Below are 57,547 nucleotides of genomic sequence, written 5' to 3' on the forward strand. Positions count from 1 at the left end.
ACTTCACTGTCAGGCCCTCCAGCGCTTGTCGGGGCTGACCAAGGCGCTTGCGCTTTTCTTATGATCGGAACCCGGGATTTATGATTTCCGATGGAAAAATATTTTCCGCCTTTGCCCTCCTATTTGTTGTACTGTCTGTAAAATGTTTGCATGGTTTTTAAAAAAAAGAACGGAAAAACTAAGTTCACAACATGATGAACGGAGGCAATGGTATGGATGCAGTCACGAAAGACCTCATTTCCGAACTCCGTAAAACAAGACAGGAATTACAAAACAAGCTCGATAGCAGCCAAAGTTCAGTATCTTATTATATCCAGGCGGAATTGAATGATGTAGATGCAGCATTAAAAAAGCTGGAAACGGGAAAATATGGACATTGTGAAATTTCAGGGGAGTTGCTTCCGGCCAGCCTTTTAGCGATGATTCCAACGCTTAAATCGATCGATGATATCAGCAGGCTTGATCAATATTACCGTAAATCGCTCCATTAATGAATAACTGTCGTTTTCAAGAAAATTATGCTAAAATGCAAAGGTGATGTTTAAAGCCCGCTGCCTTTAGGTCCAGCGGCCGATAACATGCTTCACCGTCCATTCCCGAAAGGCGGAAAAGATGAAGCATGATAACCTGAGTAAATGCTTGGAGGTTGCCTTTGTGTTTTATTATATAATCGCTATATTTGTGATCGTTCTTGATCAATGGACAAAATGGCTCGTCGTCAAAAAAATGGAGCTTGGCGAAAGTATTGAAATGATTGAAAACTTCTTTTATATCACCTCCCACCGCAACAGGGGCGCCGCCTGGGGGATTCTCGAGGGCCAAATGGGATTCTTCTACATTATTACGATTATTGTCATTGGTGGAATTGTTTATTATATCCAAAAGGCAGCCAAGGGGAAGAGGCTGCTTGGTGTTTCACTTGGATTAATGCTTGGCGGGGCAATCGGAAATTTTATTGACAGGGTGTGGCGAAAAGAAGTTGTTGATTTCGTGGATACATATATATTTGGGTATGATTTTCCGATCTTTAACATTGCTGATTCTTCGCTGGTAATCGGGGTCGGCTTGCTAATGCTGCAGATGCTGCTGGAAGAGAGAGACATGAAGAAGGAGAAAGCTGATGGAGAAAATGGAACACACCATTCTTGAAGAACAGGCAAATGACAGAATCGACAAGGTTGTTTCTGCATTAAACGAAGAATGGTCACGAACGCAAGTTCAGCAGTGGATTAAAGAAGGGCACGTTTTAGTGAACGGTGAAAAAATAAAAACCAATTACAAATGCAATATAAATGATAAAATTGAGGTCACCATTCCTGAGCCGGAAGAGCTGGACGTCATTCCTGAAGAAATGGACCTCGACATATACTATGAGGACCGCGATGTGCTTGTCGTCAACAAACCGAAAGGAATGGTTGTCCATCCCGCCCCGGGACATATGAGCGGAACTCTTGTGAACGGCTTGATGGCCCATTGCCGGGATTTGTCGGGAATAAACGGCGTGCTGCGCCCCGGGATTGTCCACCGGATCGATAAAGACACATCAGGCTTGTTGATGGTCGCCAAAAATGATTTGGCACACGAAAGCCTCGTCAACCAGCTTGTCAATAAAACGGTAACCCGCAAATATAAAGCGGTTGTCCATGGAATCATTTCCCATGACCATGGTACGATTGATGCTCCGATTGCCAGGGATCCGAAAGACAGGCAAAGCATGACAGTTGTCGACAATGGGAAGCATGCTGTGACCCATTTTCAGGTGCTGGAACGGTTTGCTGATTTTTCCTATATAGAATGTCAACTGGAGACAGGACGGACGCACCAGATTCGTGTTCATATGAAATATATCGGCTTTCCGCTTGCAGGCGATCCTAAATACGGTCCGAGAAAAACACTCGATATTGGCGGACAGGCCCTGCATGCCGGAGTGTTAGGCTTCGCACATCCAAGAACAGGAGAATACTTGGAGTTTGAAGCTCCACTTCCACCAGATTTTCAACAGCTATTGGATAAACTTCGAAATAACCGTTGACAAAAACCAACATGTATTTTAAGATTGCTTTAGTTGAATAGTCCTTTAAAAACAGTCCAGAGAGGCTGAGAAGGAACGGATATGCAAATGGTGCTGGCCATGCACTTTTGTGATGAATGAAAATTCGTGTACCCTCTTGCCTTTCAGGTAAGAGGGTTTTCTTATGTTAAATTTCACGGAAGGCGTGATACGATGCCGCAAAAAGCAATCGTCCTCGATGAACAAGCAATACGCAGGGCGCTGACAAGGATTGCCCATGAAATTATTGAAAAGAATAAAGGAATTTCCGACTGCATATTAGTCGGAATTAAAACAAGGGGTATATATATCGCAAAAAGGCTTGCCGGGCGAATAGAGCAAATTGAAGGAGTGTCGATCGCTGTTGGCGAGCTGGATATTACTTTGTACAGGGATGATCTGACGAAGAAAACGGCCGATTTGGAGCCACTCGTCAAAGGTTCGCATATTCCCGTTGATATTACAAATAAAAAAGTGATTCTCGTTGATGATGTTCTCTATACGGGAAGAACAGTCAGGGCCGCCATGGATGCGCTGATCGATATCGGCCGGCCTGCTGCTGTCCAGCTTGCCGTCCTCGTTGACAGAGGGCACAGGGAACTGCCGATCAGGGCCGATTATGTTGGGAAAAATATCCCGACGGCGAGTTCGGAAAAAATTGTTGTTGAATTAAAAGAAGTTGATCAAGAAGATCAAGTCAGCATTTTTGAAAAATAAATACCCTTTTAACGGCAGTCCAGAGAGGCTGACAAAGGGGGAAGCGGCTAAGGAACTTGCTTAGGCGTTATCATGCCCTCTTTGTGCCCGGACACGAGGAGGGCTTTTCATTTTAAAGGAAAAAGGAGACAGAAAAATGAGCAGACCGATATTAGATATCAAAGATGTTCCGACACCGGGGCAATGGCTGACCTTAAGCTTACAGCATTTATTCGCCATGTTTGGCGCAACGATTTTAGTTCCATATTTAGTCGGGCTTAGCCCGGCGATCGCCCTTATCTCAAGCGGAATCGGGACACTGGCCTTTCTGATGATTACACAGTGGAAGGTTCCCGCCTATCTGGGTTCATCTTTTGCCTTTATTGCCCCGATCATTGCAGCGAAGGCGGGAGGCGGCCCGGGCGCGGCGATGATCGGAAGCTTTATTGCCGGTCTCGTTTACGGAGTCGTCGCTCTGGTTATTAAAAAAGCCGGTTACAGATGGATCATGAATTTGCTGCCGCCGATCGTAACCGGGCCGGTTATCATCGTCATCGGTCTTGGGCTGGCGGGAACAGCCGTTAATATGGCGATGAATAACCCGAACAGCCCTGACGGCGAATACAGCCTGCTTCACTTCTCTGCAGCACTGGTGACACTGGCTGCAACGATTATCTTTTCGATTTTTGCAAAAGGAATGCTGAACCTTGTGCCGATATTGGGGGGAATCATTATCGGATACCTCTATTCGCTGCTGATCGGAATCGTTAATTTTACAGCGGTTAAAGAAGCAAGCTGGCTGGAAAATCCGGATTTCTTAATACCTTTTGCCGATTATCCGGTGACGCTCTCATGGGAGCTTGTCCTCTTGATGGTGCCGGTTGCGGTTGTCACGCTCTCCGAGCATATTGGCCATCAGCTTGTTTTAAGTAAAGTGGTCGGCAAGGATTATATAAAAGATCCCGGCCTGCACCGTTCCATTTTGGGTGACGGTACGGCAACGATGATCTCCGCTTTAATTGGCGGGCCTCCAAAAACAACTTATGGAGAGAACATTGGCGTGCTGGCGATCACAAGAGTCTACAGTGTATATGTCATCGCCGGGGCTGCCGTGATTGCCACCGTGTTTGGATTTATTGGTAAAATAACAGCTTTAATCAGCACGATCCCGACCCCGGTTATGGGCGGAGTTTCGATTCTCCTGTTCGGAATTATCGCGTCTTCCGGCTTGCGGATGCTTGTCGACAACAAGGTTGATTTTGGAGACAAGCGCAACCTTGTGATCGCCTCTGTTATTCTTGTAATCGGGATCGGCGGGGCATTCATCCAGTTTTCAGATCAGTTCCAGATTCAGGGCATGGCGCTGGCCGCCATTTCCGGCCTGCTGCTTAATATTATCCTGCCGGGCCGTGAAGAAATGAAGGATGACCTGTTTGGATTTGAAAATAATGACGAAAACGAAACTGAATAGCATCACCTTTTAAAAAAGTCCGAGAGGCTTTCAAGGGTGTCAGATGACCGGCCAGGGGGGAATCCCTCTCTAATAACCGGCTCATTCACTACGTTTCTTACACCCTGGCATATGACGTCAGGGTGTTTTTTGAAGAAAAATTTTAAGTAAAGGGGAGCTTCCTGATGAAACATTTGCTCACAACGACTGAACTTGAACTAAGTGAGATCAAAGAGATTCTGGCAGAAGCACAACGGTTTTCCGCGGGGATGGTCTGGAAACTAGGAAAGCAGACTTTTGTTGCAAATCTTTTTTTCGAAGCGAGTACACGGACAAAATCAAGCTTTGAAGTGGCAGAACGGAAGCTTGGACTGGAAGTCATTCCTTTCGAAGTGAGTGCTTCGAGTGTTTCGAAGGGGGAAACCTTGTATGATACTGTTCGGACCCTTGAAGCGATTGGCGCAAATGCAGTGGTGATACGCCATCCGCAGGATCGCTATTTTGATGAGCTTCGCGGCCGAACAGGCTTGGCGATCATTAATGGCGGAGACGGCTGCGGCCACCATCCAACTCAATCGCTGCTTGACCTGCTGACGATCCAGCAAGAGTTTGTTCACTTTATCGGGCTGAAGGTTGCGATTATCGGCGACCTGCGCCATAGCCGCGTGGCCCGCTCAAATGCAAATGTTCTTTCCAGGCTCGGTGCGGAAGTTGTTTTTTCCGGACCTGAAGAGTGGTTCGATCACAGCCTGCTCGAAGCCGGCCGCTATGAGAATATCGATTCAGCCATCGAAACGGCCGACGTGGTAATGCTGCTGCGCATCCAGCATGAGCGCCATGCCAAAAAAGGCGTTCAATCACTGGAAAGCTATCATTCTGCTTACGGGTTAACAGAAGAAAGGGAAAGAAGGATGAAGCGCGGCAGCATCATCATGCATCCCGCTCCCGTTAATCGAAACGTTGAGATTGCTGACAGCTTGGTAGAATGCAAGCGCTCGAGAATTTTTAAGCAAATGGAGAATGGTGTGTTCGTGCGCATGGCCGTTTTGAAGAGATCAATCGAATCTTTAATGGGAGGGATACCAAATGTCAATGATTATCAAAAACGGCAAGTTGCTTTCAGATAACGGGGAATTTCGCAAAGCCGACATTTATATTAAAGACGGAAAAATTAACGAAATTGGCGAGCATATCCCGGTTGAAGATGCCGAAGTGATTGATGCCGAAGGAAAACTAATCGCTCCGGGATTTATTGATCTCCATATCCATTTACGAGAACCGGGCGGGGAAAAGAAAGAAACGATTGAAACGGGAACAAAGGCGGCTGCAAAAGGCGGTTTTACAACGGTCGCCGCGATGCCGAATACAAGACCAGTCCCGGATTCGCAAGAACAATTGGAATGGCTGCATAAGCGGATTGCTGAAAACGCGGCTGTCCGCGTCCTTCCATATGCTTCGATCACAATCAGGGAGCTTGGTAAGGAACTGACCGATTTTAAGGCGTTGAAAGAAGCTGGCGCCTTTGCGTTTACAGATGACGGAGTTGGTGTTCAATCAGCAGGCATGATGCTTGCCGCCATGAAAAAAGCAGCGGAAGTAAACATGGCAATTGTCGCCCATTGTGAGGAAAATACGCTTATTAACAAAGGATCGGTTCACGAAGGAGATTTTTCAAAAAAGCATCGGCTGGGTGGTATTCCGTCGGTTTGTGAATCTGTCCATATTGCCCGTGATGTTCTATTGGCGGAAGCGGCCGGCTGCCACTATCATGTCTGCCACATCAGCACGAAAGAGTCGGTGCGGGTTGTCAGGGATGCAAAACGGGCCGGAATCAAAGTGACGGCGGAAGTGACTCCGCATCACTTATTGTTATGCGACGAGGATATACCCGGGCTTGATCCGAATTATAAAATGAACCCCCCATTGCGCGGCAAAGCGGACAGGGAAGCTCTTATTGAAGGATTGCTTGATGGAACAATTGATTTTATCGCGACCGACCATGCGCCGCATACAGCAGAAGAAAAAGCGGAGGGCATGCAGCTTGCACCGTTTGGAATAGTCGGGTTGGAAACCGCTTTTCCGCTTTTAAACACATATTTAGTCGAAAAAGGAATGATCACCTTAAAGCAGCTGGTCGACTTTTTGACGGTCAAGCCGGCAGCAGCGTTCGGACTTTCTTCAGGAAAAATTGAAGTCGGAGCAGCAGCTGACATCGTCCTGATCGATCTCGAGCAAACTGAAGCGATTGATCCGAAGCGTTTTTTATCAAAAGGAAAAAATACGCCATTTACAGGCTGGGAATGCAAAGGCTGGCCGGTGATGACGATTGTAAATGGACGCATAGCATGGAGCAAAGGGAGTGTGACAGCATGAAAAGACAGCTGATTCTTGAAGATGGAACGGTATTTGCAGGTGAAGGATTCGGAAGCGATGCCGAAACAATTGGTGAAGTTGTTTTTAATACCGGCATGACCGGTTATCAGGAAATCCTCTCGGACCCATCATACTGCGGGCAAATTGTCACCCTGACATATCCGCTGGTTGGCAATTACGGCATAAACCGGGATGATTTTGAATCAATCACTCCTGCGATTCACGGCTTTATCGTCAAAGAAGCCGCCGATTTTCCTTCAAACTGGAGAAATGAAAAGACACTTGATGAATATTTTAAGATCAAAAATATTCCGGGAATTGCCGGGATCGATACCCGGAAACTGACAAGAATTATCCGCAAACATGGCACATTAAAAGGGGCTGTCTGCAGCATCGAGGAAGATGCCGGGACAGTTGTCGAAAGGCTGCGCAGAACGCAATTGCAGACCGACCAGGTAAAGCAAGTCTCAACGAAAACCGCCTATCCAAGCCCGGGGAGAGGCAGGCGGGTTGTCTTGGTCGATTTTGGAATGAAGCATGGCATTTTAAGAGAATTGAATAAGCGGGATTGCGATGTTATCGTCGTCCCTTACAATACAAGCGCTGAAGAAATCATCAACTTAAGTCCGGACGGCGTTATGCTGTCAAACGGACCTGGAAACCCGAAGGATGTTCCGGAGGCGGCTGAAATGATTAAAGGAATTTTGGGCAGGGTGCCGCTGTTTGGCATTTGCCTCGGCCACCAGCTATTCGCCCTCGCCTGCGGGGCCGATACGGTGAAACTTAAATTTGGCCATCGCGGCTCCAACCATCCGGTCAAGGATTTAACAACCGGAAAAGTTGCTTTAACATCGCAAAATCACGGTTACACGGTTGAAGCGGAATCGATTGAGCGGACAAACCTCGAGATTACCCATCTTGCCTTGAATGATGGAACGATTGAAGGGCTAAAACATAAGGTGTATCCTGCATTCACGGTTCAATATCACCCGGAGGCTTCACCGGGCCCGGAAGATGCCAACTATTTATTTGACCGTTTCTTGGCAATGATCGAATCTGACAATCGGGAAGGAGCCCACAAATGCCAAAGCGTACAGATATAAACAGTATTTTAGTGATTGGATCCGGTCCAATTGTGATCGGCCAGGCAGCAGAATTCGATTATGCGGGTACACAGGCATGCATGGCCCTGAAAGAAGAAGGCTATAAAGTCATCCTTGTTAATTCCAATCCGGCGACGATCATGACGGATACGGAGATAGCCGATTCGGTCTATATCGAACCGCTGACGCTCGAGTTCGTGAGCCGGATCATCCGCAAGGAGCGTCCGGATGCGCTTGTGCCGACGCTTGGCGGCCAGACGGGCTTGAACTTGGCTGTGGAGCTGGCTAAATCCGGAGTGCTGGAAGAGTGCGGCGTTGAAATTCTCGGCACGAAATTGCCGGCGATTGAACAGGCGGAAGACCGCGATTTATTCAGAAGCTTAATGAATGAGCTCGGGGAACCGGTACCAGAAAGTGATATCATCCACAATCTTGACGAAGCGTTCCGCTTTGTTGAAAGAGTCGGTTATCCGGTCATTGTCCGACCTGCTTTTACATTGGGCGGGACGGGCGGCGGTATTTGCCGGGATGAGGAAGAGTTGATCGAGGTTGTCACAAGCGGCTTAAAGTACAGCCCGGTCACGCAATGCTTATTGGAAAAAAGCATTGCCGGCTTTAAAGAAATCGAATATGAAGTGATGCGTGATTCGAATGATAACGCGATTGTCGTCTGCAATATGGAAAATATCGACCCGGTTGGCGTCCATACCGGGGACTCAATTGTCGTCGCACCAAGCCAGACTTTAAGTGACCGGGAGTACCAGCTGCTTCGGAATTCGTCTTTGAAAATTATTCGTGCGCTCGGAATTGAAGGCGGCTGTAATGTTCAGCTTGCCCTCGACCCTGATAGCTTTCAATATTACATTATTGAAGTAAACCCGCGGGTCAGCCGTTCTTCAGCCCTTGCCTCAAAGGCGACAGGCTACCCGATTGCCAAGCTTGCCGCCAAAATTGCTGTTGGCTTAACCCTGGATGAAATGATGAATCCCGTAACAGAGAAAACGTATGCCTGCTTTGAGCCTGCTCTCGATTACATCGTGACGAAAATCCCGAGATGGCCTTTCGATAAATTTGAATCGGCGAACCGCTCGCTCGGAACACAGATGAAAGCAACAGGAGAAGTGATGGCGATTGGCCGCACGTTCGAAGAATCGCTGCTTAAAGCCGTCCGGTCGCTTGAAGCGAACGTCTATCACCTGACGTTAAATGATGCGGACGCAATCGATGATGCACTCCTCGAAAAGCGAATCCGCAAAGCGGGCGATGAAAGACTATTTTATATCGGTGAAGCAATTCGCAGGGGCGTTCCGATAGAGACGCTTCATGAGTGGAGCCGGATTGACTTGTTCTTCCTTAAAAAAATGGAGAAAATTGTCCTTCTGGAGAATAAGTTGATTGAAAAACCGTTTGATGTTGAACTCGGTTTAAAAGCAAAAAGAATCGGCTTTTCCGATAAAATAATCGCTTATCTTTGGAATAGCCGGGAAAAAGATGTCTACAGCTGGAGAGCCGATCATAAGATCATTCCGGTCTACAAAATGGTTGATACTTGTGCGGCCGAGTTTGAATCGGAAACTCCTTATTATTACGGAACTTACGAAGACGAAAATGAATCGGTCGTCACCGATAAGAAAAGTGTCATTGTCCTCGGTTCAGGGCCGATCCGGATTGGCCAGGGCATTGAGTTTGATTATGCGACGGTCCACTCAGTATGGGCGATCAAGGAAGCCGGCTATGAAGCGATTATTATCAATAATAATCCGGAAACGGTGTCCACCGATTTTAGCATCTCGGATAAGCTGTATTTTGAACCGCTGACGATTGAAGATGTAATGCATATCATCGATCTTGAAAAACCGGAAGGAGTAGTTGTCCAATTTGGCGGCCAAACGGCCATTAACCTTGCTTCGGCATTAGTGGAAAAAGGAGTAAAAATACTCGGCACTTCGTTGGAAAACCTTGATCGCGCTGAAAACAGGGATAAATTTGAACAGGCGCTGTCTGAACTGGATATCCCGCAGCCGCAAGGGAAAACGGCATTGTCTGTCGGAGAGGCGGTAAAGATCGCCGCAGAGATCGGCTATCCGGTCCTCGTCAGGCCGTCCTATGTGCTGGGTGGACGGGCGATGGAAATCGTCTACAAGGAGGCAGAGCTGCTCCATTACATGAAAAATGCTGTTAAAGTAAATCCGGAACATCCGGTCCTCGTTGACCGCTATTTAACCGGAAAGGAAATTGAAGTCGATGCGATTTCTGATGGAGAAACAGTAGTGATACCGGGGATTATGGAACATATTGAAAGGGCCGGCGTCCATTCCGGCGACTCGATTGCCGTATATCCGCCGCAAAATGTTTCTGCAGCAGTAAAAGCAAAGTTGATCCAATATACTGAAAGGCTGGCGAAAGGACTCGGAATTATCGGCCTGTTAAACATCCAATATGTTGTTTCAAACGAAGAAGTTTATGTAATCGAAGTAAATCCCCGTTCGAGCCGGACTGTCCCATTTTTAAGCAAGATTACCCAGGTGCCGATGGCCAATATAGCAACGAAGGTGATTCTTGGGCAATCTCTCGCAAATCAGGGCTTCAAATCCGGACTGGTTCCTGAAAAGCATGGCGTGTATGCCAAAGTGCCGGTGTTCTCTTTTGCTAAATTGCGGAGAGTCGATATTACCCTCGGACCGGAAATGAAATCAACAGGCGAAGTAATGGGCAAAGACTTAACACTGGAAAAAGCTTTGTATAAAGGATTGGTAGCCTCCGGGATGAAAATCCAAAACTTTGGCACCGTATTGCTGACCATTGCTGATAAAGATAAGGAAGAAGCTTTACAGATTGCAAGAAGGTTTACTGCGATCGGCTTCAGGCTGATGGCGACGAGCGGTACCGCGCAATTTCTTGAGCGGGCGGGGATTCCGGTTAAAGTCGTTGATAAAATTGGCTCCTCAGGGCCCGACCTTCTCGACGTCATTCGCAACGGGCAGGCACAGTTTGTGATCAATACGCTGACAAAAGGAAAACAACCGGAACGGGACGGCTTCAGAATTCGCCGCGAATCGGTCGAAAATGGCGTGCCATGCTTAACATCCCTGGATACGGCGGCTGCGATCTTAAAAGTAATCGAATCGATGACGTTCTCTGCAGATGCGATGGATCAACCGGAAACGATTCAGGAGGCGGTGTACTCATGATCAAAAATGAACATTGTACAATTATTGCGCACAGGGAAATTGCTGCTTCCATTTATGAGCTGACGCTCGAAGCCGGGCTCGTTTCCGGGATGGAGAACCCGGGCCAATTTGTTCACTTGAAAGTTTCAGACGGAGTGGATCCTTTGCTGAGAAGGCCGATCAGCATCGCAAATATTAACAGGGAAGCGGGCCAGTTTACAATGGTGTACAGAAAAGAAGGCAGGGGAACCGTTCTGCTTGCCGGGAAAAAACCGGGTGATACGGTTGATGTGCTCGGACCGCTTGGAAACGGTTTTCCTGTCAATGAAGCAAAAGCGGGGGACACAGCCTTGCTTGTTGGCGGTGGAATCGGGGTGCCCCCGTTATATGAGCTTTCACGGCAGCTTGTCCAAAATCGGGTTAACGTGATCCATGTAATGGGATTCCAGACAGGAGAAGCTGTTTTTTATGAAGCAGAGTTTGCCGAATTGGGTCCAGCTATGATCGCAACAGCAGATGGATCCTACGGATATAAAGGCTTTGTCACCGATGTTATTAACGGCCATGGCATTGATTTTGATGTGTTGTTCAGCTGTGGACCGAATCCGATGCTAAAAGCGTTGGAATCGTCTTATCACAATAAAAAAGTATTCTTATCGCTGGAGGAAAGAATGGGCTGCGGGATCGGCGCCTGCTTTGCCTGCGTCTGCCATACAGGAGATGATCCGAATGGCTATTCCTATAAAAAAGTATGCAGTGACGGCCCTGTGTTTCGGGCGGGAGAGGTGGTTCTATGAGCAGATTGGAAATCAGGCTGCCCGGACTTGAACTGAAAAACCCGGTTATGCCTGCATCAGGATGTTTCGGCTTCGGCCGTGAATACAGTCAATTGTATGACTTAAATGAGCTTGGTGCGATCATGATCAAAGCGACAACCGCTGAGCCGCGCTTTGGCAATCCGACGCCGAGAGTCGCAGAAACGCCAGCGGGGATGCTTAATGCAATCGGCTTGCAAAATCCTGGCCTTGAAAAAGTGATCACAGAAGAGCTGAAATGGCTCGAACAGTTTTCGACACCGATCATTGCCAATGTCGCCGGATCAGCTGAGGAGGACTACATTGCTGTTGCAAAAGAAATTTCGAAAGCGGCAAACGTCCATGCCCTCGAATTGAATATTTCCTGCCCGAATGTAAAAACAGGCGGAATTGCATTTGGAACGATACCGGAAGTCGCGAAAAGCTTGACGAAGAAAGTAAAGGAAGTTTCCGAAGTTCCCGTGTATGTAAAGCTTTCACCGAATGTAACCAATATTGTCGAGATGGCACAGGCAGTCGAGGCCGGCGGGGCAGACGGATTGACGATGATCAATACTTTGCTCGGGATGAGAATTGACTTGAAAACAGGCAAACCGGTCCTGGCCAACAACACGGGCGGCCTGTCAGGACCGGCGATCAAACCGGTCGCGCTCAGGATGATTTATGAAGTGAGCCAAAAGGTTTCCTTGCCGATCATTGGCATGGGCGGAATCGCGACAGCGGAAGATGTAATCGAATATTTTTTAGCTGGCGCAAGTGCTGTGGCGGTCGGGACCGCCAATTTTACAGATCCATTTGTATGCCCAAAAATTATCGCAGACTTGCCTGAGCTTGTTGAGCGGCTCGGCTATGATCACATTTCTGAATGCACGGGGAGGAGCTGGAAAAAACATGAACAATCCGCTTATCATCGCGCTTGATTTTGCTGATAAACGAGAGGTTTTTCGGTTTATGGAGCAATTCTCCGAAGAAAAGCTGTTTTTAAAGGTGGGAATGGAGCTTTTTTATCAGGAAGGCCCGGCAATTGTCGATGATTTAAAAGAACGGGGCCATCACGTTTTTCTCGATTTAAAGCTTCACGATATACCGAATACGGTAAAAAACGCGATGAAAGGCATCGCCAGGCTTGGCGCGGACCTTGTCAATGTCCATGCGGCCGGGGGGAAAGCGATGATGATGGCAGCCCTTGAAGGACTCGATTCCGGCACCGGGGCAGGCAACAGGAGGCCATACTGCATCGCGGTTACCCAGTTAACGAGTACGTCCGAGGAACAAATGAAAAGTGAGCAGCTGATTGCGGTTTCGCTTCAAGAATCGGTCATGCATTATGCAGGGCTGGCAAAAGATGCAGGACTGAACGGTGTGGTTTGTTCTCCCCATGAAGCGAAAATGATCCAAGAGCGGTTCGGCAGCAGTTTTTACACAGTTACACCGGGAATCCGCCTTGAATCAGACGAAACACAGGACCAGAAACGTGTTGCGACTCCCGGGTTTGCGAGACAGTCGGGCGTTTCTGCGATTGTTGTCGGGCGCTCGATTACGAAAGCGGCAGATCCGCTGCAACGTTATTACGAAGTGAAAAATGATTGGGAGGATGTAAGGTCATGAAGAAAAAAATAGCCGCCGGTTTATTGGAGATTGGGGCCGTGTCCTTGCAGCCTGACGATCCATTTACGTGGGCATCGGGGATCAAGTCGCCGATCTATTGCGATAACCGCCTGACCCTGTCTTTTCCGAAACTGCGCTCGGAGATTGCCGCCGGCCTGAAGGAAATCATTGAAGATAAGTTTTCTGATGCGGAATTAATCGCCGGAACAGCGACAGCAGGAATCCCGCATGCCGCATGGGTCAGCGATTTAATGAATTTGCCGATGTGCTATGTTCGCTCCAAGCCGAAAGGGCACGGAAAAGGAAATCAAATTGAAGGAAAAGCAGAACGCGGGCAAAAAGTCGTCGTTGTTGAGGATTTAATCTCAACTGGCGGAAGTGTCATTACGGCTGTAGAGGCGCTTCGTGAAGCAGGCTGTGAAGTTTTAGGGGTGGTATCGATCTTTACTTACCAGCTTGAAAAGGGTGCGGAGCTGCTTGACAAGGCCAAAATAACCGTGTACTCGTTAACCGATTTTTCGACTTTGGCAGACATCGCCGCGGAAAAAGGTTTTATTAATATGGAAGACCGCGAGAAGCTGGCTGAATGGAGAAATGATCCCTCCAACTGGGGAAGGGAAGTCAGTTAGGGCAGAAAAGAGGAAAGAGCTTAGCTCTTTCCTCTTTATATTATTCTTCAAAATAAGCACGAAATTCCTTTTCGTCCATGCCTTTTTTGTTTTCGAAATACGGATTTTCTTCTGTCACGTCTTTAGGGTCAAGATTCGTTTTGATCACTAAAGCAGGCCCGTCTGTCGGTTCACCAATAACCCGGTCTTCCAATTCCTTAAAATCGGGCAGGCTTTTTTTATCCGGTTCCATCTGCAGAACACCTCCTAAAGGATAGAGTGCAGAACTGACCGGAAAATTATGTGCGAATCGACTCATTACTTTTTTAATGCGAGGATACTTTCTTCATCAGGAGTGACATAGACGGTTTGCTGATTGTCATAAATCACATAACCAGGCTTTGAGCCATTTGGCTTTTTGACGTGGCGGATTTGAGTGTAGTCAACGGGCACAGAGCTTGAATTCCGTGCTTTGCTGAAGTAGGCGGCAAGCTGTGCTGCTTCAAGAATCGTCGTTTCACTCGGTTCCTTGCTGCGGATCACAACGTGTGACCCCGGAATATCTTTTGTATGCAGCCAAATCTCATCTCTTCCGGCCAGCTTATTCGTTAAATATTCGTTCTGTTTATTATTTTTGCCTACTAAAATTTCTGTACCGTCCGAAGCTGCATATCGATCCAAAACCGGCTTCAAATTTTGCGCCTTTTTATTCTTTTTCTTTTGCCGTTCCCTTAAGTACCCGCCTTCGACCAGCTCTTCGCGTATTTCTTCAAGATCCTTCGTCGACGCTGCCTGAACCTGCTGGAGCAGTGCATTAAAATAAGCAGCTTCTTCTTTCGCTTTTTTAATTTGCTCCCCGACAACAACGATTGCATGTTTCGCCTTTTGATAGCGGGAAAAATATTTTTGCGCATTTTCGGACGGACTTTTGCGCGGATCGAGCGGAATCGTAATCTCAGCACCATCCTCACTGTAATAATTGACCACGGTAATTTCGTTCATGCCCTTTTCTGCAGCAAACAGATTGGCTGTTAACAATTCTCCGTAAAGCTGATATTGGTCCGCGTTTTTCGCTTCTTGTAAAGTCGCTTCAAGCTTAACGATTTTCTTTTCGTTTTTTTCTTTTTCCTTAATAATAAAACGCTCGAGATCGTTTCCCTGCTGCTTAACACGGTCACGCTCCGCCTTGCCAAAATAAAAGCGGTCCAGCATTTCGCTTAAAGTCGGAAATTCTTTCGTTTTTCCGTACATATGCTCAAGCGGAAAGAGATAAAACGATTCCTTTTCCGTTCCGTAGGTGATGGCAGGAGTATACTGACCGTTTTTAATCTTTTCAATCATTTCCACAAACGTTTTTGGCAAAGTGCTCCGATTGGCTATTCCCGCCTGATGAACAACTTCTTTTGCAAACAAAGGGGATACTCCTGCAAACTGTTCGACCAGTTGCCGATCCAATTTTCCTGCATTAAAATCAATTCTTCGCAATACTTCCTGTTCATCGGCTTCAAAAGGGTTGTATTTATTTTGCTCGGGCGGACTGACGTACTCCTGTCCGGGAAGGACTGCCCGGTAGCTGTTCACAGCAAAGGAAACATGCTTGATGCTGTCCAGGATCATATTTTTCGCTTTGTCTATCAAAATGATATTGCTATGCCGGCCCATAATTTCAACGATTAAACGTTTATAGGTAATATCGCCGATTTCGTTCCGGCCTTTTACGTCAAAAACAATGATCCGGTCAAGGCCGGCCTGCTCGATATCTTCAAGAATAAAACCTTCTAAATGCTTTCTTAACAGCATGCAAAACATTGGCGGCTCGCTCGGATTTTCATAATCTTCGTTTGTTAGCTGCACCCTTGCATAGCTCGGGTGGACCGATAAAAGAAGCTTATGGTTTTGCCCGTTTGCCCTGATCACCAAGACAATTTCATTCTTAAAGGGCTGATGAATTTTATTGATGCGTCCTCCTTTTAACGAAGAAACCAATTCGTTCTTCATCGCCCCCGTAAATAATCCATCAAATGACATAATGTCCATCCTCTTCTATAGTAAATTCAAGCAAATTTCAAATGGTATCAAGCTTTTCAGATAAACAAGCGCCTCCGCTTTTCTTTGTCCAGCTCCAGCGCCTGGCCCCTCGAGTCGCTTCGGTCCTGCCAATGAAGTCAAAGAACGACTTCACTGTCAGGCCGTCCGACGTACAGGACGTACTAGTGCCGACGTTGCCACAGGACGTGGCGATCTTAGTCGGCCAGCGCTTTTCGGGGCTGAGCAAGGCGCTTCCGCTTTTCTTATAATATCATAGCATTTTTCCGGACAGGGCTGAATAAGCTTTCTTTAGGGTGAGGACAACTCTTGTTTAATTCAAAGGGGGAAGTGTGATGGCCGGATGAAGTTCCACAATATGAAAGAAAAGGATATTGAAAAAGCCTTAAATACGGACTTTTCAAAAGGCTTAACCGAAGAAGAGGTCAAGAAACGCAGAAAACAGTTCGGCTATAATGAATTGGAAGAAGGAGAAAAGCAATCTGCTTTGCTCTTATTTTTTAGCCAGTTCAAGGATTTTATGGTGCTCGTTTTATTGGCGGCCACATTAATTTCAGGGCTGCTCGGTGAATATATTGATTCGATCGCGATTATTGCGATTGTGATCATCAATGGGTTTCTCGGTTTTTTTCAGGAGCGGAAGGCGGAAAAATCATTGGATGCGTTAAAGGAGCTGTCTGCCCCCCAGGTCCAGGCCTTGCGGGACGGGCTCTGGGTCAAGATTCCGTCCAAGGAAGTCGTCGTGGGAGACATGCTTAAATTCTCAAGCGGTGACAGGATTGGCGCAGATGTCAGATTGGTCGAATCGAACAGCCTCGAAATTGAAGAGTCTGCCCTAACAGGTGAATCGATGCCGGTACAGAAAGCGGCACACGCACTGAAAGACGTCGATCTGGGGATAGGTGACCTGGAAAACATGGCCTTTATGGGAACGATGGTCACCAGAGGCAGTGGCGTCGGCGTTGTAGTTGCGACCGGAATGAAAACGGCAATGGGGCAAATTGCTGATCTTCTCCAAAAAGCCGAAACAATGGAGACCCCGCTGCAGCGGCGCCTTGAGCAGCTCGGAAAAATTTTGATCGTTGTTGCTCTGATGCTGACAGTTCTTGTCGTCGGTGTCGGCGTTCTCCAGGGGCATGATGTTTACACGATGTTCCTTGCCGGGGTATCGCTTGCCGTAGCCGCCATTCCCGAAGGGCTGCCAGCGATTGTAACAGTCGCCCTTTCCCTCGGCGTGCAACGCATGATCAGAAAAAATGCAATCGTCCGCAAGCTGCCTGCTGTTGAAACGCTCGGCTGTGCCTCCGTGATTTGTTCCGATAAAACCGGGACGATGACGCAAAACAAAATGACTGTCACCCATCTATGGAGCGGGGGAAAAACGTGGACTGTTGATGGTGTCGGATACGAACCGCACGGGAATTTTTATTTGCGTAACGATCCGATTGACCCGAAAAAGGACAAGGTGCTTCAGCAGCTATTAATGTTCGGAATGCTTTGCAACCATGCGGAAGTTTTTCAAAAAAATAACGATTTTATGATCGACGGGGATCCGACAGAAGGCGCTTTGCTGATCGCCGCAATGAAGGCCGGCTACAGCAGGGCAACCTTGGCCGGCCAATTTGAAATCGTCAAGGAATTCCCGTTTGATTCAAGCCGGAAAATGATGAGTGTCATTGTTAAGGATCATAACGGGCGAACGTTTATCGTGGCGAAGGGGGCACCCGATGTGCTGATCGGTGTCAGTGAGGCGGTGCTCTGGGATGCGAGGCAGCAGTACTTAACAAAAGAGCTTCAAGGTACAATCCAGACAGCCATCAACGATCTTGCCTCACAGGCGCTCCGAACGATTGCGATCGCTTATAAACCTGTTCCGGCAAACACGATGATTTTACACGAAGCGGAAGCGGAGAAAGGATTGACCTTTATTGGCCTGCAGGGGATGATTGATCCGCCGAGACCGGAGGTGAAAACAGCTGTTAAAGAATGCAAGGAAGCCGGAATCAAAACAGTGATGATTACCGGTGACCATGTGATCACGGCAAAAGCAATTGCCGGCCAGCTTGGAATTGCCTCAAAAAACAGCAAAGTTCTTGATGGAAAGGCGCTATCGGAAATGTCTGTCGGCCAGCTTGAGGAGGTCGTCGATGATGTTTCTGTATTTGCCCGCGTCTCGCCCGAGCATAAGCTGAAAATTGTCAAGGCCTTGCAAAACAGGGGCCATATCGTCGCGATGACCGGTGATGGTGTCAACGATGCACCCGCGATAAAAGCCGCTGATATTGGAATTGCGATGGGAATCACGGGAACCGACGTTGCGAAGGAAGCATCCGCACTCGTCCTCCTTGATGATAATTTTGCGACGATCAAGGCGGCGATTAAAGAAGGAAGAAATATATATGAAAACATCCGCAAGTTTATCAGATATTTGCTTGCCTCGAACGTCGGAGAAATCTTGGTGATGCTGTTTGCGATGCTGCTCGCTTTGCCGCTTCCGCTCGTTCCGATCCAAATCCTCTGGGTCAATCTAGTTACGGACGGTCTTCCCGCAATGGCTCTGGGCCTTGACCAGCCGGAAGATAATGTCATGAAGCGAAACCCGCGCAGCCCGAAGGAAGGTGTATTTTCAAGAGGGCTGGGCTGGAAGGTGATTTCGAGAGGATTTTTAATCGGTGCGGCGACATTGGCCGCTTTTATGATCGCTCACGGCCGGAATCCTGAAGAGCTTGCCTATGCACAGACGGTCGCATTCGCTACACTGGTGATGGCCCAATTGATTCACGTTTTTGACTGCCGCAGTGAAAAATCGGTCTTTGCCAGAAATCCGTTCGGCAATAAATACTTGGTGTGGGCCGTCATTTCTTCGCTTATTTTAATGTTTATTGTTATCTATTATCCGCCGCTCCAGCCCGTCTTCCATACGGTTCCGATTATCGCAATCGATTGGATCTTAATTGCCGCCTTATCCGCGATTCCGACTTTTTTACTGGCCGGAACGTTTTTGGTAAGTAAAACAAGATAATATATGGTATAATCCAAAAGGTAATAGAGAAGACTCTATTACCTTTTCTTTGTATGGATGCTATTATAGATTGGATGTGTGCAAAATGGTCGTTAGCATGACTGGGTATGGAAGAAGCAGGACAGAATCTTCCCACGTTGCCGTGACTGTTGAGGTTAAGACAGTTAATCATCGTTTTTGTGAATTCAGCATCCGGATGCCCCGCGAGCTTTTAAAATTGGAAGATAAAATCAAGAAGAAGCTCGGCGAGAAAATTTTCAGAGGCAGGGCTGAAGTTTTTGTTACGATCGAAGGAGAAGGGATTGTAAACAGAAAGCTTCATGTTGACTGGAAACTATTGGACCAATATTATCAATACATAACGAAAATTAAAGAACAATACGGTTTCGACGGGCAGATGTTGTTGGCCGATATCATCAGCCGGGAAGGCGTCCTTACATTGGAGGAGCAACAATCAGACAATGAGGAATTGGAAAGCCTTGTCCTGCGGGCGGCAGGTGAAGCGGCAGCACAGCTGAGAAAAATGCGTGAAGCGGAAGGCGCTGCCCTCGAGCGCGACATATCGGCGCATTTAAAGAAATTAGCCGAACGTACCGGCCAGCTTGCTGAGCTTGCCCCGGCTGTCGTTAGCCAGTATCGGGCCCGGCTTGAAAAAAGAATCGAAGAATTCGGGAGCGGCCAAATTGACGAAGCGAGACTTTTAGCCGAGGTTGCCCTTTTTGCCGATAAAGCGGATATTAATGAAGAATTAGCCAGGCTTAACAGCCACATCCAACAATTTGCAGAGACTATCCTGCTTGATGAACCGGTTGGCCGAAAATTGGACTTTCTCATTCAGGAAATGAACCGCGAGGTAAACACGATTGGTTCGAAAGCAAATGACGCCGCAATTGCAAAAGAAGTGGTTGAAATGAAAAGCCTGCTTGAAAAGATAAAGGAGCAGATTCAAAATATTGAATAACAGCCCGTTTAGAAAATGACTGCATCGGTCAAAATAATTTACTGATGATTGGAGGACTAGGATGTCCATTAAACTGATCAATATCGGATTTGGAAACATTGTTTCCGCCAACCGGATTATTTCAATCGTTAGTCCGGAATCGGCACCTATAAAAAGGATTATCCAGGATGCGCGTGACCGTGGATCTTTAATAGACGCTACATACGGAAGGCGAACCCGGGCTGTGATCGTCATGGATAGCGACCATGTGATCTTGTCTGCTGTCCAGCCTGAAACTGTTGCACACCGCTTGAATGACCGGGATGAAATTCTTGATGAAGGGTAGGATCTTTTAAATGCGCGAAAAAGGATTATTAATTGTTCTTTCCGGCCCGTCCGGTGTTGGCAAGGGAACAGTCAGGAAAGAAATTTTTTCACAGCCAAATACCGCGTTTGAATATTCAATCTCGATGACGACGAGAGAACCGCGCGAAGGAGAAGTTGACGGCGTCGATTACTTTTTTAAAAAGCGGGAAGAGTTTGAAGAGATGATTGAACAGGGAAAGCTTCTCGAGTATGCCGAGTTCGTCGGAAATTATTACGGTACACCCGTCGATTATGTAAAAGAGACACTGGAACGCGGCAAGGACGTTTTTCTTGAAATCGAGGTGCAGGGAGCCCGCCAGGTGAGGGAGAAATTTCCCGACGGACTGTTTATCTTTTTAATGCCGCCGAGCTTGTCAGAGCTGAAAAACCGAATTGTGACAAGAGGAACCGAATCAGAAGACGTGATTCAAAACCGCTTGAAGGCAGCAAAAGAAGAGATTGAAATGATGAACTTATACGATTACGTCGTTGAAAATGACCAGGTCGAGCGCGCCTGCGAAAAAATTAACGCGATTGTCATTGCGGAACACTGCCGCAGGGAGCGCGTCGAAAGCCGCTATAAAAAAATGCTGGAGGCTGAATAAAATATGTTATACCCATCCATCGATTCATTAATGACAAAGATTGATTCAAAATACTCATTGGTTTCAGTTGCCGCAAAAAGGGCCCGCAATCTGCAACAAGATGGCAAACCGAGATTGGACAAATATGTTTCCCATAAAAATGTCGGCAAAGCGCTGGAAGAAATTTATAAAGACAAGCTTCATTATTCGACAAACAATGCTGCGAAGGACTCATCGGAATCATAATCTCTAAAAATAACAACCACCAGGGTTGTTATTTTTTTTAAGCTATAGGAAAGTATAAACGTTTCTAAATATAGTTGGGCGTTTCGATGTCCAGCTCCAGCGCCTAGCCCCTCGAGTCGCTTCGGTCCTGCCAATGAAGTCAAAAAGCGACTTCACTGTCAGGCCCTCCAGCGCTTGTCGGGGCTGACCAAGGCGCTTGCGCTTTTCTTATCATCAAGGACCCGATTTTTCATCTTAAACCGGTTTAATCAGAAAAAGATGAAATAATGGCGTGTTTCTTGCATAATGGAAATAGATGATCATAAAGAATCTGGCCGTATGGCCTGTACAATAAAAAGGGTGGGGATCCTTTCATGCTGAATGGAAAGAAAATTTTACTGTGCGTAACCGGGGGAATCGCTGTCTATAAAGCGGCCGCTTTAACGAGTAAGTTGTCCCAGGCCGGTGCGGATGTGAAAGTAATATTAAGCGAGTCTGCGGCAAAATTTGTTACACCGCTAACATTTCAGGCGATGTCACGCAACGATGTATTTACCGATACATTTGATGAAAAAAATCCAAAGGTGATTGCCCATATCGATCTTGCCGATTGGGCAGATCTTGTTGTCGTCGCACCGGCTACCGCCAATGTAATTGGCAAGCTTGCGAATGGTATTGCTGATAATATGGTGACAACAACGCTGCTCGCGGCAACTTCACCTGTGATGATTGCCCCGGCGATGAATGTCCATATGTACGACCACCCGGCCGTTAAAGCGAATCTTAACAAACTTGCAGGCTATGGTTATCACTTCATCGAACCGGGTGAAGGATTCCTGGCCTGCGGTTATGTAGGAAAAGGCCGGCTGGAGGAACCTGAAAAAATTGTCGGGATTATCAATCAATTTTTTCAAGAGAAAACTCCCGTGTTGACAGGTAAAACGGTTTTAATTACCGCCGGGCCAACAAGGGAAAAAATTGATCCGGTCAGGTATATTACGAACCACTCCTCCGGAAAAATGGGCTATGCGCTTGCAGAGGAAGCTGAGCGGGCCGGGGCGAACGTCATTCTCGTTACCGGTCCTGTCGATATACCCGTTCCAAATGGGGTCAAGGCTGTCAAGGTGGAGAGTGCGGAGGAAATGTATAACGCAGTTATGGATCATTTCGCAGCTGCAGATGTCGTGATTAAAGCGGCTGCCGTCGCAGACTACCGCCCTAAAGCGTATGCGGACAGTAAAATCAAAAAGCAGGCTGGCGATGAAATTCTTGAATTGGAACGGACAAAGGATATTCTTTTCGAACTGGGCCGGCAGAAGGACAAGCAAATCCTAGTCGGGTTTGCGGCAGAAACCGATCATATCGAGGAATATGCGCGAACGAAACTGATTAAAAAGAATGCCGATATGATCGTTGCGAACAATGTGACTAGTGAAGGTGCCGGATTTAACACGGACACCAATATAGTGACGATTTTCAAGCGCGATGGCAGCACGCAAAATTTGCCGATCATGGCAAAAAGAGAGGTAGCCCGGCACATTTTGGAAGAGGTATCGAACATGCTTGAGGGTGGCCGCCGATGAAGGTCGCCAGTGTCGTCGTCGATGTGCCCGCAAAACAAACAGATAAAACATTCGATTATCTGATTCCGGAACGGTGGGAAAATGCAATATTGCCTGGCATGAGAGTGGTCGTCCCATTCGGACCGAGGAAAATCCAGGGGTTTGTTACAGAGGTCAAAGCCGAATCTTCTTTTGCAAAATTAAAAGAGATCATTGAACCGATGGATTTAGTACCTGTTTTAACTAATGAATTGCTGTCGCTTGGCGATTGGCTTACCGAGCATACCCTTTGTTTCCGGATTTCGGCTTTTCAGGCAATGCTGCCTGCAGCCTTAAAGGCGAAATACGAAAAAAGCGTCAGACTATCGGGAAATCATCGGCCGGAAGATCTTCCGGCGGAATTGCAAAGCGTTTTTCAAAAAAACCCGGAAATCCTTTGGGACGAGGCGGTTGAACAGGGCCTTGTCGCTGCGCTGCAGAGGGAAGCCGCGAAAGGAACGGTTGAAGTTGCCTATCGGGTTAAGGATAAAGTCAATAAAAAACGATTGAAGCATGTTTATCCAATTTTGAGCCGGGAACAGCTGGCAAACGAGCTCGAATCAATATCTGAACGGGCTGCGAGGCAGCGGGACGTGATCAGTTTCTTTATTGAAAACCCCGAAAGTATTGAACAGCGCGAACTGCTGGAGAAAACAGGTGCAACGTTTGGAACAGTCAAAGTGCTGATTGAAAAAGGGTTTCTTGCTGAAATCGACAAAGAAGTCTATCGCGATCCGTTTGAGGAGCGCGTTTTCGCACAAACCGCGCCGCTCCTGCTGACCGATGACCAGGAAAACGCCATTAATCCGATCCGCTCATCGATCAGGGAGGACAAGCATGATGTGTTTCTTTTGTATGGTGTGACGGGAAGCGGAAAAACGGAAATTTACTTGCAGTCGATTCAGGAGGTAGTGGCGAAAGGGAAAGAAGCGATCGTCCTCGTTCCCGAAATATCATTAACTCCACAGATGGTGAACCGCTTCAAAGGACGGTTTGGCAATGAGGTTGCGGTTCTTCACAGCGGCTTATCGGCAGGCGAAAAATACGACGAATGGCGCCGGATCCAGAGAAAGGAGGTCAAAGTGGCAATCGGGGCAAGATCAGCGGTTTTTGCCCCATTTGAAAATCTCGGAATTATCATTATTGATGAAGAGCATGAAACAAGCTATAAGCAGGAAGAAAATCCGCGTTATCATGCAAGAGATGTTGCCATCAGGCGCGGGCTGCTTCACAACTGCCCGATTGTGCTTGGAAGTGCGACGCCTTCTCTTGAGACATTTGCACGTGCGCAAAAAGGAGTTTACCAGCTGCTCACCTTGCCGAAACGCATGAACAACAAGGACCTGCCAAAAGTGGACATCGTCGACATGAGGGAGGAGCTCCGCAACGGAAATCGGTCAATGTTTTCGAAACTGCTTTTTGAAAAGCTGAAGGAGCGCCTTGAAAAAAAGGAGCAGACGGTGCTGTTTCTGAACAAACGCGGCCATTCCTCTTTTGTGATGTGCAGGGATTGCGGTTATGTCCTGAACTGCCCGCATTGTGATATTTCGCTTACGTATCATCGCTATAGCCAGTCGATGAAATGCCATTATTGCGGCCATGAAGACAGAATGCCATCCGTTTGCCCCGAATGCAGCAGTGATCATATCCGTTTTTTCGGCACAGGTACGCAAAAGGTTGAGGATGAGCTTGGAAAAATCTTGCCTGAAGCAAGAGTTATTCGCATGGATATCGATACGACAAGCCGCAAGGGAGCCCATGAGCGGCTTTTGAACGATTTTGCCGAAGGAAAGGCCGATATTCTGCTCGGGACACAGATGATTGCAAAAGGGCTTGATTTTCCGAACATCACGCTCGTTGGCGTTCTTTCCGCCGATACGATGCTTCATTTGCCAGATTTCCGCTCCTCGGAAAAAACGTTTCAATTGTTGACGCAGGTAAGCGGCCGGGCGGGACGCCACAAGCTCAAAGGTGAAGTCGTGATTCAGACTTACACGCCGGAGCATTACAGTGTCGAGCTTTCCGGGAAACAGGATTTTGACCAATTCTATCAACGGGAAATGCTCGTCCGGAAAATGCATAAATATCCGCCTTTTTATTTTCTGTCGTTGATTACGGTCAGCCACGGGGAATTGATGAAAGTGATATCCGTTACGGAGAAAATCACAAACCATGTCCGCTCACGGCTTTCAGGCGAGGCGATTGTCCTTGGGCCTGTTGCTTCAACGATACCGCGCATCAATGATAGATATCGCTACCAATGTTTGATAAAATACAAGCGGGAACCAGAACTGGGACCAGCGCTGAAAACGGTCCTCGACCGCTACCAGCAGGAAGCTGCTTCAAGCGGGCTGCAAATTTCGGTCGACGTCAACCCGTACATTTTAATGTAACCTGGTTTTATATAAACGAATCAACAATCGGAAACGATAATGAAGTGCCGCGAAGTCATCCTGATCCCGGCACGCGGAGCTCATCTTGAAAACAAATATTGGAGGAACAGCATTGGCAGTACGCAAAATAGTAACATATCCAGCAGAGATTTTAGAGCAGCCTTGTGAACCGGTCACGGTTTTTGATAAAAAATTGGCAAGGCTTCTGGATGATATGTATGATACGATGATTGAATTTGACGGTGTTGGACTGGCCGCACCGCAAGTAGGCTTGAACAAGCAAATTGCGATTGTCGACCTTGATGATGAAGAAGGAACGATCGAACTGATTAATCCGGAAATTGTCAAAGTTGAGGGAGAGCAGACCGGTCCGGAAGGATGCCTCAGCTTTCCCGGTCTGTTTGGCGAAGTATCCCGGCCTTTTTTTGTGAAAGTAAAAGCATTTGACCGGAAAGGAAGGCAGTATACGATCGAGGCTGCAGATTTTCTGGCACGGGCCCTTCTCCATGAGATTGACCATTTGCACGGGATTTTATTTACATCGAAAATAACAAAAGTGTTAAGCGAGGATGAGCTGGAAGGGGTTGAGGATGAGTGACGAAAATTGTGTTTATGGGAACTCCCGATTTTTCGGTTCCAGTTTTAAAACAGATGATTGCGGACGGCTATGAAGTGATTGCCGTTGTTACCCAGCCTGACAGGCCGGTCGGCAGAAAAAGGGTGATGACCCCTCCGCCTGTCAAAGTGGAGGCTGTTAAACACGGGATCCCTGTCTATCAGCCCGAGAAAATCCGTGAGCGCAAAGAGTTTGAAAAGATTTTGGCGCTGAAGCCTGATTTGATCGTGACGGCTGCTTTCGGGCAAATCCTCCCGAAGGAACTGCTTCAAGCTCCCCGCTATGGCTGCATCAATGTTCATGCATCATTGCTGCCCGAGCTTCGCGGCGGGGCGCCAATTCATTATGCGATCATTCAGGGAAAGAAAAAAACAGGGATTACGATTATGTATATGGTTGAAAAACTCGATGCAGGTGACATTTTAACGCAGGCAGAAGTGCCGATCACAGAGGATGATACAGTTGGAACGCTGCATGACAAATTAAGTGCAGCCGGTGCGAAGCTTTTATCAGAAACACTTCCGAAACTGCTTGATGGAAAACTGCAACCTGTTGCCCAAAACGAAGAAGAGGCTACATTTGCCTACAATATTAAACGGGAACAAGAAAGAATTGATTGGTCGAAAACAGGTGAGCAAATATATGACCATATTCGCGGTTTAAATCCATGGCCTGTAGCCTACACTACTATGAACGGAGCCGTTTTGAAGGTGTGGAAGGGCGAAAAAATCAACTCCGACGCTGAGGCGGCTCCCGGCACAATCGTTGCCATTGATGCGGACGGTTTTATTGTAGCTACAGGCAATCAGACAGCCATCAAGATTTCTGAACTCCAGCCGTCGGGAAAGAAGCGGATGACTGCGGAGCAATTTATGCGCGGCTCCGGCTTAACGGTCGGAATGAAATTAGGGGAGCAAAATGAAAACGACTAAAAATGTAAGAGAAACAGCCGTTGAACTTTTAGAAACGATTGACAAGAATCAATCATACAGCAATCTCCTCCTCAATAAAGTGATTGGGAAGAACCAGCTCAATCAGAAAGATGTCGGGCTCTTGACCGAATTAACGTATGGAACACTGCAGCGCAGGATGACGCTTGATTATTTCCTCGAGCCGTTTATCAAAGATAAACGCAAACTTGAGCTCTGGGTGTTGCATCTTTTGAGAATCACCTTATACCAGATGGTTTATTTGGACAAGATTCCTGATCGTGCCGCGATTTTTGAGGCGGTCGAAATTGCAAAAAAACGGGGTCACAAAGGGATCTCGGGAATGGTAAACGGAGTATTGCGAAACGTTCAGCGGCAAGGACTGCCCAGTCTCGATAAAATAACGGACCCTGTGGAGAGGCTTGCGATTGAAACAAGCCATCCAGCATGGCTCGTTCACAGATGGGTGGACCAATTAGGATTTGAAAAAGCGAAAGAAATGTGCGAAATTAATTTGACTGCGCCCCTGCAGACAGCTAGAGTTAATTTAACGAAAACGACCCGGGCAGAATGCCTCGATATTTTACGCGAGGAAGGCTTCCATGTTGAGCCGAGCCCGGTCATTCCAGAAGCGGTCAAATGCTTGAAAGGAAATTTAGCAGCTTCGACTGCTTTCAAGGACGGGCTGCTGACGATCCAGGATGAAAGCTCAATGCTTGCTGCATATGCGCTAAATGTCCAAAAGGATGAAATGATTCTCGATGCTTGTGCAGCACCCGGCGGAAAATCGACTCATATTGCTGAGAAACTGGCTGGCAGCGGAAAAGTGATTTCACTTGATCTTCATGAGCATAAAGTAAAGCTCATCAACGCCTCAGCTGAGCGGCTCGGCCTTGAAAATATCGAAACAGCCGCGATGGACAGCCGCAACGTCCAGGATCGCTTTCAAGCCGAATCATTTGACCGGATCCTGCTGGACGCTCCATGTTCAGGATTGGGCGTCATGAGAAGAAAGCCTGATATGAAATATACGAAGCAGCTGGAAGATATCCAGCGCTTAAAGAAAATCCAGCTTGAACTGCTGGCGGCAGTCGCACCATTAGTGAAAAAGGGTGGCTTAATCGTCTATAGCACATGTACAGTAGATAAACAGGAAAACGAACAGGCAGTCAATGAATTTTTAATGAACAATCCGGATTTTGAAGGGGATCATTCATTAAGGGACCGGATGCCGGAAGCAATAAAACCATTGGTCGACGGGCATATGCTGCAAATTCTGCCCCAGGATATTGGATCGGATGGATTCTATATTGCCTGCTTAAGAAAGAAGGTGCACTAACGTGGAACAGCTAAAAACAACAAAAGAACAAACACAAGAACTAAAAAAGCCAAGCATTTATTCACTCCAGTTGCACGAGTTAAAGGAATGGCTTAAAAATAATAATGAAAAATCATTTCGCGCCGACCAGATTTTTGAGTGGCTGTATCAAAAAAGAGTAGCAGATTTTGAAGAAATGACAAACCTCTCAAAAGGATTGCGAGCGAAGCTTATTGACAGTTTTACGATCACGACGTTAAAGACGATCATTCAGCAAACCTCTCAAGATGGAACGATCAAATTCCTGTTTGAACTGCATGATGGTACCTCTATTGAGACAGTATTAATGCGGCATGACTATGGAAATTCGGTATGTGTCACGACGCAGGTAGGCTGCCGGATCGGCTGCACTTTTTGCGCCTCAACACTCGGGGGCTTAAAAAGAAATTTGGAAGCAGGAGAAATCGTCGCCCAGGTCGTAAAAGTACAACAGGCACTTGACGAAACAAATGAGCGCGTCAGCTCAGTCGTCATCATGGGAATTGGTGAACCATTCGATAACTACGACAGCATGCTTTCGTTTTTAAAAATTATTAACCATGATCATGGTCTTAATATCGGAGCACGCCATATCACTGTTTCCACGAGCGGGATCATTCCGAAGATTTATCAATTTGCCGACGAAAACATGCAAATAAACTTTGCGATCTCTCTCCACGCCCCAAATAATGAAATCAGAAGCCGCTTAATGCCGATTAACCGCGCATATAAGCTGCCGGATCTCATGAAAGCTGTTAACTATTATATTGAAAAAACAGGACGGCGGATCAGCTTCGAGTATGGATTGTTTGGCGGTGTGAATGATCAGGTTGAGCATGCCGAGGAATTGGCCAAACTGATCAAAGGCGTGAAATGCCATGTCAATTTAATTCCGGTCAATTATGTTCCGGAGCGGGATTATGTGCGAACGCCGCGGGATCAAATCTTTTTGTTTGAAAAAACATTAAAGAAGCACGGGGTCAATGTGACGATCCGCCGCGAGCACGGTCATGATATCGATGCAGCATGCGGACAGCTTCGTGCAAAGGAGCGCAAGGAAGAGACGAGGTGACGGTATGAAGGCTGTTTTTATGACAGACCGGGGAAAAATTCGCCAGCACAATGAAGATAATGGCGGAGTGTTTGAAAATCGGAGCGGACAGCGCCTTGCCATTGTCGCGGATGGCATGGGCGGCCACCGTGCCGGTGATGTCGCCAGCAAAATGGCACTGGCAAGCATGAAAGCTTATTGGGAAGAAACGAAGGAAATTGAAACGGCGGAAGAGGCCGAGCAATGGTTAAGGCAGCATATTTTAAAAGTAAACGCACAGCTGTTTAATCATGCTGTGCAGAATATTGAGTGTGAAGGCATGGGGACAACGATTGTGGCAGCCATCAGTACAGACCGGTTTTCAACAATCGCAAACATTGGTGACAGCCGCTGCTACATTTTAAATGAGAGCGGCTTTAGCCAGATTACCGAGGACCATTCGCTTGTGAATGAGCTGGTCAGGTCAGGACAAATTACGAAGGAAGATGCTGAAAACCATCCGCGCAAAAATGTTCTGCTGCGGACGCTCGGTACCGAAAAAACGGTTGAAATGGATATTAAAACGATTACGTTTGAAGAAGGCGACCGTTTGCTTTTGTGCTCTGACGGCTTATCAAATAAGCTAAGCTGCAGAGAGCTTGAGGAAATTCTCGGAAATGACCAAAGTCTTGAAGAAAAAGCAGCGGCATTCATCCAACTAGCGAACGATAACGGCGGCGAAGACAATATCACCCTTGTTATTGTCGAATTTTCAGACAGCATCGAGAGTGGTGAATAGAATGATAATCGGAAAAAGAATAAGCGGCCGCTATAAGATTCTCGATATCATCGGCGGGGGCGGAATGGCAAATGTATACTTGGCCCACGACATGATTCTTGACCGGGATGTAGCCGTCAAAATGCTTCGGCTTGATTTCGTAAATGACGAGGAATTTATCCGCCGGTTCCACCGCGAAGCACAATCTGCGACGAGCCTTGCACATCCAAACATCGTCAGCATCTACGATGTCGGAGAAGAAGATGATCTTTATTATATTGTCATGGAATACGTGAATGGGCAAACATTAAAGCAATACATACAGCAAAACTCGCCGATTCCGATCGATGAAGCGCTTGAGATTCTACAGCAGCTGACAAGTGCGATTTCGCACGCGCACCAGAACCATATCGTCCACCGGGACATCAAGCCGCATAATATTTTAATTGACCGGAACGGCAACGTGAAAATTACCGATTTCGGAATTGCGATGGCGTTAAGCGCGACGAGTATTACGCAAACAAATTCAGTTCTCGGTTCTGTTCATTATTTGTCTCCCGAACAGGCAAGAGGCGGGATGGCCAACAAAAAATCGGATATTTATTCTTTGGGCATTGTCATGTTTGAGCTCCTGACCGGGCGGCTCCCATTTTCAGGTGAATCGGCTGTTTCGATTGCCTTGAAGCACCTGCAATCCGAAACACCGTCTTTAAGAAGGTGGAATCCGGCGATTCCGCAAAGTGTTGAAAATATCGTTTTAAAAGCAACCGCAAAAGACCCGTTTCACCGTTATAGCAGTGTCGAAGAAATGGAAGAGGACCTGCGGACCGCCCTTCTCCCGGAACGGCTCAATGAAGAAAAGTTTACCGTTCCGAAGGATGATGAAACAACAAAGGCGATCCCAATCATCACAAATGATCAGCCGCACCGCAATTTGGATGAAACGCTTGTGAGAGGAAATGGCGCCACTGCAGATAACGAACAGCATGCTTCGGGCAAAAGCAAGGATAAAAAAGATAAGAAAAAGAAAAAATGGCCGATAATCCTAGTTTCTGTATTTGCCTTCCTCGTTATACTGGGTATTTTAGCGGTCACGGTTTTCCCGGATCTGCTTGCCCCTGAAGAAATAAAAGTTCCGGATGTAAGCGGAATGGATATTGAAGAGGCAACCGATGAACTTGCCAATGCCGGCCTTGTGATTGATGAAACAAAAGAAATCACTGATGATGAGATCGAAGAGGGCCTTGTGGTCCGGACAAATCCCCGCGAGGGTAAAACGGTTAAACAAGGAAGCAAAATTGACATTTTTGTGAGCACAGGGAAAGAGAAATTCGAGCTTTCCGATTACAGGGGACGCCAATACGATGGAGTTTTCAGGTTTCTTGAAAATAAAAATTTTAAGGATATCAGCAAAACCGAAATTCATGATGACAGCGAAGCAGGGACGATCCTCGAACAAAATATCGACCCTGGAGAAGCCGTTACGCCTGAGGAAACCGAACTCGAATTTACTGTCAGCAAGGGGCCTGAGCCGATTACCCTTGCCGATTTAAGAGGTTATACGGGCACAGGCGTTAAAAACTATGCTGATTCAGCCGGTTTAATGCTTGATATGTCAGAGGAGCAGTATCATGACACCGTTCCAGCGGGCCAAGTGATTTCCCAATCCCCGGAACCAGGGAGCAAACTCAATAAGGGCGATAAAATTACTGTTGTTCTTTCTTCAGGCAAGAAAAGTATTCCTTCGAAAAACGTTACCGAGACGGTTACGGTGCTGTATGAGCCTGAAGTTCCAGGTGAAGAGCAGGAAGTGCTGATTTACATTGAAGACGCTGACAGGAACATGACCGTACCTGATCAAACCCTTACAATTACCGAGAATAGAGATATCATCCTTACATTCAGGATCGAACCCGGCCAGACAGCAGGATATAAAATTATCCGTGATAACAGGGTATATAAGGAAGATGTGATTGAGTATCCGGAAGATTAAAAAACAAGGAGTGCTGCTATGCCTGAAGGCAAAATTGTAAAAGCGCTGAGCGGTTTTTATTATGTTTTGAGCGATGATCAAATTTTCCAATGCAGGGGTAGAGGTGTATTCCGCAAAAACAAGATTACGCCTCTTGTCGGGGATAATGTTGTTTTTCAAATTGAAAATGAAACAGATGGTTATATTTTGGAAATCGGCGAGCGGAAAAATGAACTTGTCCGCCCGCCGATTGCGAATGTTGATCAGGCGATTCTCGTCTTTTCTGCAGTCGAGCCTGATTTCAGCACAGCCCTTCTCGACCGTTTTCTTGTCCTTGTTGAGTTTAACCATATCAGGCCGCTTATATGTATTACAAAAATGGATTTAACGACCGAAGCGGATCGGGCCGAAATGAATCGCTATGCCGATAATTACCGAAAAGCAGGCTATGATGTGTTGCTGACATCATCGGAGACTGAGGATGGGATTCAGGAACTATTGCCGCACTTAGAGGGGGTTATATCCGTGTTTGCGGGCCAATCCGGCGTCGGCAAATCTTCGTTGCTGAATGTGCTTCGTCCCGATCTGGACTTAAAAACAAGCGATATTTCTTCACATCTCGGCCGTGGAAAGCATACAACCCGCCATGTCGAGCTGATCGAAGTCGCGGACGGGCTTGTTGCAGATACACCTGGCTTCAGCTCATTGGAATTTACCGGTGTTAATGCTGAAGATCTCAATTATTGCTTTCCCGAAATTAGCATTAAAAGTGAAGAATGCAAATTCAGGGGCTGCCTTCATCTGAAAGAACCAAAATGCGCCGTTAAAGCAGCAGTTGAAAAAGGGGAAATCGCCGATTATCGCTATCAGCATTATCAGGATTTTCTTCAGGAAATTAAAGATAGAAAGCCGAGGTATTAATGATGGTCAAAATTGCACCCTCTATTTTGTCAGCCGATTTTTCAAAGCTTGGGGAAGAAATAAAGGATGTAGAACTTGGTGGGGCAGACTATATTCATGTCGATGTGATGGACGGCCATTTTGTTCCAAACATTACGATCGGGCCGCTGATTGTTGAGGCGATTCGCCCGGTAACAAAGCTTCCGCTGGACGTTCATTTAATGATTGAGAATCCCGATCATTATATTGAGGCGTTCGCCAAAGCGGGAGCCGACTATTTAACCGTCCATGTCGAGGCTTGCCGCCACCTGCACCGGACGATCCATTATATTAAATCCTTTGGTGTAAAGGCCGGGGTTGTCTTAAATCCGGCCACACCTGTTGAATCGATTCAGGACATTCTTGCCGATGTTGATCTCGTGTTATTAATGTCGGTAAATCCTGGCTTTGGCGGGCAAAAATTTATTTCAGCAGTGCTTTCGAAAATCAAAAAGCTTAAGGAAATGATCATTGCTCAGGGTCTGGCAATTGAAATCGAAGTTGACGGCGGTGTCAATGAAGAAACAGCCAAGCAATGTATTGAGGCAGGCGCGACGGTTCTGGTCGCAGGCTCCGCCATTTATAACGCGCCGGACAGGGGAAAAGCAATTGCAATGTTAAGAGGGTACTAAGTCGAAAAAGAAGTCAGCTGAAAGACAGGCTGGCTTTTTTAACTATTATTTTAGAATAAAAAGAAAGGCTTTAAGAAACAGGTGATTGAATGATTATTAACATTTTAGCTGGTGGCCCTGAAGCGCTTTTGCCGGATTTAACGGAATATATGGAGGGAAATGTGAAGTGGATCGGTGTAGACAGGGGAGTTTATACGCTCATTTCAAAAGGGATTGCGCCGGCGGTTGCATTTGGTGACTTTGATTCTGTTAATGAAGAGGAAATGCTGTTTATCGAACAGCATGTTGATGAACTGCAAAGGTTTAAGCCCGAGAAAGACGAGACAGATATGGAACTGGCATTGGAGTGGGCACTGAAGCAAAATCCGCAAAAAATAAATCTATTCGGTGCGACAGGCGGCCGGCTTGACCATTTATTTGCAAATATCCAGCTTTTGCTTAAGCCAATTTTGAAAGAGAAAAATACCGATGTCGAATTGATCGATCTCCAGAACAACGTTTATATGAAAAGTGCAGGGAGATACGAAATAAAAAAATCGCCGGACAGAAAGTATGTATCATTCGTACCGGTAACGCCTTCGGTTGAAGGCCTTACCCTGACAGGATTCAAATATCCTTTAACAAACTGTCATATTCCGCTCGGCTCTACACTATGTATTAGTAATGAACTTATTGATGATCGTGGTACTTTTTCCTTCCTTGAAGGCATAATAATGGTGATAAGCAGTCGCGATTAAAGCTTCCAGCAAATTGATAAAGAAAGTACAAAAACCGTTCTTTTTGAATATGATAAAAAGGAGCGCATGAAGCGAAGATGCATGTGTGAGATGGTGAGGAGGGACATGATGAGATTTTATACGATTAAACTGCCAAAGGTGTTGGGTGGTCTTGTCCGTGCAATGTTAGGGGCCTTTAAAAAAGGCTGATCGAATAATAGCTTTATGCATGCCTTCGGCGGACAGACAACCTTTCTGAAAAAGCCACCTGAGCACCCGCGCAAAGGGGTGCTCTTATTTTGTTCTTGGATCTCATGAGCGCATATATTTTGAATCCGGAAAAAGAAAAGACACCCTTATATGGGTGTCTTATTTATACGCGTTCAACTTTACCGGATTTAAGCGCTCTCGCAGAAACCCAAACACGCTTAGGCTTTCCGTCTACAAGAATGCGAACTTTTTGAAGGTTGGCACCCCAAGTACGTTTGTTAGCGTTCATCGCATGGGAACGAGCATTCCCTGAACGAGTTGATTTACCAGTGATCACACATTTGCGCGGCATATATTTTCCCTCCTAACTACCAAAGCAAAAACTATTTTTTCTTGCTAATTTACGATTTGCCAGACAAGAGGCTGGCCCGATAAGAAAAACATTCGTTCTTAATCAAAAAGATACTTTAATAATTTATCATACAACTGCCTGTAATGCAATAGCCATGATTCAAGCTTTCAAGAAAATTTCCTTGACACAGGATTCAGGTCATGCTCAGGTAAAAGCTTAGGGAAGAATCGCTTTCAAATTTGCAGCTCTTATAGTAAAATGTCTTTAGCCAAGGAGCAATTTCCAAAGGGGGAACGTTTCATGTCCATCGAACTTAAAACAAAGTACGGGCAAATTGACATTTCAAATGAAGTCATTGCTACGATTTCCGGTGGAGCAGCTGTTGACTGCTACGGGATTGTCGGTATGGCATCCAAAAATCAAATTAAAGATGGCCTGACTGAAATTTTGCGGAAAGAAAATTTCACCCGCGGTGTTATCGTCCGCCAGGAAAACGATGAAGTACATATTGACATGTATATTATAGTAAGTTATGGAACGAAAATTTCCGAGGTTGCTCACAACGTTCAATCAAAAGTTAAATACACGCTTGATAAAACTGTTGGGCTTGCCGTTGACTCGGTAAATATTTACGTTCAGGGTGTTCGTGTAACGAACCCTTAAGTTCGTAAAAGGGTCCTGTTTACGCAACCAGTTCGCAAAAACTTCACATGCGGACAAGTTCGTAAATGGTCGCTTACGGACACTTAGTGAGGAGGAAAGATTTGTGGCAATTAAAGTTTTAGACGGAATACGCTTCGCGGAAATGGTGATCCAGGGAGCCAACCATTTGTCTGCCAATGCGAAAATGGTCGATGCGTTGAACGTTTTTCCAGTTCCGGATGGCGATACAGGGACAAACATGAACCTATCGATGACTTCCGGAGCAAAGGAAGTTAAAAATAACGTCCAGCAGCATATCGGTCAAGTGGGAATGGCTTTATCGAAAGGTCTGTTAATGGGAGCACGCGGTAATTCAGGAGTTATTCTGTCACAGTTGTTCCGCGGATTTTCGAAGCATATTGAGCAAAAGCCATCTATTATGGCAGCGGAATTTGCCTCTGCTCTCGAATCCGGCGTTGAAACTGCCTATAAAGCAGTGATGAAGCCTGTTGAAGGAACGATTTTAACCGTGGCGAAAGACGCCGCCAGAAAAGCGGTACAAGCTGCCAAAAAAGAAACAGACCTGGTCGCAGTCATGGAAGAAGTGTTGAAAGAAGCGAAGGCTTCGCTTAACCGGACACCGGACCTTTTGCCTGTGTTAAAAGAAGTCGGCGTTGTCGATAGCGGCGGCCAGGGGCTCGTTCTCGTATACGAAGGCTTTCTTGCCGAGCTTAAAGGTGAAAAACTTCCAGATTCCCCGTCCCTTCCAAGAATGGATGACCTTGTTAGCGCCGAGCATCATAAAAACGTTCACAGCCATATTAATACTGAAGATATTGAATTCGGCTATTGTACGGAATTTATGGTCAAATTTGAAGCGGCAAAGCTTGCAAAATCACCATTTTCCGAGGATGCATTCCGCCGGGACTTGAGCCAGTACGGAGACTCGCTGCTTGTTATTGCCGATGAGGAGCTTGTCAAAGTCCATATCCACTCCGAGCGTCCGGGAGATGTTTTGAGCTATGGACAGAAATATGGAAGCTTAATAAACATGAAAATAGAAAATATGCGGCAACAGCATTCCAATCTTGTCGAAACAAACCTGAAACCGCTTGTTTCTGAAACAAAAGAAAAACAGGAGTACGGAATTGTTACCGTTTCAATGGGGAAAGGGATCGCCGAATTGTTCCGCAGCATTGGCGCCCACGCCGTCATTGAAGGCGGCCAAACGATGAATCCAAGCACTGAGGATATTGTAAAAGCTATCAAGGAAGTAAATGCGAAAAAAGTTATTATCCTTCCAAATAATAAAAATATTATCATGGCTGCAGAGCAGGCTGCCGAGGTAACGGATGAAGAAGTGATCGTGATCGCTTCAAAAACGGTACCACAAGGACTGTCAGCGTTGCTTGCTTTTAACCCGGGTGCGGACCTGTCCGAAAACAGGCGGGCAATGTCAGAGGCGCTCAAAGCTGTGAAAACCGGGCAAATTACCTATGCTGTCCGCGATACGTCCATCGACGGGCTGGCGATTGAGAAAGGCGATTTCATGGGAATTGCCGAAGGGAAAATCGTGGTTAAGGACAAGGATAAAATCAAGTCGGCAAAAGAACTGTTAACGAACTTAATCGATGAAGATACGGAAATCCTCACAATTTTAAAAGGGGAAGATGCATCAGACGATGATGTTCAAACACTTGTCTCTTTTATAGAGGAAACAAACGAAGATATAGAAATCGAAGTTCATAACGGCGAACAGCCGCTGTACGCTTTTATCTTCGCCGTCGAGTAGGCAGCTATTTCTGTGGGCCGCGGAGCAACTCGCGCTGCCCAGTCAAATTGCATCATTCATAATAGCAGAAATAGAAGGGAAACCCCTTCTATTTCTTGTTGTATAAAGTGTAATATAGTTGTCCCGGTCCAAGATCGACTAAAAGGCAGAGAAAGCTTCGAAACTTTACTGGGGGAGGAAAGCTTTATGAAATATAAAAGTGTTTTTGATATCATCGGTCCGATCATGATTGGCCCGTCGAGCTCGCATACAGCCGGTGCCGCCAGAATTGGCAAAGTGGCCAGAAGCCTGTTTGGCCGCGAGCCGAAATGGGCAAATATTTCTTTATATGGCTCCTTTGCTAAAACCTATAAAGGGCACGGAACCGATGTTGCGATCGTCGGAGGTTTACTTGACTTCGATACGTTTGATGAACGGATTATAGACTCGATTAAAATCGCCAAAAAACGCGGTATCAAGGTAACGTTTGTTGAAGAGGATGCGGTCACAGACCATCCGAATACAGCGAGAGTTTTAATTGGAGACGAACAAGGTGAACTGGAGCTTGTCGGCATCTCAATTGGCGGAGGGAAAATTGAAATCATTGAACTGAACGGATTTGAACTGAAGCTTTCCGGCCATCACCCGGCAATTCTCGTCGTCCACAATGACAGGTTTGGCGCAATTGCAAACGTTTCGAATACTCTCGCCAAATATAAGTTGAATATCGGCCATATGGAAGTGTCACGGAAGGAAAAAGGAAAGCTAGCCTTAATGACAATTGAAGTCGACCAAAATATTAACGATTCTATCATTCAGGAGATTGAAAAGCTTCCCGATATTATAAAGGTCACCAAAATCATAGATTAGGACGAGATTTATATGATAACGCTTTCTAAGGCGCAGGAAAGGAGGCTACACGGTGTTCAGGAATGTAGCAGAATTAATTGAATTGGCCGACAGCCAAAATAAAAAGATATCCGGGATTATGATCGAACAGGAAATGGAAGTGACCGGCCGGACGAGGGATCAAGTCTTCAATTTAATGGACAGAAATCTCACCGTCATGGAGGAGGCCGTTGCAAAAGGATTAAAGGGTGTCCATTCCCATTCAGGCTTAACCGGCGGAGATGCTGTCCTTTTGCAAAACTATATCAAGAAAGGCAATTTTCTCTCGGGAGAAACGATTTTGGATGCCGTCAGCAAAGCGGTCGCCACCAATGAAGTAAATGCGGCGATGGGGACGATCTGTGCAACGCCGACAGCGGGATCAGCAGGAGTTGTCCCGGGAACGCTGTTTGCGGTTAAACACAAGCTGAATCCAACGCGGGAGCAAATGGTCTCATTTTTGTTTACAGCAGGCGCTTTCGGGTTTGTTGTCGCCAACAATGCGAGCATTTCAGGCGCTGCCGGCGGCTGCCAGGCTGAAGTCGGTTCAGCAGCGGGGATGGCGGCGGCTGCAATTGTTGAAATGGCTGGCGGTACCCCCGAGCAATCGGCTCAAGCAATGGCGATCACCCTGAAAAACATGCTTGGCTTAGTATGTGATCCTGTCGCCGGCCTTGTTGAGGTGCCGTGTGTGAAAAGAAATGCCATGGGGGCAGCCAATGCAATGGTTGCGGCTGATATGGCACTGGCCGGAATTACAAGCCGTATTCCTTGTGACGAAGTAATCGATGCCATGTACAAAATCGGCCAAACGATGCCTGTCGCTTTAAGAGAAACTGCACAGGGAGGGTTGGCGGCAACACCGACAGGTCGGGAGCTTGAAGCGAAGATCTTCGGAATCCCGCTCAGGGTCAAGTGAATGAATCGCTGAATCAACCTGTTACAGTAATCAAAGGCATTGGCGCAGAGACCGCAGAAGCACTGGCAGAAATGAATCTGTTCACCGTCGGGGACTTATTGGAACATTTTCCATACCGGTTTGAAGATTACAGGCTTAAGGATCTGGCAGAAGTGAAGCATGATGAGAGAGTGACGGTTGAGGGAAAGGTCCACAGTGAGCCTTCCTTGCTCTATTATGGAAGAAAAAAGTCACGCCTGACGGTTCGCCTCCTCGTTGGCCGCTATTTAATTCAAGTCGTTTTTTTTAACCAGCCATATTTAAAAAACAAACTGGCCATAAACGACACGATCACGGTAACCGGAAAATGGGACCAGCACAGGCAAACGATCACAGCGAATGAAATGCAGTCTGGCGAATATTCAAAAACGATAGAATTTGAACCTGTTTATGCGGTGAAAGGAAAAATATCCGTTAAAGGGATTCGAAAATATATTAAGCTCGCTTTTTCTCAATATGGCCATGAAATTGAAGAAACATTGCCTGCTTCGATCATTAAAAAATATAAACTTTTAAACCGCCGCGATGCCCTCAGGTCGATGCATTTCCCTATGTCAGGCGAGGATGTAAAACAGGCAAGGCGGAGATTTGTTTATGAAGAATTCCTGTTTTTTCAAATTAAGATCCAGGCGCTTCGCAAATTTGAACGCGAGAATTCGGCTGGTTTCAGCCAAAAATACGATTTAAAAAAGGTAAAGGCATTTATATTAGCGCTTCCTTTTCCGTTAACTGGCGCCCAGAAGCGGGTCATTAACGAAATACTCGCTGATATGAAATCCGATTACCGGATGAACCGGCTTTTGCAGGGAGATGTTGGCTCGGGAAAAACCGTTGTTGCGGCAATCGGGCTTTATGCAAGTGTTACGGCGGGATTCCAGGGAGCGTTAATGGTGCCTACTGAAATATTGGCTGAGCAGCATGCTGAATCACTCAATGCTCTGCTGAGCCCGTTTGGCGTTCGCTGTGAATTGCTGACAAGCTCGGTAAAAGGCAAACGGAGAAAAGCTATACTCGAAGATTTGCAATCTGGTGATGTGGACGTACTGATCGGTACGCATGCCCTTATCCAGGAAGAAGTGCAATTCTCCAGGCTCGGCTTCGTCATCACCGATGAACAGCACCGCTTTGGCGTGGAGCAGAGGCGGATTCTTCGGGGAAAAGGGGAAAGCCCGGATGTTCTATTTATGACGGCGACCCCGATTCCGCGGACACTTGCGATTACGGCCTTCGGGGAAATGGATGTTTCCGTCATCGATGAAATGCCGGCCGGCAGAAAAGAGATTGAAACGTATTGGGCGAAGCACGAGATGCTTGACCGGATTCTCGGTTTTATGGAAAAGGAGCTTGTTCAAGGAAGGCAAGCTTATGTGATCTGTCCGTTAATCGAGGAATCGGATAAACTGGACGTCCAGAATGCCATTGATGTCCACAGCACCCTTACCCGCTATTTCCAGAGCCGTTATAAAGTCGGCCTGATGCACGGCCGCTTAAGCTCTGAAGAGAAAGAAGCGGTCATGAAAGCGTTCAGCGCGAACGAAATTCAAGTGCTTGTCTCAACAACGGTCGTCGAAGTCGGCGTCAATGTCCCGAATGCGACTGTGATGGTCATCTATGATGCCGAACGGTTTGGGCTGTCCCAGCTTCACCAGCTGCGCGGCCGCGTCGGCAGGGGCTCCCGGCAGTCATATTGCATCCTCCTTGCAGATCCAAAAACCGAAATAGGCAAGGAAAGAATGCGGATCATGGCTGAAACAAACGATGGCTTTGTGCTCAGTGAAAAAGATCTCGAACTGCGCGGCCCGGGTGATTTTTTCGGCAAAAAACAAAGCGGCCTTCCGGAGTTCAAAGTAGCCGATATGGTCCACGACTACCGGGCGCTTGAAACAGCGCGCAGCGATGCAGCGGTGATGATTCAATCGGATGTGTTTTGGAAGTCGGATGAATATTGTGTCTTGCGCGAATTTTTGCAAAGATCCGGCGCTCTTTCCGGGGAAAAGCTTGATTGATGCGGCCGCGGGCGTTATAAAGTATCGACTGAAAGCAGATCTCGAGAATCGTTATTAAGATTCTTGCAATCTGCTTTTTTTGATTATATACTACTATTAGTACCTAGTCTTAATATCTCGGACGGTGTAAAAAAGATGAAAAGAAGTAAACGAGAACGGCAGCAACTTCTGGTCGAAACGATCAAGGACAACCCGTTTATTACAGATGAAGATCTCGCAGAGCAATTTTCTGTAAGCGTCCAAACGATCCGCCTGGACCGGTTGGAGTTGTCAATACCGGAATTAAGGGAGCGGATTAAAAGCGTTGCCGAGAAAACATTTGAGGATGAAGTAAAAGCGTTGCCGATTGAAGAGGTAATTGGGGAAATCATTGATATAGAGCTGGACAGCAGTGCGATTTCGATATTCGATGTGAAGTCAGAACATGTTTTTGTACGAAATCAAATTGCGAGAGGACACCATTTATTTGCCCAGGCCAACTCGCTGGCCGTCGCGGTCATCAATGATGAACTGGCGCTGACAGCGAAAGCGGATATCCAGTTTACGAGACCCGTAAAAGTAAAGGAACGCGTGATCGCGAAAGCGCGGGTCACGAATATTGATCGTGAAAACGCAAGAACGCTCGTCGAAGTGAACAGTTACGTTAATAATGAGCTCGTCTTTCAAGGCGAGTTTGAAATGTACCGTTCGAAAAAATAACACAAGGAATGAGCAAGATGAAAATAGCGATAGATGCAATGGGCGGCGACCATGCCCCAAAGGAAATCGTCCTTGGTGCGATCAAGGCCATTGAGGCATACCGGGATATACATATAACACTTGTCGGCGATGAAGCGAAAATCAATCATTATTTGACAAGCAATGAACGAATTAAGATTATTCATACAGATGAAGTTATTCTCGGCACAGATGAACCGGTCAAGGCTGTGCGCCGCAAAAAAAATGCCTCGATGGTTCTGGCTGCACAGCAGGTTGCTGACGGCGCTGCTGACGGCTGTATTTCAGCCGGAAACACCGGGGCACTGATGGCAGCCGGATTGTTTGTCGTTGGCCGCATCGACGGCATTGAACGGCCGGCATTGTCCCCTACACTTCCGACGATCGGCGGTGAAGGCTTTTTACTGCTCGATGTCGGAGCCAATGTCGATGCGAAGCCGGAACACTTGCTGCAATATGCAATCATTGGTTCAGTGTACTCGGAAAAGGTTAGGGGCGTCAAAAACCCGAGAATTGGCCTTCTAAATATCGGGACGGAAGAAAAGAAAGGAAATGAACTGGCGAAAAAGGCCTTTGACATGATCAGCGCTGCTGATCTGAATTTTATCGGGAATGTAGAAGCACGCGATCTGCTGGATGGCGTCGCAGATGTCGTTGTAACGGATGGCTTTACAGGAAATATGGTTTTAAAAACGATTGAAGGAACCGCATCGACGGTCTTTAAAATGATGAAAGCGGCACTCACGGGCAGCTTGAAAAGCAAATTGGCGGCGGCAGTCCTGAAGCCGGATCTTGTACAATTAAAGAATAAAATGGACTATTCCGAGTATGGCGGGGCAGGTTTGTTCGGCTTAAAAGCTCCCGTTATAAAAGCGCACGGTTCTTCTGATGCGAACGCTGTTTTTCACGCGATTCGCCAGACCCGCGAAATGATTGCCAAAGATGTATCCGGGACAATTAAAAACGCCATTAGAGAGTAAAACGGTTTAATAAAAATCATCACAATTAACATAAAGATTTGAAAGGAGCATCATAAGTGGGAAAAATTGCTTTCTTATTTCCTGGCCAGGGTTCGCAAATTGTCGGCATGGGTAAATCGCTGGCGGATGCGAGCGCAGCTGTCCAAAGTATCTTTGACCGGGCAGACGGGGCTTTAGATTCTAAACTATCAAAATTAATATTCGAAGGCCCGCAGGAAGAGTTGACGTTAACGTATAATGCCCAGCCAGCCCTGTTAACCGCAAGCATCGCGGTGCTCGAATATTTCAAGCAGTTCGGCATTGCCGCGGATTATGTCGCCGGCCATAGCCTTGGAGAATATACGGCGCTTGTCGCAGCAGGAGCGTTCAGCTTTGAAGAGGCGGTATATGCTGTCCGCAAAAGAGGCGAATTCATGGAAGCGGCCGTTCCAAATGGAGAAGGATCAATGGCAGCGATTCTCGGCCTTGAAAGGGAACCGTTGGCGGCTGTAACAGACCGGATTTCCGCTGCGGGACATCCGGTTCAGCTTGCGAACCTCAATTGCCCGGGACAGATTGTCATTTCCGGTTCGAAGACAGGTGTTGAGCTGGCATCGGAAGCAGCGCGGGAGGCAGGCGCAAAACGGGCGATTCAGCTGGAAGTGAGCGGCCCGTTCCACTCTGTTTTAATGAAACCTGCGGCGGAGCAGCTAAAAGCCGTGCTGGATCAAATGAGTGTAAATGATCCAAACGTACCGGTTATCGCCAATGTGACGGCTGAACCGATCGTATCATCCGGGCAAATAAAGGATAAACTTGTTGAACAATTATATTCACCGGTACTATGGGAAGATTCAATTAAAAAAATGGTTGAGCTTGGCGTTGATACTTTTATCGAAGTCGGCCCTGGCCGGGTATTATCAGGGCTCGTAAAAAAGATCGACCGAAGCGCACAAATATTTTCTGTAGCTGATGAACAATCGTGTAAAGCTGCAGCGGAAGCCTTAAAGGAGGAAATCCGATGAAACTGGAAGGAAAAGCGGCGCTTGTCACCGGCGCATCAAGAGGAATCGGCCGGGAAATTGCTCTGGAATTAGCAAGGCAGGGAGCTTCGGTTGCTGTCAACTATTCCGGAAGTGAAGCCAGGGCAAACGAAGTTGTTGATGAAATTCGTGCGCTTGGCCGGGAAGCATTTGCTGTCCAGGCCGATGTCGCCAACGCCGATTCGGTGGCGGGCATGGTCAAGGAAACGATTGAAAAGTTTGGAAAACTCGATATTCTCGTCAATAACGCCGGCATTACGAGAGACAATCTATTAATGAGAATGAAGGAAGAAGAATGGGATGACGTCATCAACACGAATTTGAAAGGCGTTTTTCTCTGCACAAAAGCGGTGACGCGGCAGATGATGAAGCAGCGCAGCGGCCGGATCATTAACATCTCCTCGATTGTCGGCGTAAGCGGAAATGCCGGACAGGCCAACTATGTTGCCGCGAAATCCGGGGTCATCGGCCTCACCAAAACGACGGCCAAGGAGCTTGCTTCAAGAGGGATTCTCGTCAATGCCGTGGCACCAGGTTTTATCTCGACCGATATGACAGATAAACTGCCGGAAGAGGTAAAAGCGGAGATGTTAAAACAAATTCCGCTTGCACGCCTCGGAGAACCGGGTGATATTGCCCGTGTTGCCGCCTTCCTCGCTTCCGATGACTGCGGCTATATGACAGGGCAAACACTGCACGTTGACGGCGGAATGGTCATGTAATGGCAGCCCGTGTGCCTCGTATTAAAAATTCATGACAAGCCTTTATTAACATTTCAAAATACACTATAATGTCCCCGAGGGGAGGTGAATAAGCATGGCAGATGTACTAGAACGTGTAACCAAAATCATCGTTGACCGTTTGGGAGTAGATGAAAACCAAGTTACGCTTGAAGCTTCCTTCAAGGATGATTTAGGCGCTGATTCCCTTGATGTTGTTGAACTTGTAATGGAACTGGAAGACGAGTTTGATATGGAAATTTCTGACGATGATGCTGAAAAAATTGCAACAGTCGGCGACGCTGTTAATTACATAAAAAACAGTCAGTAATCGCTACGTCTAATTGAAAGCTCCGTTTTTACGGAGCTTTCTTCAATAGGAAAAACCGGCCCGGCACGGAAATTTAAAATCTTCGGGAAGAATTCCCTTTCCTGCGTTTTTTTTGTAAACTTGAACTAATGTAAATTACGAGCAAGGTGGAATTTTTATGCGCAATAACGGAAGAGAAAAAGAAAAAAAAGCACTTCGCGCAAAGGAAAAGCAATTTAAAGATTTCCAGAACAAAATTGGCATTCAATTTAAAGATGAAAAGCTGCTCAGACAGGCATTTACCCATTCATCATATGTGAATGAGCATCGCAGGCGGCCTTATGAAGACAATGAAAGGCTGGAGTTTTTAGGAGATGCGGTACTCGAGTTGACAGTGTCCAAATACCTTTTTAAGAAATACCCGATGATGAGTGAAGGCGAATTGACAAAGCTTCGCGCCGCTGTAGTTTGTGAACCGTCACTGGTCTCGTTCGCCAATGAGCTTTCCTTCGGTGAACTCATTTTGCTCGGCAAGGGTGAAGAGATGACGGGCGGAAGAGCAAGGCCGGCACTGCTTGCTGATGTATTTGAAGCGTTTATAGGCGCATTGTATTTGGATCAGGATATTGAAACGGTCACCGGATTTTTGGATAAGGTCATTTTTCCAAAAATAAGTGCAGGTGCTTTTTCTCATGTGATGGATTATAAAAGCCAGTTGCAGGAACTGGTCCAGCGGGATGGCGCCGGGACGGTGGAATATAAAATTTTGCAGGAAAAAGGGCCCGCGCATAATCGGGAATTTGTGTCGAGAGTGTCCCTGAACGGCATTGAACTGGGAACCGGAAACGGCCGGTCCAAAAAGGAAGCCGAGCAGCATGCTGCACAAATGGCTCTTGAAAAATTAAAAGCCCATCTTCAGCGGGACGCACATGAAATGGACAAAGACTAGCATGATAAGGGGGACATAAAGTGTATTTAAAGCGACTCGATGTTGTTGGTTTTAAATCGTTCGCTGAACGGATCAGCGTTGACTTCGTTCCGGGTGTAACCGCCGTTGTCGGTCCGAACGGCAGCGGCAAAAGCAATATTACCGATTCCATTCGCTGGGTGCTTGGTGAACAGTCAGCAAAGTCCCTCCGCGGCGCAAAAATGGAGGATATTATCTTTGCCGGAAGTGATTCAAGAAAGGCGCTGAATTTTGCCGAAGTCACGTTAACACTCGATAACGAGGATCAAGCTTTACCGATTGATTATAATGAGGTAAGTGTCACAAGGCGGGTGTTCCGGTCGGGAGAAAGTGAATTCCTGATTAATAAGCAGCCATGCCGGTTGAAGGATATTGTCGACCTGTTTATGGATTCCGGGCTTGGAAGAGAAGCTTTCTCGATCATCAGCCAGGGAAAAGTAGAAGAAATTTTGAACAGCAAGGCTGAAGAACGAAGAACGATCTTTGAAGAAGCTGCCGGCGTCCTAAAATATAAATCAAGAAAGAAAAAAGCTGAGGCCAAGCTGTCTGAAACACGGGAAAACCTGAATCGTGTCAACGACATTTTGCATGAGCTTGAAGGCCAGGTAGAACCGCTTAAAATCCAGGCTTCCATTGCGAAAGATTATATGGAGAAAAAAGAAGAGCTCGAAAAAATCGAAGTTGCCCTGACTGTGCATGAAATAGAGGATCTTCACCAGAAATGGGAGCAGCTCTCGAAGCAGCTCGAACAACATCAAAAAGATGAAGGAAAACTATCAGCAGAGCTGCAATTGAAAGAAGCAAAAATCGAAGAATCGCGTGACCGGATTGCAGCGCTCGATGAGTCAATCAATGATTTGCAAAATGTGCTCCTGCATGCAAGTGAAGAGCTTGAGAAATTGGAAGGCCGCAAAGAGGTTTTAAAGGAAAGAAAGAAAAATGCCTCACAAAATAAAGAGCAGATTGAACAAAACCTCCAGGACTTGTCAAAAAAAATAGCCGTTCTCATCGAGGAAAAAGCCGTCCATGAAAACGAAGCTGTTAAACTTGAAAAAGAAGCGGCCCGTCTGGAGGAACAGCTCAATGAAAAACAGCAGCATATAAGCCTGTTCAGCGAAAATATTGAAGAAAAGATAGAATCGTTGAAAAGTGATTACATTGAGAGGCTGAATGAACAGGCAAGCGCGAAAAATGAAATCAGCTATATTGACCAGCAGCTCGAGCAGCACCAGGCGAGAAGTTCAAAGCTTGATGGGGAGAATGGAAAGTTTTTGGCGGACCGTCAGGCAATTGAAGAAAAAAAGGCCGAGATTGAAGCGAAGCTGCTTGCAGCTAAATTGCAGCTTGAACAACAAGTCCGCACTTTTATGGAAGACCAGAAAAAACTTGAAGCCTTAAAAGCCAATTATCAGAAAAAGGAAAAACAGCTTTATCAAGCCTATCAATTTTTACAGCAGGCGAAATCGCGCAAAGAAATGCTTGAGGAAATGGAAGATGACTATTCAGGCTTTTTCCAGGGAGTAAAAGAAATATTAAAAGCCCGCAATTCAAAGCTTCAGGGCATCGAAGGGGCCGTTGCCGAGCTGATCCAGGTTCCAAAGGAATTCCAGGTGGCGGTTGAAACTGCGCTTGGCGGGGCGATGCAGCATATTGTTGTTGATAACGAACAGAACGCAAGAGCTGCTATCCAATACTTAAAGCAGAATGCATTTGGGCGGGCAACCTTTCTCCCGCTAACTGTGATGAAGGGGAAATCATTGGCGCCGGCACAGCTGCAGACAGTCCAACAGCATTCCTCCTTTATCGGCACCGCCGAGAGCCTCATCGGCTTTGAGGAGAAATTTTCGGCCGCTATTTCAAATTTGCTCGGCAATACGGTTGTTGCGAAAGATTTAAAAGGAGCAAACGAAATGGCGAGACTCCTGCAATACCGCTGCAGGCTCGTTACGCTTGAAGGGGATATTGTGAACCCGGGAGGCTCGATGACAGGGGGAGCTGTGAAGCAAAAAACGTCTTCGCTGTTAAGCCGAAAAGGCGAACTCGAAAAGCTTAAAGAAAAACTGGCTGACATGGAGAGTAAAACAGCCAGGCTTGAAGACGAAGTGAAGAAGCTGAAGGCAGCTGTACAGGAGAAGGAAGCTGGTCTCGAACAGTCGAGAAAAACCGGAGAAGAACTGCGCATGAAAGAGCAATCATTAAAGGGCAGTCTCCGCGAAGTCGAACTGGAAGAAAAAAATATTAATGAACGGTTGGCCCTTTACGATATGGATATGCTCCAGTTTGCCGATGAGCAGGCCAGGCTTGCCGCCAGGAAAGATGAGCTTAACGCCTTGCTTGACTCTTCAGGCGAGCGGATTTCAGCACTTGATCAAGAAATCGCGCAGCTGACAGAGCAGAAAACGACTGCCATGACCTCAAAGGAGGCGCTTTCCGGAGAAATAAGTGAACTGAAGGTTGCGCTTGCTGCCAAGAAGGAACAGCTGCACTCAAGGCTGGAGCAGCTTGAACGGTTGACGGCCGAACTGCATGAGCATGAGCAGCGGCAAACGGTCTATCAGGAGGATTTACAATTGCTTTCCTCGGAGATGACCGACAATCATTCCGGAGAGCAGCAGCTGGAAGATGCGGCAAAACGAAAGCTTCATGATAAAAATGAAACGATCAGACTGATTTCATCGAGACGGGATGAACGTTTAAAAATGCATCAGGATCTCGATGATGCGGAACGGGAAGTAAAGGAGTTAAAGCGCCAGCATAAAGGGCTTATCACCGTTCTTAAAGATGAGGAAGTAAAACTCAATCGCCTTGATGTGGAGCTTGAAAACAGGCTCCAGGTTCTCCGTGAAGAGTATTTGCTATCGTTTGAAGGTGCAAAGGAACAGTACTCCCTGTCCATTCCGCCTGAAGAAGCCCGGAAAAAAGTAAAGCTCATCAAGCTTGCGATTGAAGAACTGGGCACCGTTAATCTCGGCGCGATCGAAGAGTATGAACGGGTTTCAGAACGATATGAGTTCCTGCTTGAACAAAAGGATGATCTTCAGGAAGCAAAGGATACACTGTTCCAGGTCATTAATGAGATGGACGATGAAATGAAGAAACGCTTTGAGCAGACCTTTTACGGAATCCGTTCCCATTTTGAGGGCGTTTTCCAGGCCTTATTCGGCGGTGGACGAGCTGATCTTCGCCTCACCGATCCAGATGACTTGCTGAACACCGGCGTTGAAATCGTGGCACAGCCTCCAGGGAAAAAACTGCAAAATCTCGGGCTTTTATCCGGCGGCGAGCGCGCCTTGACTGCGATTGCCCTGTTGTTCTCGATTTTAAAGGTACGTCCTGTTCCTTTCTGTATTTTGGATGAAGTTGAAGCAGCCCTTGATGAGGCCAACGTCTTCAGGTTCAGCCAGTACTTAAAACGATACAGCTCGGAAACCCAGTTTATCGTCATTACCCACAGAAAAGGTACGATGGAAGAGGCCGATGTCCTTTATGGCGTAACCATGCAGGAATCAGGAGTATCAAAACTTGTTTCCGTGCGCCTTGAGGAGTCTAAACAATTAATACAATCGTAAAGGAGTAGGCTGATGAGCTTCTTTAAAAAACTAAAGGAATCGATCACGAAGCAAACTGACAGTGTAACGGGAAAATTCAAGGAAGGGCTCAGCAAAACACGCGATAATTTCGCCGGGAAGGTGAATGATCTCGTCGCCCGCTACCGTAAAGTCGATGAGGACTTTTTTGAAGAGCTGGAGGAAATATTGATCCAGGCCGATGTTGGCTTTGAAACGGTGATGGAGCTGATTGATGAACTGAAAACGGAAGTGAAGCGCCGCAATATCCAGGATCCCCGTGAAGTTCAAGCCGTCATTTCCGAAAAGCTTGTTGATATTTATGAGGGCGGTGATTCCGGCTCCGCACATCTAAACATTCAGGACGATCAATTGACTGTCATTTTGTTTGTCGGTGTTAACGGTGTCGGGAAAACGACAACAATCGGCAAATTGGCCCATAAATTCAAAAGTGAAGGCAAAAATGTCGTCCTCGCTGCCGGGGATACATTCCGGGCCGGGGCAATCGAACAGCTGGAAGTGTGGGGAGAGCGGGTTGGAGTCGATGTTATTAAGCAAGCGGCCGGCTCCGACCCCGCGGCGGTCATGTATGATGCCATCCATGCTGCCAGTGGACGCAAGGCTGATATTCTTCTTTGCGATACCGCCGGCAGGCTCCAGAATAAAGTGAATTTAATGAACGAGCTTGAAAAAGTAAAGCGTGTCATTGAAAGGGAAGTTCCCGGAGCGCCCCATGAGGTTCTGCTCGTTCTTGATGCGACAACCGGGCAAAACGCGTTAGTCCAGGCCAAGACGTTTAAAGAAGCGACAAATGTAAGCGGGATTGTCCTGACGAAACTTGATGGAACAGCGAAGGGCGGAATTGTGCTGGCGATCCGAAATGAATTGCATATCCCGGTCAAATTTGTCGGGCTTGGCGAGAAAATGGATGACCTGCAGGAATTCGATGCCGAGAAATACGTGTATGGTCTTTTTGCCGATCTTGTCGATGAAGAAGTAATCGGATAAGCTTAAACCCGGATGGACCAGCTCCACCCGGTTTTTTTCTACAGACCGCAGACCCGGCTGTAAAGATGTTTTCTTGACATAGAGGGTATGACTGTGTAAAATATCTATGTAAAGGCTTTTCACTTAACAAGGGGGGATGAGTGATGCTGGACAAAACAACGCGAATGAACTATTTGTACGATTTTTATCAGTCGTTGTTAACCCCGAAGCAGAGCAGCTATATGTCCCTTTATTATCTGGACGACTATTCCCTCGGAGAGATTGCCGAAGAGTATGATGTCAGCCGCCAGGCCGTATACGACAACATCAAACGCACGGAAGCAATGCTTGAAGAATATGAGGAAAAGCTGTTATTATTTCAAAAATTTCAAGAGCGAAGCAAGCTCATTTCCAAAATAAAAGAAATGATCATTTCGGGTGAACCGGAGGATCACCTTTTACAAGCTGTTGCAGAGCTTGAGAAATTAGATTAGGAGGCGGCAAACAATGGCATTTGAAGGATTGGCCGACCGACTGCAGAGTACGATGCAAAAAATCCGCGGCAAGGGAAAAGTTTCGGAAGCGGATGTAAAGGAAATGATGCGTGAAGTTCGTCTCGCCCTGCTCGAAGCGGACGTTAACTTTAAGGTAGTCAAAGATTTTATCAAAAAAGTCAGCGAGCGTGCGGTTGGCCAGGAAGTGCTGAAAAGCCTGACTCCCGGCCAGCAGGTTATCAAGATCGTGAAAGAAGAACTGACTGCCTTAATGGGCGGCGAAGAAAGCAAAATCGCCGCATCCAACCGCCCGCCGACTGTCATTATGATGGTTGGCCTGCAAGGTGCCGGGAAAACGACGACTTCAGGCAAACTGGCAAATCTGCTGCGGAAAAAGTACAACAGAAAGCCTTTGCTCGTTGCGGCTGATGTGTACCGTCCGGCAGCCATCAAACAGCTGCAAACGCTTGGGAAGCAATTGAATATGCCGGTCTTTTCGCTTGGTGACGAGGTCAGCCCTGTCGAAATCGCCAGACAAGCGATTGCCGAAGCAAAAGAACAGCATCATGATTATGTTTTGATTGATACAGCAGGCCGTTTGCATGTTGATGAAACGCTAATGGACGAGCTGAAGCAAATCAAAGAGCTTTCAAAGCCGGATGAGATTTTTCTTGTTGTCGATGCAATGACGGGGCAGGATGCGGTCAATGTCGCGCAGAGCTTTAACGAGCAGCTCGGATTAACCGGAGTTGTCCTGACCAAGCTGGATGGCGATACCCGCGGCGGAGCAGCACTGTCGATCCGGTCCGTAACCGGGACACCGATTAAATTCGTCGGTCTTGGTGAAAAGCTTGATGCGCTTGAGACGTTCCATCCAGAGCGCATGGCATCAAGAATTCTCGGAATGGGAGACATGCTTACTTTAATCGAGAAAGCTCAGGCAAATGTCGATGAAGAAAAGGCGAAAGAGCTTCAAGAAAAAATGCGCACCGCCTCTTTTACTCTCGATGACTTCCTTGAACAGCTTGGCCAGGTCCGCAACATGGGCCCGCTTGATGAGCTGTTGAAAATGATGCCTGGGGCAAACAAGATTAAAGGCTTAAACAACCTGCAAATTGATGAAAAGCAGATCACCCATGTCGAAGCGATTATTAAGTCGATGACAAAGAATGAAAAACTCCACCCTGAAATTATCAACGCCGGACGGCGAAAGCGGATTGCCAAAGGAAGCGGGACATCGATTCAGGAAGTCAACCGGCTGCTGAAGCAATTCGAAGAAATGAAGAAAATGATGAAACAAATGACAGGCATGCAGCAAAAAGGCAGGAAAAAAGGCGGTTTTAAGCTTCCGTTTAAGCCTTTTTAATACTTTTTATCAGCCTGACAAGAAAAAACACTTTACAACCAATATACTATTTGTTATTATTCTATCTTGTGTAAAACTATTTGGAGGTGCTTAATTAAAATGGCAGTAAAAATTCGTTTAAAACGTATGGGAGCTAAAAAATCTCCTTTCTATCGTATTGTTGTAGCTGATTCCCGTTCTCCGCGTGACGGCCGTTTCATCGAAACAGTCGGAACTTACAATCCGGTTGCACAACCGGCTCAGGTTGAAATCAACGAAGAGTTGGCGCTTAAATGGATGCAAACAGGTGCAAAGCCATCTGACACTGTTCGCAACCTTTTCTCCAAGCAAGGCATCATGGAAAAATTCCATAACGCGAAACACAGCAAGTAATAGCGGATGCGATGAAAGAATTAATCGAAGCAATTGTTAAGCCCCTGGTTGATTTTCCGGAAGATGTTCAAGTGAATGTTCATGAAGAAGGTCAACGCGTGACCTATCAGCTTTCTGTCAACAAGAGTGACATGGGTAAAGTAATTGGAAAGCAGGGGCGCGTTGCAAAGGCAATTCGAACCGTTGTCTATGCAGCAGGATCAACACAACAGAAGAAAATTTTCTTAGAAATCAGTGAATAAACCAGCCAGCCGGGGCGCAATGTTCTCCTCAAAATCTGATCAACTGTCAAGCGATGCGAACACAAAGATCCGTATAACCTCGAGGAGGCATGCCCATAGCTGAACTGGCCATCAGAGAAAAGGAGGGGAAACCCTTCTTTTTTTATACGTATAAGATTTGAATCTGGTTGGCGTCCGCAGTTTAGTTTCAGGATGGAAATAGCATAGATGGACAAAAAGTGATCGGAGGTCCACTGCATGAAAATACTCCAAACTGTTGTGGTCAAGCAAGTTTTAACCGATAAAAGCAAAACGGTTCTTTTTGAGAAATACCAGGCAAGCAAAAACCAGTTCCAAAAGGAGTGCGACCAGCTGCGCTTTGAATTAAAAAAGCTGGAACGGTCTAAAAAGTTTCAAACAGACAGCCTGAATAAGCATTTTGAACGGGAAATCCAGCTGCGCCAGGAAAAAATAAAGCTCCTTGATTTCCAAATGGAACAATTACATATGCTACCTTTAGGCTGTGAACTAAAGGAAAAGGAAGTACAGGCAATTGTTGAGATCCATGAAGGAGACAGCTGGGAGGACATCCTTCATGGAAAGACGATTTTGGTTAAGGATGGAATCGTAGAAGAAATACGCGAAAGGTGATGGCGATGGAAAAGTGGTTTAACGTCGGAAAAATTGTGAACACGCATGGAATTAAAGGTGAAGTTCGTGTAATCTCAAGAACAGATTTTCCGGAAAAGCGTTATAAACCGGGAAATCGGCTTTACTTGTTTTTGGGGGATGACAAAGAACCGGTTGAATTGACGGTGGCCAGCCATCGTACCCATAAAAACTTTGATCTGTTAACCTTTGAAGGTTATGAAAATATAAGTGAAGCAGAAAAAATGAAGGGCGGCCTTTTAAAAATTTCCGAAAGCCAGCTCGGCTCACTTGATGAAGGAGAATTTTTCTTCCATGAAATCATCGGCTGTGAAGTACTGACAACGGCTGGTGAAAAAATCGGCATCGTCAAGGAAATTTTAACTCCCGGAGCCAATGATGTTTGGGTTGTCAAAGGCAAAGATGGAAAGGACATCCTCATTCCATATATTGATGATATCGTCAAAGAAGTAGATATAAACGAAAAAACGATTGTAATCGAGCCAATGGACGGATTGCTGCCATGATGAAAATCGACGTTCTATCGTTGTTTCCGGAAATGTTCAGCGGTGTTTTTGGACATTCAATCTTGAAAAAAGCACAAGAAAAAAACGCAGTTTCCTTCAACGTTGTCAATTTCCGGGAGTATGCTGACAACAAGCATAAAACCGTTGATGATTATCCGTACGGGGGCGGAGCGGGAATGGTGTTAAAGCCTCAGCCGATTTTCGATGCCATTACAGCGTTAACGGAACAGGCGGGGGCAGCGAAGCCGAGAATCATTCTGCTTTGTCCCCAGGGGGAACGCTTTTCGCAGCGGAAAGCGGAGGAGCTATCAAAGGAAGAGCATCTTATCTTTATTTGCGGCCACTATGAAGGCTATGATGAAAGAATTCGCGAGCATTTGGTCACCGATGAGATTTCGATCGGTGATTACGTGCTGACAGGAGGGGAACTTGGTGCGATGGTTGTAATTGATAGCGTTGTCCGCCTCTTGCCCGATGTCCTTGGCAGCGCAGAATCGCATCAGCACGATTCATTCAGCACGGGTTTCCTGGAACATCCGCACTATACGAGACCAGCTGAATTTCGCGGCTTAAAGGTTCCCGATGTTCTGCTCTCCGGGGATCATAAGCGAATTGAGGAGTGGAGAACGAAGGAATCGTTGCGGAGAACTTATTTGCGCCGGTCAGACTTGTTGGAAAAAGCAGAACTCTCCGATGAGCAGAAAAAATTGCTTGCCGAAATTGTAGAAGAGCGGGAATAGCTATTGCGATAGCACTCTATTTATGTTATGATATTTTTTGTGACTTGGGCATGAATTCATGTTTACGGTCTGGATAACGGTGTTCCGCTGCAGCAGAAAAAGTCGTGCAAGAGCATCTGTGGGAGGAGTTGAAAACGATGCAACAATTAATCGAAGAAATCACAAAAGCTCAGCTTCGTTCTGATCTGCCAGCGTTCCGTCCCGGCGATACTGTACGTGTGCACGTTAAAGTTATCGAGGGAACCCGCGAACGTATTCAGATTTTCGAAGGTGTTGTGATTAAGCGTCGTGGTGGTGGAATCAGCGAAACATTTACAGTACGTAAAGTTTCTTACGGTGTAGGTGTAGAGCGTACATTCCCTGTCCATACACCAAAAATTGCGAAGCTTGAAGTTATTCGCCGCGGTAAAGTACGCCGTGCTAAACTTTACTACTTGCGCAACCTGCGTGGTAAAAAAGCTCGTATTAAAGAAATCCGATAATAGTATGATGAAAGGAGCTTGGTTGAACAAGCTCCTTTTTCATAGGCTTTAGCTCCATGTCAAATGGCAATGATATAAATCATGATAAAAATGTATTGATTCGTGTTTATTTGCAGCATCTTTTGTAAAATAAAGCTATGCAGTTATATTTTAAGGTGCAGGAATGGTGGGGAACTAATGACAAAGCAAAAAAACGAATTTTGGGAATGGACAAAGGCACTGTTTATTGCAGTTGCACTTGCCGCCGTCATCCGGTATTTCTTTTTTGCCCCGATTGTAGTTGACGGCTTATCGATGATGCCGACACTGCATGATCAGGACAGAATGATTGTCAACAAATTCAGCTATAAGTGGGGAGAGCCTGAACGGTTCGATATTATTGTTTTTCATGCTCCGGAAAATAAAGATTACATAAAAAGAGTAATAGGGCTGCCCGGTGATCGGGTAGAATATAGGGACGATACTCTCTATATAAACGGCGAACCGTATGAGGAGCCTTATTTGGATACTTATAAGCAGCAGGTCATTGACGGCCCGTTGACTGATCCATTTACACTTGAAGAAAAAATCGGCCAGGAAACGGTTCCCGAAGGGCATTTATTTGTAATGGGCGATAATCGCCGATTCAGTAAAGACAGCCGCCATATCGGAACAGTGCCGATGGAAAAAGTGCTCGGCAACACAAATGTCGTCTATTGGCCGATAGAAGACGTACGTATCGTGAAATAGATTGCAGGGAGGTGTGGCTGCTTTGACGATCCAATGGTTTCCAGGCCATATGGCCAAGGCTCGCAGGGAAGTCACAGAAAAGCTCAAGCTGATTGACATTGTTTATGAACTGGTGGATGCACGTATCCCGTCTTCCTCCCGGAATCCAATGATTGATGAAATTATTCAGCATAAACCGAGGCTTGTTCTTTTAAATAAAGCGGATATGGCTGATCCTTCTGTCACAAAGGACTGGATTCAATTTTTTGGAGAACAGGGAGTAACAGCGCTTGCGATCAACTCCCAGGCGGGGACAGGCATGAAAGAGATTGTGTCTGCATCGAAAGAGGCGCTCAATGAAAAGTTTGAACGGATGAGAGCGAAAGGCGTTAAAAAACCAAGAGCGATTCGGGCGATGATTGTCGGGATTCCCAATGTCGGGAAATCAACGCTTATTAATCGGCTTGCGAAAAAAAATATCGCCAGAACCGGCAATACACCGGGCGTAACAAAAGCGCAGCAATGGATTAAGGTCGGTAAAGAACTGGAGCTGCTCGATACTCCGGGGATTCTCTGGCCCAAATTTGAGGATCAGGAAACAGGCCTGAAGCTCGCGGTAACCGGTGCGATTAAGGATACAATCCTCAATATGCACGATATCGCGATCTATGCTTTACGCTTTTTAGAAAATTCCTATCCGGCCCGATTGAAGGACCGGTTTCAGCTTGAAACCATCCCTGAGGATACCGTCGAGCTGCTGAGTGAAATCGGCAGGTTCAGAGGCTGTTTAACGGCTGGCGGAGAAGTTGACTATGACAAGGTTTCCGAGCTCATAATCAGGGAAATCAGGACAGAACGGCTCGGTCCGCTGACGTTTGAAAGACCTGGAGAATTGCTCTGACAAAACAGTTGAAAATGGTCAAGACCAGGGCTCCTGAAAAGGGGCCTTTGTTTGATATAATGAGGATTCGATCCCTTCGATATAATCGTTTAGCGGGAAAATTTAGCCGCACCTGGTTCTTTCCTGAAAAACACCTTGATTATGACCAAAAAAATCCGATACATAAAGTAACACGATTGAAGGAGTCGTTTATGAAGAACCTTACGATAGCTGAGATCGAGAAGAAGCTGTTTCACCTGAAGAAACCGCCAGGATCTTTCATCAATCACCTTAAAGAGGATGATCGTGCCGGTGTCCAGACATTATTGGCAAAATGGCTGCGGCTTGAAGAGCAAAAAAAATTGGCCCGAAAAAAATTCGCCTTGATGAGTCAACATGAAAAAAGAATACATAGCGAAGGTTTTCAATTGATTGCCGGGATTGACGAGGTCGGAAGAGGTCCGCTTGCCGGCCCTGTTGTTGCAGCAGCGGTCATATTGCCGGACGATTTTTATTTGCCCGGCATCGATGATTCGAAAAAGCTGACAGAGCAAAAACGAGAGGAATATGATCAATATATCCGCTCGCATGCACTGAATATCGGGATAGGAAGAATTGAAGCGGAGGAAATCGACCGGATCAACATATACGAAGCGACGAAAAAAGCGATGCTGTCCGCAATCGCGCAATTGAATCCGAAGCCGGATTATTTGCTGATTGATGCGGTCAAGCTTGAAACTCCGTATCCCTATGACGCGATTATAAAAGGCGATGGCAGCAGTATTTCAATCGCAGCCGCCTCGATCGTTGCGAAGGTGTACAGGGACAGGCTGATGAAAGAGGCGGGCAAACAATATCCCCACTACCATTTTTCGAAAAACATGGGATATGGCACGAAGGAACATCTCGAAGCGATCCAGACATACGGAATTTCTCCATACCACAGAAAAAGCTTTGCACCAGTAAGGGACAGGGAATAAAAAGGAAAGGGGTGA

At 46.6% G+C, this 57,547-nt stretch carries 57 protein-coding genes; 54 read left to right on the top strand and 3 right to left on the bottom strand.

Features of this window, described 5'->3' with window-relative positions; translation table 11 throughout:
* Window positions 1-212 precede the first annotated feature (212 nt).
* The 13 genes from CU633_RS09130 to pyrE all read left to right on the top strand — a co-directional run bounded on the left by CU633_RS09130 (window position 213) and on the right by pyrE (window position 13,894).
* A complete protein-coding gene (locus tag CU633_RS09130; protein WP_101659654.1) occupies window positions 213-491 on the top strand; it encodes a hypothetical protein in 279 nt (92 codons plus the stop codon).
* Between the two features lie 121 nt (window positions 492-612).
* Window positions 613-1,149 carry a signal peptidase II gene (lspA, locus tag CU633_RS09135; RefSeq protein ID WP_101659663.1) on the top strand — a complete coding sequence of 179 codons (537 nt, stop codon included), beginning with the start codon at window positions 613-615 and terminating at the stop codon, window positions 1,147-1,149.
* Window positions 1,121-2,032 carry an RluA family pseudouridine synthase gene (locus CU633_RS09140; RefSeq protein ID WP_101659665.1) on the top strand — a complete coding sequence of 304 codons (912 nt, stop codon included), beginning with the start codon at window positions 1,121-1,123 and terminating at the stop codon, window positions 2,030-2,032. The genes lspA and CU633_RS09140 overlap by 29 nt, the downstream gene beginning before the upstream one ends.
* Before the next feature lie 192 nt (window positions 2,033-2,224).
* Window positions 2,225-2,767, top strand: coding sequence for a bifunctional pyr operon transcriptional regulator/uracil phosphoribosyltransferase PyrR (pyrR, locus tag CU633_RS09145; RefSeq protein ID WP_101659667.1), 543 nt, complete (start codon window positions 2,225-2,227; stop codon window positions 2,765-2,767).
* Between the two features lie 136 nt (window positions 2,768-2,903).
* Window positions 2,904-4,217 (top strand): uracil-xanthine permease family protein, encoded by a 1,314-nt coding sequence (locus tag CU633_RS09150; RefSeq protein WP_101659669.1) that lies wholly within the window; start codon window positions 2,904-2,906, stop codon window positions 4,215-4,217.
* A 164-nt stretch (window positions 4,218-4,381) separates the two neighbouring features.
* Complete coding sequence (locus CU633_RS09155; RefSeq protein ID WP_101659671.1) at window positions 4,382-5,323, top strand: aspartate carbamoyltransferase catalytic subunit; 942 nt, start codon at window positions 4,382-4,384, stop codon at window positions 5,321-5,323.
* Window positions 5,283-6,569: a dihydroorotase gene (locus CU633_RS09160; RefSeq protein ID WP_101659673.1), complete on the top strand. Its 1,287-nt coding sequence runs from the start codon at window positions 5,283-5,285 to the stop codon at window positions 6,567-6,569. Before CU633_RS09155 ends, CU633_RS09160 begins: the two co-directional genes overlap by 41 nt.
* Entirely contained in the window at window positions 6,566-7,672 is a 1,107-nt protein-coding gene (locus CU633_RS09165) for a carbamoyl phosphate synthase small subunit (RefSeq protein WP_101659675.1), read from the top strand. Before CU633_RS09160 ends, CU633_RS09165 begins: the two co-directional genes overlap by 4 nt.
* Window positions 7,651-10,863 carry a carbamoyl-phosphate synthase large subunit gene (gene carB / locus CU633_RS09170; RefSeq protein ID WP_101659677.1) on the top strand — a complete coding sequence of 1,071 codons (3,213 nt, stop codon included), beginning with the start codon at window positions 7,651-7,653 and terminating at the stop codon, window positions 10,861-10,863. The genes CU633_RS09165 and carB overlap by 22 nt, the downstream gene beginning before the upstream one ends.
* Entirely contained in the window at window positions 10,860-11,639 is a 780-nt protein-coding gene (locus tag CU633_RS09175) for a dihydroorotate dehydrogenase electron transfer subunit (RefSeq protein WP_101659679.1), read from the top strand. Before carB ends, CU633_RS09175 begins: the two co-directional genes overlap by 4 nt.
* Window positions 11,636-12,577: a dihydroorotate dehydrogenase gene (locus CU633_RS09180; RefSeq protein ID WP_101659681.1), complete on the top strand. Its 942-nt coding sequence runs from the start codon at window positions 11,636-11,638 to the stop codon at window positions 12,575-12,577. The genes CU633_RS09175 and CU633_RS09180 overlap by 4 nt, the downstream gene beginning before the upstream one ends.
* Window positions 12,549-13,265 carry an orotidine-5'-phosphate decarboxylase gene (gene pyrF, locus CU633_RS09185; protein WP_101659683.1) on the top strand — a complete coding sequence of 239 codons (717 nt, stop codon included), beginning with the start codon at window positions 12,549-12,551 and terminating at the stop codon, window positions 13,263-13,265. Before CU633_RS09180 ends, pyrF begins: the two co-directional genes overlap by 29 nt.
* Window positions 13,262-13,894 carry an orotate phosphoribosyltransferase gene (gene pyrE, locus CU633_RS09190; RefSeq protein WP_101659685.1) on the top strand — a complete coding sequence of 211 codons (633 nt, stop codon included), beginning with the start codon at window positions 13,262-13,264 and terminating at the stop codon, window positions 13,892-13,894. The genes pyrF and pyrE overlap by 4 nt, the downstream gene beginning before the upstream one ends.
* A 40-nt stretch (window positions 13,895-13,934) precedes the next feature.
* On the opposite strand, the gene CU633_RS09195 is transcribed toward pyrE, so the two are convergent.
* Complete coding sequence (locus CU633_RS09195) at window positions 13,935-14,126, bottom strand: hypothetical protein (RefSeq protein ID WP_101659687.1); 192 nt, start codon at window positions 14,124-14,126, stop codon at window positions 13,935-13,937.
* A 65-nt stretch (window positions 14,127-14,191) separates the two neighbouring features.
* The gene (locus CU633_RS09200) at window positions 14,192-15,901 is read right to left on the bottom strand and encodes an Rqc2 family fibronectin-binding protein (RefSeq protein ID WP_101659689.1); all 1,710 of its coding nucleotides are present in this window, start codon (window positions 15,899-15,901) and stop codon (window positions 14,192-14,194) included.
* A 361-nt stretch (window positions 15,902-16,262) separates the two neighbouring features.
* Here CU633_RS09200 and CU633_RS09205 point away from each other — a divergent pair, with 361 nt between their 5' ends.
* From CU633_RS09205 to spoVM, 17 genes are all read left to right on the top strand, one after another.
* A complete protein-coding gene (locus CU633_RS09205; RefSeq protein ID WP_101659691.1) occupies window positions 16,263-18,941 on the top strand; it encodes a cation-translocating P-type ATPase in 2,679 nt (892 codons plus the stop codon).
* Window positions 18,942-19,026: 85 nt separating this feature from the next.
* Window positions 19,027-19,902: a YicC/YloC family endoribonuclease gene (locus CU633_RS09210; RefSeq protein ID WP_101659699.1), complete on the top strand. Its 876-nt coding sequence runs from the start codon at window positions 19,027-19,029 to the stop codon at window positions 19,900-19,902.
* A 61-nt stretch (window positions 19,903-19,963) separates the two neighbouring features.
* Entirely contained in the window at window positions 19,964-20,227 is a 264-nt protein-coding gene (gene remA, locus CU633_RS09215; protein WP_101576563.1) for an extracellular matrix/biofilm regulator RemA, read from the top strand.
* A 10-nt stretch (window positions 20,228-20,237) separates the two neighbouring features.
* Entirely contained in the window at window positions 20,238-20,852 is a 615-nt protein-coding gene (gmk, locus tag CU633_RS09220; protein WP_101659701.1) for a guanylate kinase, read from the top strand.
* Between the two features lie 3 nt (window positions 20,853-20,855).
* On the top strand, window positions 20,856-21,077 hold the full coding sequence (gene rpoZ / locus CU633_RS09225; RefSeq protein WP_101659703.1) for a DNA-directed RNA polymerase subunit omega: 222 nt from the start codon (window positions 20,856-20,858) through the stop codon (window positions 21,075-21,077).
* A 353-nt stretch (window positions 21,078-21,430) separates the two neighbouring features.
* Window positions 21,431-22,639, top strand: a complete 1,209-nt coding sequence (coaBC, locus tag CU633_RS09230) for a bifunctional phosphopantothenoylcysteine decarboxylase/phosphopantothenate--cysteine ligase CoaBC (protein WP_101659705.1) — start codon at window positions 21,431-21,433, stop codon at window positions 22,637-22,639.
* On the top strand, window positions 22,636-25,050 hold the full coding sequence (gene priA / locus CU633_RS09235; RefSeq protein ID WP_101659707.1) for a primosomal protein N': 2,415 nt from the start codon (window positions 22,636-22,638) through the stop codon (window positions 25,048-25,050). Before coaBC ends, priA begins: the two co-directional genes overlap by 4 nt.
* Window positions 25,051-25,162: 112 nt before the next feature.
* Window positions 25,163-25,648 carry a peptide deformylase gene (gene def / locus CU633_RS09240; protein ID WP_101659709.1) on the top strand — a complete coding sequence of 162 codons (486 nt, stop codon included), beginning with the start codon at window positions 25,163-25,165 and terminating at the stop codon, window positions 25,646-25,648.
* Window positions 25,645-26,598 (top strand): methionyl-tRNA formyltransferase, encoded by a 954-nt coding sequence (fmt, locus tag CU633_RS09245; protein ID WP_101659711.1) that lies wholly within the window; start codon window positions 25,645-25,647, stop codon window positions 26,596-26,598. Before def ends, fmt begins: the two co-directional genes overlap by 4 nt.
* The gene (gene rsmB / locus CU633_RS09250; protein ID WP_101659712.1) at window positions 26,585-27,934 is read left to right on the top strand and encodes a 16S rRNA (cytosine(967)-C(5))-methyltransferase RsmB; all 1,350 of its coding nucleotides are present in this window, start codon (window positions 26,585-26,587) and stop codon (window positions 27,932-27,934) included. The genes fmt and rsmB overlap by 14 nt, the downstream gene beginning before the upstream one ends.
* A gap of 1 nt (window position 27,935) precedes the next feature.
* On the top strand, window positions 27,936-29,024 hold the full coding sequence (gene rlmN / locus CU633_RS09255; RefSeq protein ID WP_101659713.1) for a 23S rRNA (adenine(2503)-C(2))-methyltransferase RlmN: 1,089 nt from the start codon (window positions 27,936-27,938) through the stop codon (window positions 29,022-29,024).
* A 4-nt stretch (window positions 29,025-29,028) separates the two neighbouring features.
* A complete protein-coding gene (locus tag CU633_RS09260; RefSeq protein WP_101659714.1) occupies window positions 29,029-29,781 on the top strand; it encodes a Stp1/IreP family PP2C-type Ser/Thr phosphatase in 753 nt (250 codons plus the stop codon).
* A gap of 1 nt (window position 29,782) precedes the next feature.
* Window positions 29,783-31,753 (top strand): Stk1 family PASTA domain-containing Ser/Thr kinase, encoded by a 1,971-nt coding sequence (gene pknB, locus CU633_RS09265; RefSeq protein WP_101659715.1) that lies wholly within the window; start codon window positions 29,783-29,785, stop codon window positions 31,751-31,753.
* An 18-nt stretch (window positions 31,754-31,771) separates the two neighbouring features.
* Entirely contained in the window at window positions 31,772-32,653 is an 882-nt protein-coding gene (rsgA, locus tag CU633_RS09270; protein WP_101659716.1) for a ribosome small subunit-dependent GTPase A, read from the top strand.
* A gap of 2 nt (window positions 32,654-32,655) precedes the next feature.
* Window positions 32,656-33,303 (top strand): ribulose-phosphate 3-epimerase, encoded by a 648-nt coding sequence (gene rpe, locus CU633_RS09275; RefSeq protein ID WP_101659717.1) that lies wholly within the window; start codon window positions 32,656-32,658, stop codon window positions 33,301-33,303.
* Window positions 33,304-33,392: 89 nt separating this feature from the next.
* Window positions 33,393-34,040 (top strand): thiamine diphosphokinase, encoded by a 648-nt coding sequence (locus CU633_RS09280; RefSeq protein ID WP_101659718.1) that lies wholly within the window; start codon window positions 33,393-33,395, stop codon window positions 34,038-34,040.
* Window positions 34,041-34,148: 108 nt separating this feature from the next.
* On the top strand, window positions 34,149-34,229 hold the full coding sequence (spoVM, locus tag CU633_RS09285; RefSeq protein WP_101576577.1) for a stage V sporulation protein SpoVM: 81 nt from the start codon (window positions 34,149-34,151) through the stop codon (window positions 34,227-34,229).
* 163 nt (window positions 34,230-34,392) lie between these two features.
* Here spoVM and rpmB read toward each other — a convergent pair whose 3' ends face one another.
* Window positions 34,393-34,581 (bottom strand): 50S ribosomal protein L28, encoded by a 189-nt coding sequence (gene rpmB, locus CU633_RS09290; RefSeq protein ID WP_101576578.1) that lies wholly within the window; start codon window positions 34,579-34,581, stop codon window positions 34,393-34,395.
* 300 nt (window positions 34,582-34,881) lie between these two features.
* Between rpmB and CU633_RS09295 the strand changes: the two genes are divergently transcribed.
* From CU633_RS09295 to CU633_RS09410, 24 genes are all read left to right on the top strand, one after another.
* On the top strand, window positions 34,882-35,244 hold the full coding sequence (locus CU633_RS09295) for an Asp23/Gls24 family envelope stress response protein (protein WP_101659719.1): 363 nt from the start codon (window positions 34,882-34,884) through the stop codon (window positions 35,242-35,244).
* Between the two features lie 103 nt (window positions 35,245-35,347).
* Window positions 35,348-37,015: a DAK2 domain-containing protein gene (locus CU633_RS09300; RefSeq protein WP_101659720.1), complete on the top strand. Its 1,668-nt coding sequence runs from the start codon at window positions 35,348-35,350 to the stop codon at window positions 37,013-37,015.
* Between the two features lie 186 nt (window positions 37,016-37,201).
* Window positions 37,202-37,864, top strand: a complete 663-nt coding sequence (gene sdaAB, locus CU633_RS09305; RefSeq protein WP_101659721.1) for an L-serine ammonia-lyase, iron-sulfur-dependent subunit beta — start codon at window positions 37,202-37,204, stop codon at window positions 37,862-37,864.
* Window positions 37,865-37,916: 52 nt separating this feature from the next.
* Window positions 37,917-38,801, top strand: coding sequence for an L-serine ammonia-lyase, iron-sulfur-dependent, subunit alpha (gene sdaAA, locus CU633_RS09310; protein WP_101659722.1), 885 nt, complete (start codon window positions 37,917-37,919; stop codon window positions 38,799-38,801).
* A complete protein-coding gene (gene recG / locus CU633_RS09315) occupies window positions 38,798-40,846 on the top strand; it encodes an ATP-dependent DNA helicase RecG (protein WP_101659724.1) in 2,049 nt (682 codons plus the stop codon). Before sdaAA ends, recG begins: the two co-directional genes overlap by 4 nt.
* Before the next feature lie 135 nt (window positions 40,847-40,981).
* The gene (gene fapR, locus CU633_RS09320) at window positions 40,982-41,545 is read left to right on the top strand and encodes a transcription factor FapR (RefSeq protein WP_101659726.1); all 564 of its coding nucleotides are present in this window, start codon (window positions 40,982-40,984) and stop codon (window positions 41,543-41,545) included.
* Between the two features lie 17 nt (window positions 41,546-41,562).
* Complete coding sequence (plsX, locus tag CU633_RS09325; RefSeq protein ID WP_101659727.1) at window positions 41,563-42,543, top strand: phosphate acyltransferase PlsX; 981 nt, start codon at window positions 41,563-41,565, stop codon at window positions 42,541-42,543.
* Between the two features lie 56 nt (window positions 42,544-42,599).
* Window positions 42,600-43,547 carry an ACP S-malonyltransferase gene (gene fabD, locus CU633_RS09330; RefSeq protein WP_101659728.1) on the top strand — a complete coding sequence of 316 codons (948 nt, stop codon included), beginning with the start codon at window positions 42,600-42,602 and terminating at the stop codon, window positions 43,545-43,547.
* Window positions 43,544-44,287, top strand: a complete 744-nt coding sequence (gene fabG, locus CU633_RS09335; RefSeq protein ID WP_101659729.1) for a 3-oxoacyl-[acyl-carrier-protein] reductase — start codon at window positions 43,544-43,546, stop codon at window positions 44,285-44,287. Before fabD ends, fabG begins: the two co-directional genes overlap by 4 nt.
* Before the next feature lie 94 nt (window positions 44,288-44,381).
* Complete coding sequence (locus tag CU633_RS09340; RefSeq protein ID WP_101659730.1) at window positions 44,382-44,615, top strand: acyl carrier protein; 234 nt, start codon at window positions 44,382-44,384, stop codon at window positions 44,613-44,615.
* 157 nt (window positions 44,616-44,772) lie between these two features.
* A complete protein-coding gene (gene rnc, locus CU633_RS09345; RefSeq protein WP_101659731.1) occupies window positions 44,773-45,543 on the top strand; it encodes a ribonuclease III in 771 nt (256 codons plus the stop codon).
* Between the two features lie 20 nt (window positions 45,544-45,563).
* Complete coding sequence (smc, locus tag CU633_RS09350) at window positions 45,564-49,130, top strand: chromosome segregation protein SMC (protein ID WP_101659732.1); 3,567 nt, start codon at window positions 45,564-45,566, stop codon at window positions 49,128-49,130.
* Between the two features lie 12 nt (window positions 49,131-49,142).
* Entirely contained in the window at window positions 49,143-50,135 is a 993-nt protein-coding gene (ftsY, locus tag CU633_RS09355) for a signal recognition particle-docking protein FtsY (protein ID WP_101659733.1), read from the top strand.
* A 143-nt stretch (window positions 50,136-50,278) separates the two neighbouring features.
* A complete protein-coding gene (locus CU633_RS09360; RefSeq protein WP_101659734.1) occupies window positions 50,279-50,608 on the top strand; it encodes a putative DNA-binding protein in 330 nt (109 codons plus the stop codon).
* 13 nt (window positions 50,609-50,621) lie between these two features.
* Complete coding sequence (gene ffh / locus CU633_RS09365; protein ID WP_101659735.1) at window positions 50,622-51,974, top strand: signal recognition particle protein; 1,353 nt, start codon at window positions 50,622-50,624, stop codon at window positions 51,972-51,974.
* A gap of 99 nt (window positions 51,975-52,073) precedes the next feature.
* Window positions 52,074-52,346: a 30S ribosomal protein S16 gene (gene rpsP, locus CU633_RS09370; RefSeq protein WP_101659736.1), complete on the top strand. Its 273-nt coding sequence runs from the start codon at window positions 52,074-52,076 to the stop codon at window positions 52,344-52,346.
* A gap of 11 nt (window positions 52,347-52,357) precedes the next feature.
* The gene (locus tag CU633_RS09375; protein WP_101659738.1) at window positions 52,358-52,588 is read left to right on the top strand and encodes a KH domain-containing protein; all 231 of its coding nucleotides are present in this window, start codon (window positions 52,358-52,360) and stop codon (window positions 52,586-52,588) included.
* Window positions 52,589-52,825: 237 nt separating this feature from the next.
* On the top strand, window positions 52,826-53,218 hold the full coding sequence (locus tag CU633_RS09380) for a YlqD family protein (protein ID WP_101659739.1): 393 nt from the start codon (window positions 52,826-52,828) through the stop codon (window positions 53,216-53,218).
* 5 nt (window positions 53,219-53,223) lie between these two features.
* Window positions 53,224-53,742 carry a ribosome maturation factor RimM gene (rimM, locus tag CU633_RS09385; RefSeq protein ID WP_101659933.1) on the top strand — a complete coding sequence of 173 codons (519 nt, stop codon included), beginning with the start codon at window positions 53,224-53,226 and terminating at the stop codon, window positions 53,740-53,742.
* A complete protein-coding gene (gene trmD / locus CU633_RS09390) occupies window positions 53,742-54,482 on the top strand; it encodes a tRNA (guanosine(37)-N1)-methyltransferase TrmD (protein ID WP_142383407.1) in 741 nt (246 codons plus the stop codon). The genes rimM and trmD overlap by 1 nt, the downstream gene beginning before the upstream one ends.
* Window positions 54,483-54,619: 137 nt before the next feature.
* Window positions 54,620-54,964, top strand: a complete 345-nt coding sequence (gene rplS / locus CU633_RS09395; RefSeq protein WP_101659744.1) for a 50S ribosomal protein L19 — start codon at window positions 54,620-54,622, stop codon at window positions 54,962-54,964.
* Between the two features lie 177 nt (window positions 54,965-55,141).
* Window positions 55,142-55,693, top strand: a complete 552-nt coding sequence (lepB, locus tag CU633_RS09400; RefSeq protein ID WP_101659746.1) for a signal peptidase I — start codon at window positions 55,142-55,144, stop codon at window positions 55,691-55,693.
* 22 nt (window positions 55,694-55,715) lie between these two features.
* Window positions 55,716-56,573: a ribosome biogenesis GTPase YlqF gene (gene ylqF, locus CU633_RS09405; RefSeq protein ID WP_101659748.1), complete on the top strand. Its 858-nt coding sequence runs from the start codon at window positions 55,716-55,718 to the stop codon at window positions 56,571-56,573.
* A gap of 191 nt (window positions 56,574-56,764) precedes the next feature.
* Entirely contained in the window at window positions 56,765-57,532 is a 768-nt protein-coding gene (locus CU633_RS09410) for a ribonuclease HII (protein ID WP_101659750.1), read from the top strand.
* Window positions 57,533-57,547: the final 15 nt, after the last annotated feature.

Origin of the sequence: Bacillus sp. V3-13, from assembly GCF_002860165.1 — a bacterium.
Classification (GTDB): domain Bacteria; phylum Bacillota; class Bacilli; order Bacillales; family Cytobacillaceae; genus Bacillus_BJ.

What these genes read in the sequence shown, in the direction of transcription:
- rpmB (WP_101576578.1), bottom strand. Translation starts at nt 34,581, where the DNA reads ATGCCGCGCAAATGTGTGATCACTGGTAAATCAACTCGTTCAGGGAAT.
- spoVM (WP_101576577.1), top strand. Translation starts at nt 34,149, where the DNA reads ATGAGATTTTATACGATTAAACTGCCAAAGGTGTTGGGTGGTCTTGTC.
- gmk (WP_101659701.1), top strand. Translation starts at nt 20,238, where the DNA reads ATGCGCGAAAAAGGATTATTAATTGTTCTTTCCGGCCCGTCCGGTGTT.
- rsgA (WP_101659716.1), top strand. Translation starts at nt 31,772, where the DNA reads ATGCCTGAAGGCAAAATTGTAAAAGCGCTGAGCGGTTTTTATTATGTT.
- rimM (WP_101659933.1), top strand. Translation starts at nt 53,224, where the DNA reads ATGGAAAAGTGGTTTAACGTCGGAAAAATTGTGAACACGCATGGAATT.
- CU633_RS09340 (WP_101659730.1), top strand. Translation starts at nt 44,382, where the DNA reads ATGGCAGATGTACTAGAACGTGTAACCAAAATCATCGTTGACCGTTTG.
- lspA (WP_101659663.1), top strand. Translation starts at nt 613, where the DNA reads ATGAAGCATGATAACCTGAGTAAATGCTTGGAGGTTGCCTTTGTGTTT.
- pyrR (WP_101659667.1), top strand. Translation starts at nt 2,225, where the DNA reads ATGCCGCAAAAAGCAATCGTCCTCGATGAACAAGCAATACGCAGGGCG.
- rnc (WP_101659731.1), top strand. Translation starts at nt 44,773, where the DNA reads ATGCGCAATAACGGAAGAGAAAAAGAAAAAAAAGCACTTCGCGCAAAG.
- ftsY (WP_101659733.1), top strand. Translation starts at nt 49,143, where the DNA reads ATGAGCTTCTTTAAAAAACTAAAGGAATCGATCACGAAGCAAACTGAC.
- CU633_RS09380 (WP_101659739.1), top strand. Translation starts at nt 52,826, where the DNA reads ATGAAAATACTCCAAACTGTTGTGGTCAAGCAAGTTTTAACCGATAAA.
- rpsP (WP_101659736.1), top strand. Translation starts at nt 52,074, where the DNA reads ATGGCAGTAAAAATTCGTTTAAAACGTATGGGAGCTAAAAAATCTCCT.
- CU633_RS09260 (WP_101659714.1), top strand. Translation starts at nt 29,029, where the DNA reads ATGAAGGCTGTTTTTATGACAGACCGGGGAAAAATTCGCCAGCACAAT.
- CU633_RS09205 (WP_101659691.1), top strand. Translation starts at nt 16,263, where the DNA reads ATGAAGTTCCACAATATGAAAGAAAAGGATATTGAAAAAGCCTTAAAT.
- pknB (WP_101659715.1), top strand. Translation starts at nt 29,783, where the DNA reads ATGATAATCGGAAAAAGAATAAGCGGCCGCTATAAGATTCTCGATATC.
- CU633_RS09130 (WP_101659654.1), top strand. Translation starts at nt 213, where the DNA reads ATGGATGCAGTCACGAAAGACCTCATTTCCGAACTCCGTAAAACAAGA.
- rpoZ (WP_101659703.1), top strand. Translation starts at nt 20,856, where the DNA reads ATGTTATACCCATCCATCGATTCATTAATGACAAAGATTGATTCAAAA.
- CU633_RS09180 (WP_101659681.1), top strand. Translation starts at nt 11,636, where the DNA reads ATGAGCAGATTGGAAATCAGGCTGCCCGGACTTGAACTGAAAAACCCG.
- CU633_RS09295 (WP_101659719.1), top strand. Translation starts at nt 34,882, where the DNA reads ATGTCCATCGAACTTAAAACAAAGTACGGGCAAATTGACATTTCAAAT.
- CU633_RS09375 (WP_101659738.1), top strand. Translation starts at nt 52,358, where the DNA reads ATGAAAGAATTAATCGAAGCAATTGTTAAGCCCCTGGTTGATTTTCCG.
- remA (WP_101576563.1), top strand. Translation starts at nt 19,964, where the DNA reads ATGTCCATTAAACTGATCAATATCGGATTTGGAAACATTGTTTCCGCC.
- rplS (WP_101659744.1), top strand. Translation starts at nt 54,620, where the DNA reads ATGCAACAATTAATCGAAGAAATCACAAAAGCTCAGCTTCGTTCTGAT.
- ffh (WP_101659735.1), top strand. Translation starts at nt 50,622, where the DNA reads ATGGCATTTGAAGGATTGGCCGACCGACTGCAGAGTACGATGCAAAAA.
- priA (WP_101659707.1), top strand. Translation starts at nt 22,636, where the DNA reads ATGAAGGTCGCCAGTGTCGTCGTCGATGTGCCCGCAAAACAAACAGAT.
- CU633_RS09155 (WP_101659671.1), top strand. Translation starts at nt 4,382, where the DNA reads ATGAAACATTTGCTCACAACGACTGAACTTGAACTAAGTGAGATCAAA.
- CU633_RS09210 (WP_101659699.1), top strand. Translation starts at nt 19,027, where the DNA reads ATGGTCGTTAGCATGACTGGGTATGGAAGAAGCAGGACAGAATCTTCC.
- CU633_RS09140 (WP_101659665.1), top strand. Translation starts at nt 1,121, where the DNA reads ATGGAGAAAATGGAACACACCATTCTTGAAGAACAGGCAAATGACAGA.
- coaBC (WP_101659705.1), top strand. Translation starts at nt 21,431, where the DNA reads ATGCTGAATGGAAAGAAAATTTTACTGTGCGTAACCGGGGGAATCGCT.
- CU633_RS09160 (WP_101659673.1), top strand. Translation starts at nt 5,283, where the DNA reads ATGTCAATGATTATCAAAAACGGCAAGTTGCTTTCAGATAACGGGGAA.
- rsmB (WP_101659712.1), top strand. Translation starts at nt 26,585, where the DNA reads ATGAAAACGACTAAAAATGTAAGAGAAACAGCCGTTGAACTTTTAGAA.
- pyrE (WP_101659685.1), top strand. Translation starts at nt 13,262, where the DNA reads ATGAAGAAAAAAATAGCCGCCGGTTTATTGGAGATTGGGGCCGTGTCC.
- CU633_RS09410 (WP_101659750.1), top strand. Translation starts at nt 56,765, where the DNA reads ATGAAGAACCTTACGATAGCTGAGATCGAGAAGAAGCTGTTTCACCTG.
- CU633_RS09280 (WP_101659718.1), top strand. Translation starts at nt 33,393, where the DNA reads ATGATTATTAACATTTTAGCTGGTGGCCCTGAAGCGCTTTTGCCGGAT.
- lepB (WP_101659746.1), top strand. Translation starts at nt 55,142, where the DNA reads ATGACAAAGCAAAAAAACGAATTTTGGGAATGGACAAAGGCACTGTTT.
- fabG (WP_101659729.1), top strand. Translation starts at nt 43,544, where the DNA reads ATGAAACTGGAAGGAAAAGCGGCGCTTGTCACCGGCGCATCAAGAGGA.
- pyrF (WP_101659683.1), top strand. Translation starts at nt 12,549, where the DNA reads ATGAACAATCCGCTTATCATCGCGCTTGATTTTGCTGATAAACGAGAG.
- rpe (WP_101659717.1), top strand. Translation starts at nt 32,656, where the DNA reads ATGGTCAAAATTGCACCCTCTATTTTGTCAGCCGATTTTTCAAAGCTT.
- plsX (WP_101659727.1), top strand. Translation starts at nt 41,563, where the DNA reads ATGAAAATAGCGATAGATGCAATGGGCGGCGACCATGCCCCAAAGGAA.
- CU633_RS09175 (WP_101659679.1), top strand. Translation starts at nt 10,860, where the DNA reads ATGATCAAAAATGAACATTGTACAATTATTGCGCACAGGGAAATTGCT.
- trmD (WP_142383407.1), top strand. Translation starts at nt 53,742, where the DNA reads ATGAAAATCGACGTTCTATCGTTGTTTCCGGAAATGTTCAGCGGTGTT.
- carB (WP_101659677.1), top strand. Translation starts at nt 7,651, where the DNA reads ATGCCAAAGCGTACAGATATAAACAGTATTTTAGTGATTGGATCCGGT.
- CU633_RS09150 (WP_101659669.1), top strand. Translation starts at nt 2,904, where the DNA reads ATGAGCAGACCGATATTAGATATCAAAGATGTTCCGACACCGGGGCAA.
- sdaAB (WP_101659721.1), top strand. Translation starts at nt 37,202, where the DNA reads ATGAAATATAAAAGTGTTTTTGATATCATCGGTCCGATCATGATTGGC.
- CU633_RS09195 (WP_101659687.1), bottom strand. Translation starts at nt 14,126, where the DNA reads ATGGAACCGGATAAAAAAAGCCTGCCCGATTTTAAGGAATTGGAAGAC.
- CU633_RS09165 (WP_101659675.1), top strand. Translation starts at nt 6,566, where the DNA reads ATGAAAAGACAGCTGATTCTTGAAGATGGAACGGTATTTGCAGGTGAA.
- CU633_RS09360 (WP_101659734.1), top strand. Translation starts at nt 50,279, where the DNA reads ATGCTGGACAAAACAACGCGAATGAACTATTTGTACGATTTTTATCAG.
- fapR (WP_101659726.1), top strand. Translation starts at nt 40,982, where the DNA reads ATGAAAAGAAGTAAACGAGAACGGCAGCAACTTCTGGTCGAAACGATC.
- CU633_RS09200 (WP_101659689.1), bottom strand. Translation starts at nt 15,901, where the DNA reads ATGTCATTTGATGGATTATTTACGGGGGCGATGAAGAACGAATTGGTT.